This is a genomic window from Arthrobacter ruber (assembly GCF_002954225.1).
Lineage (GTDB): Bacteria > Actinomycetota > Actinomycetes > Actinomycetales > Micrococcaceae > Arthrobacter_D > Arthrobacter_D ruber.
In genome coordinates this window covers 287491-345161 of sequence record NZ_PPTH01000018.1, presented here as the reverse complement: position 1 = coordinate 345161, position 57671 = coordinate 287491, and the positions used below count along the sequence as shown (strand labels likewise).

Here is a 57671-nt window from a genome sequence, read left to right as displayed (position 1 = left end):
AGAAGCGCTGGACCGAGGTGCCGGACCGCGCCAACCGACGGGGGACGCATCGCCCGGTCCTCACGTCGCCCCGGGGAGCCCGTCTGGGGACGCCGCGACCGGCGCGTTGATCACCCGATGGACTACGATGTCGGCCGGGATGATCAGCAGCCACACGAACATGGCGATCCCGGGAACGAGGAAGGCCAGCGGGATGGTCGCGGCGAACACCAGCGGTACGGGGAGCAGCGCCCGCAGCACGTACCGGTAGAGGTCCCGGTCCACGACCGACGCCATGAGCCTCGCCCGCCACGCATATGCCCATACCAGGTTCAGCATCGAGTAGACACCCGCGACCACCGTCGCGTAGAGAGCCACCGGCCAGGGCGAGGACGCCCCGCCGTACTCGCTGAGCAGAGTGGTCGGCAACGGGAGCAAGGCCACGAAGAAGAGCAGCAGCAGGTTCAGGACCTGCAGCCGGAAGTCGTACCGGACGATCACACTGAACTTCCGGTGGTGGTTCAGCCAGGCACTGCCGAGGACCGCGAAGCTGAGGACGAAGGAGAGGAAGTGCGGGAGTTGCCCCACGAGCGCGGCGCCGACCTGGTCCTCCGGAAGACCACCGGGTACCTCCAGGTCGAGGACCAGAAGGGTCATGGCGATGGCGAACACGGCGTCGCTGAAGAACACGGTCCGATCGGTCGAGTCCCCTCGCGTGAGCAGCAGCCTGTACCGGGACCTGAGGTCCTGTCGATCCGGTGGTTCGGCGTCGTCGGGGCGCTGCACGGTCCGAGCCTAGCCCTGCACCCGGACCTAGGATAGGCGGATGAACGAGGCGCCACGCGCTCGCAGGGGCGGTACCGGACGAGGATCAGGACACCTTGCCAGCACCGTGGTGCTCCTCGCCCAGCGCCTCTTCTTCCTCCTGGCGGTAGTACTTTCCGGCTGGGCGATTTACGCGCTCTTCCTCGAAGAGGTGGATGACGGCGTTCGCCAGCCGTGGGTGTTCGTGATCATCTGGGCCCTGGCCGCCTACGTCCTCGTACCGCGGATCAACAGGCTGCTGACCCGCGTCTACGTCCCCGACTACTTCATCGGGAGGACCCGCACGGCGGACGGACTCCTCGGCGATCCGGTCAACCTGGCCGTCATCGGTACGGTCCCGGATCTACGGGCCGCCATGCTGTCCGCCGGGTGGATCGAGGCCGACCCCCTGACGCTCCGCACCAGCCTGCGGATCATCACCGCGTCGGTGCTGCGCCGCAGCTACCCGTCCGCCCCGGTGAGTCCGCTCTTCGTCTTCGGCCGGAAGCAGGACCTCGCTTTCGAGCAGGAGGTCGCCGGCACTCCGTGGCAACGGCACCACGTGCGCTTCTGGACCTGTCCGCCGGGGTGGATCCTTCCTGGCGGGTTCGACGTCGACCTCGTGGGGGCCGCGACGTTCGACCGCAGCGTCGGACTGTCCCTGTTCACCTTCCAGGTGACCCACCGGGTTGCCGCCCGGACCGACGACGAACGGGACTGGGTGGTGACCAGTCTGAGGTCGAGGGCCGACGTGCGCACGATCCGGCATTTCTCCTCCGGCTACCACAGCCGCAACGGCGGTGGAGATGCGATCGAGACGGACGGCGACCTGCCCATCCTTACCCTCACGCCTCAGGGGGTGCCGGATGGTGCTCCCGACGGCTCGGATTGACTCACGTCTCACCACCTCAACGCCTCACCGCCCCGGCGACCGACCCGACGGCTGACCGGTCCTCGCGGCTTCTGTGGTCCGATCCGGCGACCGGAAACTGCCCCGGCACCCGGACGACTCTCCCGGCACCCGGACGACTCTCCCGGCACTCCGTTCAGGCGACGCCCTGTCGCCCGGCCGGCTCCTCGGGCGTCCTGGTCCAGAGACTGATGCGGTACCGGGGCCCCTTCGAGGACTCGAGCCACCCCGATTCGGGCGACAGCGCCGCGAGCGCCCAGTCGGTTCCGAGGGCCGGAGCAACGGTGTCGCCGTCGACCGTGGACTCGACGACGGTGACCAGCGCCGCATCCGCCCGCTCCATGGCGTCGGCGTAGACACGGCCTCCGCCGATCACCCAGATCTCCTCCGATCCGGGACTGGCCCGGGCGGCGTGGAACGCGGCATCGAGCGAATCGACGACGACGGCACCCGGCAGGTCCACTCCGGAGCTGGAGATGACGATGTTCGTACGATCCGGCAGCGGCCGGAACGCCGGGGGGAAGGACTCCCAGGTCCGACGGCCCATGATGACGGGATGCCCCGTCGTCGTGGCCTTGAAGTGCGCCATGTCCTCGGGCACGTGCCAGGGGATGCCGCCGTCCCGGCCGATCACGCCGTTCTCGGTCTGCGCCCAGATCAGGCCGATCACGGGACGCGACGTGACGGCGTCGGCCACGCTGAGCGTGCGGGCCTCGGTCATACCGCCACCGGTGCCTTGATCGTGGGGTGGTGCTGGTAGTCGACCACTTCGAAGTCCTCCAGTGCGTAGTCGAAGATGCTGGCTGGCTTCCGCTTCAGCTCGATCCGCGGGTACGGGTACGGCTCCCGGGACAGCTGCTCCGCGACCTGCTCCACATGGTTGTCGTAGACGTGGACGTCGCCGCCGGTCCAGATGAACTCGCCGGGCTCGAGCCCGGTCTGCTGCGCCACCATGAGGGTGAGCAGTGCGTAGGACGCGATGTTGAAGGGGACACCGAGGAACGTGTCGGCCGACCGCTGGTACAGCTGACAGGAGAGCCTGCCTGGACCGCCGTCCACGCCGGGCGTCACGTAGAACTGGAAGAACACGTGGCAGGGAGGCAGCGCCATGCTGGAGATCTCGGAGACGTTCCACGCCGAGACGAGGTGACGGCGCGAGTCCGGATTGGTCTTCAGGGCTTCGACCACCTGGGCGATCTGGTCGATGTGCCCGCCGTCGGGCGTGGGCCACGAGCGCCACTGGACGCCGTAGACCGGACCGAGCTCGCCGTCGTCGTCGGCCCACTCGTTCCAGATGGAGACGCCGCGCTCCTGCAGCCAGCGGACGTTCGAATCACCGCGGAGGAACCAGAGCAGCTCGAGCGCCACGGACTTGAAGTGCACGCGCTTGGTGGTGATGAGCGGGAAGGACTCGCTGAGATCGAACCGCAGCTGCCGGCCGAAGACGCTCCGGGTGCCGGTGCCCGTCCTGTCGCTCTTCGCCGCGCCGTTCGCCATCACGTCGCGCAGCAGGTCCTCGTACGGGGTGGGGATGGGAGTGCTCACCCCGCAAGTCTAGGACGAACGCGAAGCCGGGGGTTGCCGCCGTACCCCCGGTAGACTTCCCCGGAGCCCGTGTACGGACGGCCGGCGCAGGTCACCTGCCGTTCACATTCCACCGGAAGAATCCCGACTGTGACCACACCTCCGCCCGCGACCGAGGCAAAGCCCTCCTCCGCGCAGTTCGCCGCGTCCGCGCTCGCCCCGACGCCCCGCACGCTCCTCGACATCCTCCGTGCCACGGCCGCCGAACACCCCAGCGCCTCGGCGCTCGACGACGGCACCTCGGATCTGAGCTACGCCGAGCTGGTCGTCGCCGCCGAACAGTTCGCGGCCCGTTTGCACGATGCGGGAGTGGGACGCGGGGACACCGTGGGGGTGCGTATCCCCTCGGGCACCAACGAGCTCTACATCGCGATCCTGGGTGTGCTCACCGCAGGCGCCGCCTACGTGCCGGTCGACGCCGACGATCCCGACGAGCGCGCACGCGTGGTCTTCGCCGAATCCCGTGCTGCCGCCGTCGTCGGGCAGGGACTGTCGGTGACCACCGGAACGGGCGGGCGCCGGGGAGGCGCGGGCGCCCCGACGCCCGATGACGACGCCTGGGTCATCTTCACCTCCGGGTCCACGGGGACGCCGAAGGGTGTGGCGGTCACGCACCGCTCCGCTGCCGCCTTCGTCGACGCCGAGGCGCGCCTGTTCCTGCAGCGTGATCCGATCGGACCCGCCGACCGCGTACTCGCGGGCCTGTCCGTGGCGTTCGATGCGTCCTGCGAGGAGATGTGGCTCGCCTGGCGGAACGGTGCGTGTCTCGTGCCGGCGCCCCGTGCGCTCGTGCGCACCGGCGTCGATCTCGGTCCCTGGCTCATCGCCCGGGGGATCACGGTCGTGTCCACGGTGCCCACGCTCGCTGCGCTGTGGCCCGCCGACTCCCTCGAGAACGTGCGCCTCCTCATCTTCGGCGGTGAGGCCTGCCCGCCCGAGCTCGCCCAACGCCTGGCGGTCCACGACCGCGAGGTGTGGAACACCTACGGTCCCACCGAGGCGACGGTCGTCGCCTGCGCAGCACGCCTCGGCCGCCAGGGCCCCGTGCGTATCGGCCTGCCGCTGGACGGGTGGGACCTGGCCGTCGTCGACGAGTCCGGCATGCCCGTGGCGGAGGGCGGCACGGGCGAACTGATCATCGGCGGAGTGGGCCTGGCCCGCTACCTGGATCCCGCCAAGGACGCCGAGAAGTACGCACCGATGCCGACCCTCGGATGGGAGCGGGCGTACCGTTCGGGCGACCTCGTCCAGCTCCACGCTGCCGGACTCGTCTTCGTGGGACGTGCCGACGACCAGGTGAAGCTCGGCGGCCGGCGTATCGAGCTCGGCGAGGTTGACGCCGCCCTGCAGGCGCTGCCGGGGATCGCCGGCGCGGCCGCAGCCGTCCGGTCGACGCCGTCGGGCAACCAGATCCTCGTCGGCTACCTCGTGCCGGCCGGAGCCGATCCCGACCTGCCGGCGCTGCGCACCCTCCTGGCCGACGCACTGCCCGCGGCCCTGGTACCGCTGCTGACCGTCACCGGTGCACTGCCCACCAAGACGAGCGGCAAGGTGGACCGGAACGCCCTGCCCTGGCCCCTCGCCGGCGTCGGCGACCCCGGCGCTCCGGGCAGCATCGAGGACCTCGACCCCCGCGTGCAGTGGATCGCGGACCAGTGGGCCGCCGTCCTGGGCACGGTACCGGCCGACGAGGACGCCGACTTCTTCCTGCACGGCGGCGGATCCCTCGCCGCGGCCCGGCTCGTCTCGCTGATCCGCACGCGCTACCCGGTCGTCACGGTCGCCGACATCTACGCGCACCCCCGGCTCGCCGCCCTCGCCGCATTCGCCGCGGGCACGGGCGACGGCGACGAGCAGCCCGCCGCGCCGGAACGGGCGGTGCGCCACACGGCCCGCAAGTCACAGGTCTTCCAGACGCTCATGGGCATCCCGCTGCAGTTCCTCGCGGGCATGCGCTGGCTGACCTACGCGATGATCGCGAACAACGTCCTTGCAGGACTCGGGGTCCTCACGGCAGCTCCGACCCTGTCCTGGTGGTGGGTAGTGGCGTCGTGGCTCGTCTTCGTCAGCCCGTTCGGCCGCATGGCGCTGTCCGTCCTCGCCGCCCGCATCCTGCTGCGCGGCGTACGGCCCGGTGTCTACCCCCGGTCCGGCAGGGTGCACCTGAGGCTCTGGCTCGCCGAACAGATCTCGGACAGCGTGGGTGCGGTCGGCCTCGCCAGCGCACCCTGGGTGCCCGTGTACGCGCGGGCGCTCGGCGCGAGCATCGGCCCCGACGTGGACCTCCACTCCGTCCCGCCTGTCACCGGCCTGCTCACGCTCGAGGCCGGGGCCTCCGTGGAACCGGAGGTGGACCTCTCGGGGTGGTGGATCGACGGCGACCGCGTCCACATCGGGGCCATCTCGGTGGGTGCGGGCGCCGTGGTCGGTGCACGCAGCACCCTGATGCCGGGAGCGCGCATCGGTACCGGGGCCGAGGTGGCCCCGGGCTCCGCCGTCCATGGCACCGTCAGGTCGGGTCAGCTCTTCTCGGGCTCGCCCGCCACCCGGGCCGGCAGGGCGAAGCACGAGTGGCCGGACACCCTGCCCGCGCGCTCGCCGCTGCGCTCCCGCCTGTCCTTCGCGGCGTTCGCTGCGGCGTCGGGCGCGCTCGCACTCATCCCGTACGCCGCGGCCGTCGTCGCAGCGCTGCCCGTCGTGGCGGCACTGCAGGGAGAGCCGTCGCTCTCGGCCGCCCTGCCGTCCCTGGTGGGTCCCGTGGTCCTCGCAGCGGTCCTGTGGTTCGTGGTCAACGCCGTCCTCGTGCTGGCGACGGTGAGGCTGCTGGGGATCGGGCTGGGGGAGGGCCACTACCCGGCGCACAGCCGGATGGGCTGGCAGATCTGGGCCACCGAGCGCACCCTCGACATGGCGCGGGACCTGCTCTTCCCGCTCTACGCGAGCCTGTTCACACCTGTGTGGCTCCGGCTCCTCGGGGCGCGGGTGGGCCGCAATGTCGAGGCCTCCACCGTGCTGCTGATCCCGAAGATGACCACCATCAACGAGGGTGCGTTCCTCGCCGACGACACCATGGTGGCCTCGTACGAACTCGGCGGCGGTTACCTGCGGATCGCGCCCGCGAAGATCGGACGCCGTGCGTTCCTCGGCAACTCCGGTATGACGTCGGCGGGGCGCCGTGTGCCCAAGAACTCACTCGTCGCCGTGCTGTCGGCCACGCCCGCGAAGGCCAAGGCCGGTAGCTCCTGGCTGGGCAGCCCGCCGTCGCGCCTGCGCCGGCTCGCCGTCACGGGCGACCAGAGCAGGACCTTCGAACCGTCCCGGCGCCTGAAGACGGCCCGCGGCTTCTGGGAGGTCTGCCGCGTGGTGCCGATCATCCTCACCGTGATGATCGGCGCCGCCGCCCTCGTGGTCTTCGACGCGCTCGCGCTTCAGGGCGGGTACCTCGTGGCGGCCCTGTTGAGCGGTGTGGTGTTCATGGTGCTCGGTGCGGTCGCGGCCGGGAGCGCCGTCGTCGCGAAGTGGCTGCTGGTCGGACGGATCACGGCGGGTGAACACCCGCTGTGGAGCTCCTTCATCTGGCGCAACGAGGTGGTGGACACCTTCATCGAGAGCGTCAGCGCACCCTGGTTCGCGCGGGCGGCCAGCGGCACGCCGGCGCTGGTGTGGTGGCTGCGGGCCCTGGGCTCGAAGATCGGCTCCGGCGTGTGGTGCGAGAGCTACTGGCTGCCCGAGGCCGACCTGGTGACGCTCGGCTCGGGGTCCACAGTCAACCGGGGATGCGTGGTGCAGACCCATCTCTTCCATGACAGGATCATGAGCATGGACACCGTGGAGCTCGCTGCTGGAGCCACCCTCGGCCCCCACAGCGTGATCCTGCCCGCCGCGCAGATCGACGCGGGAGCCACCGTGGGGCCGGCGTCGCTCGTGATGCGCGGCGAGACCGTCCCTGCAGGCACCTACTGGATGGGGAATCCGGTCAGTTTCTGGTCGGGCCCGGGAGACGGTGCGTGAGCAGCAGCCCCGAGAGCTTCGCCCCTGATCCGTACACACCGACCAACGGCAGCACCTCCTACCGTGTGGTGCACTACGACCTCACGCTCGACTACAAGCTCCTGAGCAACCGCCTGGCCGGCCGCGCCGTCCTCACGCTGACCGCCCACAGGGAGCTGCACCAGCTCGAGCTCGACCTCAGCGGGCTCCGCACCACCAAGGTCACCTCGGACACCGCCCGTGTCCGTTCCTTCAAGGACCGCAACGGCAAGCTCGTCATCGCGTTCAGGGATCCTGTGCCCGACGACGCCGAGTTCCGGCTCGACATCCGGTACGAGGGCAACCCCGCGCCGATCTCCGGCACATGGGGCGAGGTGGGATGGGAGGAGCTGACCGACGGCGTCCTCGTGGCCGGGCAGCCCACCGGGGCACCGTCCTGGTTCCCCTGCAACGACCATCCCTCGCAGAAGGCGTCCTACCGGTTCACGGCTACGACGGATTCCGGGTACAGGGCCATCTGCAACGGCGTGCTCGTCTCGCGCATCGCCAGGTCCAGCCGGACCACCTGGGTGTACGAACAGGCGGAACCGATGGCCACCTACCTCGCCACGGTGCAGATAGGACGCTACGACCTCGTGGCACTGAACGATCCCTCGCGGCCCGCCGTCGGCCTGCCCGGCCATGCGGTGCCGCGGGAGCCGGGGAGCCCCGTGCCGCAGTACGCCGCCGTGCCGCCGACCCTGGCGCCGGCCGCCAAGGCGTCGCTGGCCCGGCACCACGAGATGATGTCCGTGTTCGAGCAGCGCTTCGGGCCCTACCCCTACCCCCAGTACCTCGTGGTGGTGGCCGACGACGACCTGGAGATCCCGCTCGAGGCCCAGACGCTCTCGATCATCGGCCGCAACCACCTCGACCAGGGCTGGGAGGCGCAGCGGCTGATCGCCCACGAGCTCGCCCATCAGTGGTTCGGCAACGCGGTCACGGCAGCACGATGGCAGGACATCTGGCTGCACGAGGGCTTCGCCTGCTATGCCGAGTGGATCTGGTCCGAGGCCAGCGGGTCGACGACGGCGGAGACCCACGCGCGAGCCACGCACCAGCGCCTCGGGGTGAAGCCCCAGGACCTCGTGATCGGCGACCCCGGTGCTGCGGACATGTTCGACGATCGCGTCTACAAGCGCGGCGCCCTCACGCTGCATGCGCTCCGCAGGGCCGCGGGTGACGACGCCTTCTTCGCGCTGCTGGGCGCGTGGTCCGGGGAGTACCGCTTCGGGACGGCCACCACGCCCGACTTCGTCGCGCTCGCCGTACGACTGCTTCCGGGCGTACAGGTGGAGGGCTTGCTCACGCCGTGGCTGTTCTCGGAGGCGCTCCCCGCCCTGTGAGGCCGGGGATGCGCCCCGCATGATCCCCGGGACGATCCTTCACGTGTCGTCTCACGGCATCGCGCAGGGACGCCTCCCGGGGTCCCTCGCGCAATCCCTCATGCGATCACGGCGAGAGCGGCCACCAGCCCCAGGGGTTCGAGTGGCACACCGTCGACGGACTGGAGGTCGCCGATACGACGGTCGTGCAACACCTCGACCGCGCCGGGATCACGATCGGTGAAGCCCGTGCCCAGTGCCTTGACGAGGGCTTCCTTGCGGGTCCACAGCCGTGCGCGCTCGGTGCCCTGATCCCCGACGGGAAGCGCTCCGACGGCGAGCAGCTCCTCCGGTGTCAGGGCCACGGCGTCGAAGCCGTCGAAGTCCAGCGCCGTGACGGCGGCGAGGTCGACGCCGAGACGCGCGTGTGGGGTGCGGCCTGCACCGGGACCTGTAGCCCCCGCCGGTCCGGAACCGGCACCCGGTACCCCTCCCGGTCCTGACGCACGCGGGTCCAGCGCTCCCAGCAGCACGAACCCGCCGGCTCTGGACAGGCTGAGGGCCAGCGGCACCTGTTCGTCGTCGAGGAGGTACTCCGGCCGTCCGTGGTCGGGAACGCCGTCCGGTCCGCAGACCGGACACGTGAACCGCGACGCGAGGAGTTCTGCCTGCACTCCGAGCAGGTCGGCGACGAAGAGGCGCAGGAGGTACCTGCCGGCGATGAAGGAGGTGGAGTGCGCGGGTTCGATGCGCACTGCCCGCGAGCGTTCGACGTCGTCGAGCAGCCGGAGCATCGAGGCGGCGGGCGGGAGTTCGGGACCGATGCCGTGCAGCCGCAGCGCCACAGCCGCCGGAGGGCCGGCCGGTGGAACGGCGTCCGGTGCGCGGGGAGAGGACCTCATGTCACCATCGTCCCCGGAGGCACGGCCGCTGGGCCACACGCCGACGACGCCGCCCCGTGCGCCGTCCCTAGTGGACCCGTCCGAACAGCTCGGCGCAGACGTCGTCGCGCAGCACGAACGGTCGTGGACGGTCGCTGTCGGCGGCCCGCCCGTACACGTAGTAGCCGCGGCCCTCGCCGGGGCCACCGGCTGCGCGATCGATGGCGTGCAGGAGCTTCGGCGTCAGCGGTCCGGCAGGCCCGATCCGGTGGATCTGCTCGATCTCGTGCGGTGCGAGTCCCCGCACGAGGGCCTTCACATCGGCCATGGGTGCATTCCTGTCGTCGGTGCCGGTCCGTGCATCAGCCCCCGACAGTAGATGAAGGGGGTGAACGGGATGTGAACTGCGGCGGTATCGGCGCTGACGCCACGTGAACTGCTCGTCCTCGACGGGTGGGTGCACGTCGACCGCGGTCCGCCGGGGAGGACAGACGGACGAGGAGCACCAGGCGGCGCGACGAGAAGCCACTGGTCCCGGCGCCCGGAGGGCGGAGTCCTCACCAGCGGAGGCTGCGATCCCGGCGTGTCCGACAGGCCCTCGGGTCAGTCATCGTAGGCGCGGAACTGCTCCACCGAGACGATCCGCCCCTGGTTCAGGCTGCTGACCTGGCAGATCACCGCCTCGCCGGGAGCGAGATACGGGTCGTCGATGGGCAGGAGCTCCTGCAACGCGGCCGCCATGTGGTTCCCCAGGACCGAGAACACGAGCGGCAGGACGGGCCGATGGGTGCACAGCGCCACCGGCCGACGCTTGTCGAACACCCGCTCGACGGCGGACCGCGTACGCCCGGGCCTGCGGGCGGCGTCGTGCTCGGTGAGGGCGTCGACGAGCTTGAGCTTCGCCCTGCGCTGGTTGACGTAGGGGGAGATGGTCTGGACGCACCGGTCCCACGGGCTGCTCACCACGCGCTCCGGGTTCCATGCCTGGAGCAGGCGGCTCACCGCGATGGCCTGCCGCCGGCCCGTGGCGGCGAGGGGGCGCTCACCCTCCGCCCTGCTCCACGAGGATCGCGGCTTCGCCTTCGCGTGCCGGACCACGATCAGGGACCAGGTCTGCAGGTCCTTCGCTTCGTGGGCTGCGACGAGGGCGTCGAGGGGTTCGACGTCGGACGGGTTGCTCAGCAGGTCACGCGCAGTCTCCGGCCGCACCCACCGCACCCGGTCCACCTCCTTGCCGTCCGGGGTGGGCCGCGGGCGTTCGGCCCTGGCCGCCCAGTACTGGACGACCTTCTGGCCCGACGTCACGGGGTAGCTGATGGTGGCGAGGGGGATGCCGAGCTTGACGCTCAGTCCCACCTCCTCCATGGTCTCGCGGACGGCGCACTCCGGCGTCGTCTCGCCCGGATCGAGCTTGCCCTTCGGCCATGACCAGTCCCGGTAGCGGGGCCGGTGGATGATCAGGACCTCGAGCCTGCCCTTCTCGATGCGCCAGCACAGCGTCCCGGCGGCGATGATCTCGCCACTGCCCTGGGCGGAGGCGGAGTCGACTGTCGGTGCGGCCATCAGCGGCGTGACACCGCTCGCTGCCGGGACCTGGAGGCGAGCAGCCAGGACTGGATGTCCTCGAGGGGGGCGCCGTCGTCGTCCTTGTGGTGACGTGTCCAGCATCCGCTCTCGTCCAGGTGCCAGCTCGAGACCTCGGGGTTCATGTAGCGGTCCATGAGGTTCATCAGGTAGGAGATGTCCTCGGGCGCGCTGAGCTGCACGAGGGCTTCGACACGACGGTCCAGGTTGCGGTGCATCATGTCCGCGGAACCGATGAAGACCGCCGGGTCGCCGCCGTTGGCGAAGGCGAAGACGCGCGAGTGCTCCAGGAAGCGGCCCAGGACGGAGCGTACGGTGACGTTTTCGCTGAGGCCGGGGACGCCGGGACGCACCGAGCAGATGCCGCGGACGATCACGTCCACCGTCACGCCGGCCTGCGACGCACGGTAGAGGGAGTCGATGATCGCCTCGTCCACCATCGAGTTGACCTTGATGACCACGCGGGCGGCCCGACCTGCCTGCTTGTTGGCGATCTCCCGCTCGATGCGGTCGATCAGCCCCGAGCGGACCGAGCGCGGTGCGACGAGCAGGCGCTTGAAGGTGGACTTCGGAGCGTATCCGGAGAGCTGGTTGAACAGGCGCGAGAGGTCCTGGCCCACCTGCTCGTTGGCGGTGAGCAGGCCGAGGTCCTCGTAGTACCGGGCGGTGCGCGGGTGGTAGTTGCCCGTGCCGATATGACAGTAGCGGCGCAGCCCGTCGATCTCCTGCCGCACCACGAGCGAGAGCTTGCAGTGCGTCTTGAGGCCCACGATGCCGTACACCACGTGGACGCCGGCCTGCTCCAGCTTGCGCGCCCACGAGATGTTGGCCTGCTCGTCGAAGCGGGCCTTGATCTCCACGAGGGCCAGTACCTGCTTGCCCGCCTCGGCGGCGTCGATCAGGGCATCCACGATGGGGGAGTCGCCCGACGTCCTGTAGAGCGTCTGCTTGATGGCCTGCACCTTGGGATCGGCGGCGGCCTGCTCGAGGAACGCCTGCACCGACGTCGAGAACGAGTCGTACGGGTGGTGCAGCAGGATGTCCCTGCGACGCATGGCCGCGAAGACGTTGGCGGCCTTCGAGGTCTCGCTCTCGTTGAGGTGGCGGCTCGTGTGCGCGACGTGCTTCGGGTAGTGGAGGTCGCCGCGGTCGATCCCCGCGATCACGCTGAGGCCCCGGAGGTCCAGGGGGGCGGGGAGGGTGTAGACCTCGTCCTCCTCGACGCCGAGTTCGCGGGACAGCAGCGCACGGATGCTCGGGTTGATGTCCGTGGTCACCTCCAGGCGTACGGGCGGACCGAACCGGCGGCGCAGGAGCTCCTTCTCGAGGGCCTGCAGAAGGTTCTCGGCGTCGTCCTCCTCCACCTCGAGGTCCTCGTTGCGCGTGACACGGAACAGGTGGTGCTCGAGGACCTCCATGCCGGGGAAGAGCTGGTCGAGGTGGACGGCGATGACCTCCTCGAGCGGGATGAAGCGTGCGATCCGCCCGGCCACGTTGCCGGCTCGGGGACCGTCCACCGATATGAGGCGGGGCAGCTGGTCCGGTACCTTGACGCGGGCGAAGAGCTCCTTCTGGCTGACGGGATTGCGCACCACGACGGCGAGGTTCAGCGACAGCCCGGAGATGTAGGGGAAGGGGTGAGCCGGGTCGACGGCGAGCGGCGTGAGGATCGGGAAGACCTTCTCGCCGAACATCTTGTGCAGTTCGGCCCGTGCGGTCTCGTCGAGCTCCGCCCACGTGGTCAGGTGGATCTGCTCCGCGGCGAGCGCGGGCCGGATGTGCTCGGCGAACACGGCCGCGTGGCGCTGCTGCAGCTGGTAGCCGTCCTGCATGATCTTCTCGAGCTGCTCGATCGGGCTGAGGCCTGCGGCGGACGGCACGGCCAGGCCGGTGGCGATCCGGCGCTTCAGGCCGGCCACGCGCACCATGAAGAACTCGTCGAGGTTGGAGGCGAAGATGGACAGGAAGTTCACGCGCTCCAGGAGGAACAGGTCGGGATCCTCCGCCAGTTCGAGGACGCGGGCGTTGAAGTCGAGCCAGCTGATCTCGCGGTCCAGGAAACGGTCCGGGCGGATGTCACCGGTGGGCAGGAGGCTGGGCGCGAACTCCGGGATGTCGATGCGGTCCTGCGTCGCGCGGGCCGGAGCGGTCTCGGAGGATCCGTACAGTGAAGCGCTCCGGGGTCGGGTCTCTGAATCCATTGCGTCTCCTGCAGCGTGATCGGGCATGGTGGCGTACGCCCCGCCTGTCCGGCCGCGGGCACGCCTCGTGATCAACCTTACAAGGTGGCCTGCGGCGTCCTGCCCGCATACATCACGTCGACGTCCCAGCGCGTGAAACCGAGCTTCCGGTACAGGGCGACGGCGGCCGTGTTGTCGGCATCGACGTACAGCATGATGGCCTGCAGCCCCTTGCCGTGCAGGTACTCGATGCCCGCGATGGTCAGCGCCTTGCCGAGCCCCATGCCCTGGGCCTCGGGGGTCACGCCCACCACGTACACCTCGCCCATGGCCGGATGGGCGCCCACCGCGGGATGCACCTTCGTCCAGTGGAAGCCGAGCAGGGTGCCGTCCTCCCGCACCGCGAGCAGGAAGCCCTCGGCGTCGAACCATTCCTCGGCCATGCGGGCCTCGAGGTCCGCACGCGTCGTCGCGCCCTGCTCGGGGTGGTGGGCGAAGGCGGCCGCGTTGGCCGCCAGCCAGGCCTCCTCGTCCTGGCCGGGGACGAACGGCCGCAGCGTCACGCCCTCGGGTAGGTGCACCTGGGGAACGGACTGCTCGACGGCGGCGCGGGTCAGGCGCATGCGCCACAGCTCACGCACGGGTTCGAAGCCGAAGCGTGCGGCGAGGTCCGCGGCGGCGGAGGAGTTGCCGTGCGACCAGCCGCGGAGGCCCTGGATGCCCTCCGCCAGGACCGCCTCGACGAGGGCGGTACCGGCGCCCTCACCCCGGCAGTCGGGTCCGACGACGAGCTCCAGCGATGCGCCGTCCTCGACGCCGCGGGTGACGACGGCGACGCCGGCGAGCTCGTCGTCCTGCCCCGTGGCGCGCGCGGTGAGGACGAGCAGGCCGTCGCCGGCGTCGCTGGCGCGGAGGGTCAGGAGGGTCTGCTCCGACAGCGGCGGGTTGCCGTCGGCCTCCGCGGCGGTTGCGGCGAGGCCTTGGATCTCGGCGAGGACGGCGGCCGGGGGAGCACCCGTGGCCCTGTCGACGGACCAGGTGGGGACGTGCTGCGCGGCGGTCATGCGCCCAGCCTAGTCCCGCGTGCGCTGCCGTTTGGTGCGAGGTCCGGTCTGCGATAGTCTGATGATTCGCTCGAGGGGGATGCACCAGTGGGGTGCCCGCGATACGTTCGACCCGTATGTCCTCCACCAGGGTTCCGCGAGGAACACGGGAAAGGCCCCTTCCACCGTCGGGTGGGAGGGGCCTTTCGCGTATCCGGTCCTCAGGCGTCCTGGTCGACGGAGCTGCGGTCCTCGGGCTGGCGGGTCAACGTGAAGCGGTACCCGACGTTGCGGACCGTCCCGATCAGCTGCTCGTGGTCCGACCCCAGCTTCGCGCGCAGGCGCCTCACGTGGACGTCGACGGTGCGCGTGCCGCCGTAGTAGTCGTAGCCCCACACCTCGTGCAGGAGCTGGTCGCGGGTGAACACGCGGCCCGGGTGCTGCGCCAGGTACTTCAGCAGCTCGAACTCCTTGTAGGTCAGGTTCAGCGGCTCCCCGGCGACACGCGCGGTGTAGCTCGCCTCGTCGATCACGACGCCGGACGCATGGATCTCGGTGCTCGTCTCCTCGTTGGCCGCGGCCGACCGCGCGATGACGAGGCGCAGGCGGGCCTCCACCTCCGCGGGACCCGCCGAGTCGAGTACGACGTCGTCCGCCAGCCAGTTGGCTGCCACGGCCGCCATGCCGCCCTCGGTGAGCACGAGGACCAGGGGGGCGTCGAGACCGGTGGCCTTGAGCAGCTGCGTGAGGGAGCGGGCGCCGACGAGGTCCTTCCGCGCGTCCACCAGGACGACGTCGCACGGTTCCGTCTCCAGGAGTGCCGTGGGCTCGGCCGCGAGCGTGTGCACCTTGTGGTTGAGCAGTTCCAGGGCGGGCAGGATCTCGACGGACGAGCCGGAGGTGTTGGTCAGCATCAGGATGTGCGGCATGTGTCCTCCACGGGTAGGGAACGCGCATCATCGGGCAGACGGCCCCCGGGCCCGGGGGCGGGACGGGGGCGGTAAAGATTTGGTTCAGTATAGCCGCAGCCCCGGAGCGGCGGGCCCGTGCACTCCCCTCCTGCATCCGTGGCTTTTCACACCGCCAGTCGGTGTAGGGCAGTATTGCTGGAGTGAAGAGGACGAGTGTGGCCGCAGCGGCCGGAGCCGCCGCGCTGGCGGCCGGGGCGATCGTCGCGTCCTCCTACATCTCGCTCTTGGCCGTGGCCGTGGTCACCGGCGTCGCCTGCGTGCTGGCCGCCATCGGCTGGCCGTACATCCTGCGCGTGCCCGCCAGGAAGAGCCAGTCCGCCGCCATCGGGCTGAGTGCCCTGCTCGCCGTCGTCCTCTCCGCCGTGACGCCCGGCCCGTCCTTCTTCGCCTGGTTCCCCGCCTGCGTGGCCCTCGGCGTCGGTGCCGTCTTCATGATCCAGCTCGTCCGCGGGACGGGGCAGAGCCTCCGCCTGGAATCGACCCTCGGAGCGAGCTCCGGGGTCGTCGCGGTTTGCATGGGTGCGGGCTGGGTGGCCGCCGATCGCCTTGCCGTGAACGCGGCCGACTCCGGCATGACACTCGTGACGGGGATCAGCGTCCTCATCAGCATCGCCGTCTGCCTCCTGCCCTTCCCCGACCGCCTCGTGGCCCCTGCCGCCGTCGTCCTCGCGGCGCTCGCCGGTCCGCTCGGTGCACTGCTGTTCACCGGCGTGCCCGCCCTGGCCGCCGCCGCCGTCGGGCTCGCGTGCGGTGCCGTGATCGCCGGGACGCGTCGGCTCCTCGTCGCCCGGGAAGCGCCGCTGGACAGCATCGCCGCCGTGGCCGCCGGCATCTCGCCGGTGCTCGCGATCGGCGCCGTCGTCTATCTCCTCGACACGCTCTTCCTGGCCTGAGGGTCCCGGGCGACGCATCCGGTGCTGTCCGGTGCTGTCCGGGCCGGGCGCTAGGATGGAATCATGTCCATCCTCGCTCTTGAAATCTTCTTCATCTCGCTGCTGGTCGTCGCCGGTCTCGGCATGGCGGGGTTCGCAGCCCTCGTCATCACCCGTCTGTACAAAGGCCAGAAGTAGCCGACCGACCCGGGAGTCCCCATGTCGATTGACCTGCCCACCGACCTCACGCCCGAGCTCGTCCCCCTGTCATGGCTCCTCGGAACCTGGGAGGGCACGGGCATGCTCGGCGAGGGTACCGCCGACTCGGAACGCTTCTCCCAGCGGGTGGAGTTCTCCCAGAACGGCCTTCCCTACCTGCAGTACAGCGCGGAGTCCTGGCTCATCGACGAGCAGGGCTCGCAGCTGCGCCCGCTGTCCATCGAGACAGGGTTCTGGGCGCTGGACCGCAAACTGAACGACGCAGACGTCGGGCCGGGGCTCAGCCCCGCGGACATCGTCCCGGCGCTCAAGACCGCCGACGAGGTGGAGCAGTTCCGCAACGACGCCGGCGGCTTCGACATCACGGCCACCATCGTGCATCCCGGCGGGATCGCCGAGCTCTACTACGGCAGCATCAGGGGACCGCAGATCCAGCTCAGCACCGACCTCGTGATGCGCGGCCAGCACTCCAAGGAGTACACCGCCGCCACCCGCCTGTTCGGCCTGGTGGAGGGCAATCTCTACTGGCGCTGGGACGTGGCCGCGGACGGCAACTCCCTCGAGGCCCACGCCTCGGCCATCCTCAGGAAGTCATCCTGACCCCACCGGCTCCCGGACCGGTGGCCGGAAGGGCCGCCGCGCGGCCCATCCGCCGGGCCGCGCCGGGCGCGCCCTGAGGCAGGAATAGTCCCGCCCGGAAGGCGTTATACCGTCATGACCCCATACAGCCTTTTCCTGAGCCGACCCGGCGCCGTCGAGGGTGGCGGAGCGGATGCCGGGGTGGCGTCCCACTACGGGGATCCCTTCCGCGAACAGCGCCTCCTGGCCGCCGGCGAGGCCGTCGTCGACCTCTCGCACCGGGGCGTCGTGACGGTGTCCGGGCCGGACCGCCTCAGCTGGCTCAACACGCTGTCCTCGCAGCTGCTCCTCGGCCTGCAGCCCGGACAGAGCTCCGAGACACTGCTCCTCACCGTGCAGGGCCGCATCGAGTACTCCGCGCACGTCGTGGACGACGGCGCCACCACCTGGCTCATCACCGAGGGCGGCGAGGCGGCGCCCATGGCCGCGTTCCTCGAGCGCATGAAGTTCATGCTCCGCGTGGAGGTCACGGACGCCACCGACGCCTGGGCCGTCCTCGGCTCGGTCAGGGCGCTGCCCGCCCTGGGCGACGCCGTCGTGTGGGAAGATCCGTGGCCCACCGTCGGAACGGGCGGCTACGCCTACTCCACCGTCGATGACGCCCATCCCGGACGGGAGAGGCCCTGGTTCGAATACCTCGTGCCGCGCGACGCCCTAGAGACCGCGGTCTCCTCGACCGGCCTGGCTGTGGCGGGTTCCCTCGCCGCAGAGGCCCTGCGCATCGCCGCATGGCGTCCCCGGCCCGGATTCGAGACCGACGAGAAGACCATCCCGCACGAGCTGGACCTCATGCGCACGGCTGTGCACCTCGCGAAGGGCTGCTACAAAGGCCAGGAGACCATTGCCCGGGTGCACAACCTCGGGCATCCGCCGCGCCGGCTCACGTTCCTGCACCTCGACGGCAGCCAGCACACCCTTCCCGCGCCGGGCAGCGCGGTGGTCAGCGAGGGCCGCACGGTGGGCCGGGTCACCTCGGTGGCGCACCACCACGAGATGGGGCCGATCGCCCTCGCCATCCTCAAGCGCTCTGTCGACGCCTCGGCGGACCTGCTCGTGCAGGACGGCGAGGAACGGTATGCCGCCGGCCAGGAGGTCATCGTCGCACCCGATGCAGGGCAGGTCGTCGGGCGGGCGACGGGCTTCCTGAAGGCTCCGCGATGAGCGCGGGGGACGACCAGGACACGACCGACGCAGGGCCACGTGTCGATGACGGCGCTGCAGCCGCGATAGCCCTGGCTCATGCGCTGTTCGATGCGGCCCGGCAGGGCGACAGCGCGACCCTCGTCCGGTACCTCGACGCAGGAGTACCCTTCACGCTGACCAATACCGCCGGCGACAGCCTGCTCATGCTCGCCGCCTACAACGGGCACCCGGCCATCGTGCGCGACCTCCTGGCGCGCGGCGCCGATCCCGACCAGGCCAACGACCGCGGACAGACCCCGTTGGCGGGTGCCGTCTTCAAGGGGCATACCGACGTCGTGCGGCTCCTCGTCGACGCCGGAGCGGATTCGGAGACGGGATCACCGTCGGCCCGTGCCGCCGCCGGCATGTTCGGGCGCACGGAACTCGTGGCTCTGTTCGACCGGTAGGACCCACCGGCCCGCGGCCTCACCGGGGTTCGAGGACCACCGAGGTCTGCGTCCCCCCGTAGGCGAATCCCGCCCGTCGGGCCGTGCGCTGGGAAGCGGTATTGTCCGTCCGGGCACGCCACTGGGGCACGAGGCCCGCCGCCATGGCCTCCTCGACCGCGACGGCCGCCACACGCCCGGCGTAGCCCCTGCGCCGTTCGTCGGGTGGGGTGAGGACGGCGACGTGCGCGAGGATGCCCTCCCAGATGTCGTACCCGGCGCCCGCCAGCGGCGTGGGCCCTCCGGCGTCCGCGCCCTCCGCACCGGCTGCACCCTCTGCAGGGCTCCCCTCGTCCACCAGCACGAACGGGTACTGGACGTCGCCCAGCCCCGCCTCGGCGACGTCGTCCGGCGGGCACCTGCGCTCGAGTGCACGGACGAGCGCGCCCTCGCTGGAGACGACGGCGGGCGGTCCCTCGAACTCGGGGAGCGCGTCGCAGAAGTACAGCTGCGCCTCGCCGAGCCCGCGTCCGCCGTGGTTCCGCGTGAGCGTGAGCAGCGTCGAATGGCTGCGGAGCTCCACCCCCGGCAGGTCCCGTGCTGCGTCGACGGCCCAGGCAGGACCCCTGAGGACCTCCCGACCGAACAGGGTCACGAAGGACAGCACGGAGGCGGTGTCATCGATGCTGCACAGGCGCCCGGTGCCGCCGTCGCCGAGGGCGCCGTCGTCGAGCCCGAGCAGGCGCGACCAGGCCAGCTGGATGATCGAGACGGTCCCCGGGTCGAGTTGCATCGCTCAGCCGAAGAGGATGGCGGCTTCGTCGTAGCGGTGCTGCGGGACCCGCTTGAGGTTCCCGAGCGCGGCCTCGAAGCCCACGTGCGCGATCTCCGTGCCGTGCAGGGAGACCATGGTGCCCCACAGTTCGTCCTTCACCGAGTCCACCGCGGCCATGCCGAGACGGGTGGCGAGCACACGGTCGAACGACGTCGGCACGCCGCCACGCTGGATGTGGCCGAGGATCGTGGCGCGGGTCTCGATACCCGTACGGGCCTCGAGCTCCGGCGCGAGCTGGTCCGAGATCCCGCCCAGGCGGGGGCGGCCGAAGGTGTCCAGGCCCCGTTCGGAATGGGCCTGCTCCATGTGGGAGGGCACGAATCCCTCGGCGACCACGACGAGCGGAGCGCGGCCACGGGCATTGGCGGTGGAGACCCAGTCGGCGATCTGCTCGATGCTGGTCTGCTGCTCGGGGATCAGGATGGCGTGGGCGCCGGACGCCATGCCGGCGTGCAGGGCGATCCAGCCCACGTGGCGGCCCATGACCTCGGCGATCATGCAGCGGCTGTGGGACTCTCCCGTGGTGCGCAGCCGGTCGATCGCCTCCGTGGCGATCTGCACGGCGGTGTCGAAGCCGAAGGTGTAGTCGGTGGCGTCCAGGTCGTTGTCGACGGTTTTGGGCACGCCGACGATCTTGAGGCCGAGGTCCGTGAGCCGCTTGGCCGCAGCCAGTGTGCCTTCGCCACCGATCGCGATCATCGCGTCGATGCCGAGGCGATCCAGGTTCTCCTTGATGGCCTCCGCGCCGCCCTTGCCCTCGAAGGGGTTGGTCCGGGAGGTCCCGAGGATCGTGCCGCCCTGCTTGGAGATGCCCCGCACCGCGTGTCGGGGGAGGTCGATGACATCGCCCTCGACGACGCCGCGCCACCCGTCACGGAAGCCCACGAACTCCTGCTCGTGCACTTTGATGCCCTTGAGCACCGCACCGCGGATGACGGCGTTGAGCCCGGGGCAGTCGCCGCCGCTGGTGAGGATTCCGATCTTCATGTGGCGTGGGGTTCCTTCGAGAGGGAGTGGATGAACCGTCGGGAGCACGCCGTCGGGCCCGACTATGATTCTAGACACACCCGGGCCGCGCCGGCCGTCGGAGGGCTTCTCCCTCCGACGCTCGTCCACCCGGACGACGCTGGTCCTGCGGAGCACGTAGGCTGGGACCGTCCGGCGCACGAGGGGCTCGAGCCCCGGCGGGTGCGCGCCCACCCGGTCCGAGGAGGACGCCCGCAGTGCCCCAGGCAGGTTTCGCGCCAGCGGCGCTGCGCATGGTCCATATCTCCCGACCGGTCCTCTGGATCAACACGCTGGGCACCGGCGTCGTCGGGATGTGGCTCACCGGGACGTTCTGGCAGGCCGAGGCGTTCGCGCTCCTTCTCTGGCTCACGCTGCCGTTCAACCTGCTCATCTACGGCGTCAACGACATCTTCGACCAGGACACCGACGCCCTCAACCCGCGCAAGGGATCGCTCGAGGGCGCCCGTATCAGGGCGTCCGAGGTGCGCGCCATCTGGATCTCCGTCCTGGTCACCAACGTGCCGTTCCTCGTGTGGTTCGCGCTGACCCTGCCGCCGACTGCCCTCGCCTGGATAGCGCTCTACGCCCTGGTCTTCGTCTTCTACTCCGCTCCGCCCCTGCGCTTCAAGGCCCGTCCGTACCTCGATTCGATTAGCAACGCCGCCTACGCCTTCCCGCTCGTCCTCGTCCCCTACGCGCTGGGCGACACCCCGGTGTGGGCCGCCGCGATCGGACTGATGGCCTGGAGCGCGGCCAAGCACACGTACGACGCCGTCCAGGACATCGACGAGGACAGGGGAGTGGGCATCACGACGACGGCGGTGAGGCTCGGGGTCCGCGGCGTGGTCGCCTGGAGCGGCGCGTGGTGGGCGGTCTCGACCGTGTGCTTCGCCCTCGTGAACATCCCGGTCGCCGTGGTGAACGCCCTGATCGCCGGCTGGCTCCTGTGGGGGCTGTACCGCGATCCGCGTCCCGAGACGGGCCACCGGCTCTACCGCTACTCGATCGCCTTCCCGTACGTGGCCGGGACCGTCGCCGGCGTCCAGCTCGTGGTGGCCCTGACGCTGGGCCTCTACTGATGAGCCGAATCGTCGTCGTCGGGGGCGGCATCGGCGGGCTCACGGCCGCCGCGCTGCTCGGACGTGCAGGCCACAGCGTGGTGCTGCTCGAGGCCTCGGACCACATCGGCGGGAAGAGCCGCCGCGTGGAGGTCGCAGGGCAGCGCATGGACACGGGTCCGTCGCTCCTGACCTTCCCGGGGGTGTGGCAGGAACTCCTGGCACTGCTCGACGACGTCGCGCCGTCCCGTGCGGCTCCCGCGGCGGGCATCGCGGACCTCCGGCTCGAGCGGCTCGAGGAGGTCGGCACCTACTACTACCGCGGGGAGGAGTGCCCGCTGCCCGTGCCCGAGGGGCATCCCTGGCACGGGGCATGGGAGCGTTTCGCGAGCGAGCACGGGATCCTGGGCGGGGACGTGTCCAGCCTGCTGACCACGGGTCCGCTCGAGAAGGCTGCCTATCCTGCGCTCGCGAAGCTCGGCACGCTCTACGGGCGGAGGCTCACCACCCGCAGCTACCTCGACAGCCTGCCGTGGCTGCCGGAGGGTCTGCGGGAGGTCATCGCGATCCACACCCTCAATGCCGGGGTCAGCCCCACCCGTACGCCCGCCCTGTACGCGAGCATGCCGGCGATCATGGCCCAGGACGGCGTATGGATCCCCGAGGGCGGCATCTACGAGCTGGTGCTGGCCCTGGAGCGGCTCGCGGTCGAGGCCGGCGTCGAGATCCGCACCGGCGAGCCCGCGCGGCGCATCGCACGACGGCGGGTCGTCACGTCGACGGGCACCTACCCGGCCGACGCCGTCGTCAGTGCGGTCGACGCACACCGCCTCGGGGGGCTCCTGGCGGGCCGGACGCCCAGGACCCCGCGGAAGCTCACCTGCTCCGCCGTCGGCATCTACGCGGTCCTCACCCGGCCGCTCCCCGAGGGGACGAGCCGTCACGGCGTGATCATGCCCGACGACCCCGCGGCGCTGTACGCGAGCCTCGAGGCCGGCGACGAGCCCGAGCAGACCATGGCGTTCGCCAACTACTACCCGGCACACGGGGTGTACCCGAACGCGTCGGCGACCCTCGCGCTGCTCCTGACGGCACCGGCGAACGGCAGGACGTACTCGCTGGAGGACCCCTTCGTGCGGCGCGAACTCGAGAGGACCACGCGCGTGCTGGGCCTGCCCGAGCCGATCGAGGCGTACTTCGGCAGCCACGAGATCCTCGATCCCGGCTATTTCGGCGAGCGCGGCTCGGCCGGCGGCGCCCTGTACGGCGCGGTGCATCCGGCCTGGATGAGCGGCCCGTTCCACGTGCCGCCGTACTCGGACCCGCTGCGGCCGTGGCTGTGGCGCGTCGGGGCCTCGGTGCATCCGGGCGGAGGGCTCCCGGCGGTTCTCGGTGGAGCGATGATGTCCACCCGGAAGCTCCTGGCAAGGCTCGACTCCGGGGAGTAGCCGCACCGGGTCGTGAGGATGCGCCCTGGAGTGCAGGTGTGGCGGTCGTACGGCCCGGCGCCCGCCGAGGCTGCGTGCCCATCGGCGGAGGACGCAGCAACGATGCGCAGGAGCAGTCGCCTCAGACGTGCGGAGCTGCCTCCGCAGGCTCGCCGGGCGCCGGCAGAGCGTCCCTGGTCCGGGCGAGCTGCAGGCGACGCCGGACCAGCAGGACGATCAGGGCTGCTGCCAGCACGGCCGGGAACACGAGCCCCGAGAAGACGCACACGCCCAGCCACAGGAACATCGAGACGAGCAGGCTGTCGAGCAGCCCCGGCCGGAGCGGCACATCGGTGAGGCGCCGACCGCCGATCCAGGTCACGAGGGCCGACGCGATGAGCCCCGAGATGAGCCACCCACCGTAGTTGGACAGCGGCACCCCGTAGTACGGGCCGCCGTCGGGCCAGATCCAGAAGCCGAGCGACACCGCCCCGGGATCCAGGACGCCGTCGATCACGACGAGCAGGAGCCCCCCGAGGACGATCCTGCGCAGCGTGGTCCCGCTGCCCGACACCACGGCCACCGCTCCGATGACCAGGGGCACGTAGGACAGCGGCAGCAGGTACGGCACGAGGCCCAGGATCGTCGGGCCGAGCGGGTCGCCGTAGTAGAACGAGCCGTACGGGAAGCCTGTCGCCACCCCGAACCCCTCGATCAGGTAACCGAACACGGACACGGCGGCCAACGCCGCGGCACCCCGTGCTGCACCCAGCTGCCGGACGAGAGCGATGAACGCCGGCAGCGCGATCAGGAGGTTGAAGCCGTAGGACGCGTAGCTGGCCCCCTCGACGTCGGGGAAGCGCACCACGAAGTAGCCGGAGACGAAGAGGAACACGCAGGAGATGATGAGCAGGCGAGGGAGGCTGCGGGCAGCGGTGGACTTCGACACGCAACCCATCCTCGCAGGTTGCCCGGCTCCGCACCCTGCATGCAGGAGGGGGCGTCCGCCATGTGCGGATGCCCCCTCATCCGGGGTGTGCCTAGTTCGCGAGAATCTTCTGCAGGGCGATGGTGCCGTCGGTCGTGGGTAGCAGCAGCCACAGCACGGCGTAGAGCGGCAGCCCGATGAACGGGAGCAGGAAACTCAGCAGCATCACGATGCGCACGTAGCTCACGCGCCAGCCGTACTGCCGGGCGATTCCCGCGGCGATTCCGCCGAGGATGCCGCCTGGTGCGCGCTTGATGGGTGAGGTGCGGAGGAAGCGGTAGAAGGACTGCATGATGGGCCTTTCGGTGCTCGATCGGTTGGACGGGAGGGCCGTGTGCTGCTCAGTATGCCGTTGAACGGGGATCATCGTCCTGGCCGTAGGCGGCACCGTACGTCGGACTGTACGTCGGGCCGGCGTCGACGCCGTCGTCGTCAGCCTGCCTCGCGCGCAGGGACAGGACGCCGCCGATGACGAGTGACAGTCCCACGCCGACGAGGAGCCCGAGGGCCACCACCACCGGGTCGATCGACAGGGTGACGAACTGGCCGACGAGGAGCAGGAGGGCGACGGCGAGGATCAGGGCCCCCCAGACGATGGTGGCGACGCGGGCGCGACGCTTCGGCCGGGACAGCAGGGTACTCATGGTGTGTCTCCTGTGGGAGAGGGAACGGGAGTGGGAGAGGGGTCGCGGATATCGGGCGGGGAGATGTCAGTGCCGTTCGACACCACGATGGTGACCTCACTCAGTGCACCCCTGACATCCAGGACGAGGGCGGCTCCGGTGGCGTCGGGGTTCAACTCCCCGTCACTCAGCTGCAGCACGCCGTCCTCGCCCCGGAACTGCGGTGCTGCGTCGGATTCCGTGGACGCGCCCTGCGCGTCCGCGCTTCCGAGTGCCATGCGGGTACGCACCTCGACGGGCACGTCATCGGGGACGATCACCGTGACATCGCTGGCCAGGGAGTTCACCGGCACCACGACATCGCGGGTGGGGGAGGGCAGCTCGGCGAGGTCGATGGTGGTCTCCGCCACCAGGATGCTGTAGCCGTCGGACGCCGTCTGGAGCGAGGGCGGTACGGTCCGCGCCTGCTGCGCGACGATCCAGTCGCCTCCCACCACGGTGAACGACGCGACGAGCGCCCCGAGCGCCGCGAGCGCCGCCGTCAACCCCACCAACCCCGAGGTACGTCCCCGGGCGCCGAGCGCGATCACGCCGAGCGCGAGGAGGATCGCGGCCGCCGCGAGCGCCACGACGGCGGGATTGGCGGCGTCGAGGATGTTCGCGTAGTCGAGCACGAGGACGACGGCGGCGACGATGACCGCCCCTCCGAGCAGGAGTGCCGTGGTCGGTCCCGACGGGCGGGGAGGCCGCTTGTCGACGGTCCGGGAGGGACGGGGCTGGACGTCCGTGTCCACGACTCCCGACCCGGAGTAGGAGGACGTCTCCGACCACCCCTGGTACGGCCGGTAGGGCTCGTAGGTCTGGGGGTAGCCCCGGAGCGGGCTTGTCTGCGCCGCGGGCCGGTACGGCAGGGGAACGGTCCTGTGGACCTCCTCCAGCGCTCCGGTGGGGTCCTCGCGCTCGCCGTCGCCGCTGTCGTCGTCGTCCGAGGGCGCCGCGCGTCTCTCCGTGGGATCGCCGGACGCCGTGTCTCCGGGTGCCGCACCGGGCGCGAGGTTCGTGGGGCCCACGGAAGTCGCGGAACCTGCGAACGCGGAGGCCCCTGTGGAACCGGTCCCCGTGGACCCTGTTCCGGTGGAGTCCGGTCCTCCGGCTGAGGGCGACCCGCCAGGACCAGTCGGAGCGGGACCGGACGGAGCGGGACCGGACGGCGCGGGACCGGACGGAGCGGGACCGGACGGCGTCGGACCGGACGGCGCGGGACCCGACGGAGCCGAGCCGAAGGGAGCCGAGCCGAAGGGAGCCGGGCCCGCGGGCGGAACAGGGCCGGATCCCGGACCGCCGTCGCTCCCTGGGCTGCCACCGAAGCCGGGCATCCCGGGGCGGGTCCTGCCGCCGCTGGAGCGGTTGACGATCCAGTACACGAGGAGTGCCACCGCGCCGATCCAGAACATCGTCCACAGGAAGCCGCCGCCGTCCCCTCGGAAGGGGACGTTGGGACCCCAGAGGCCGATCGTTATCAGGACGGCAGCTCCGGTCAGCCCCGAGGTCCATGAGCCCCGATGGGCCTGCTCCAGGTGGATGCGTCCGTCGGGCTCCGGGAGCAGTGCCCAGGCGAGTCCGTAGAGGAGTACGCCGATGCCGCCGAACACCGCGAGGACCACGATGAGGCCCCGGACGAGTGCCAGGTCCAGGCCCGTCCGGCGGGCAACCCCGCCGGCTACCCCGCCCAGCCAGCGGTCCGGTGTCCGCGTGACGTCGAGCCCGCGGACCCATCGGTAGAACGACGACGAGGTGGATTGCCCCGTCGGAGTCGGTGCGGCCGGTTGTTGCTGCCAGGACGGCCCGCCTGGGTTCGGTGCTGAGGTCATGCCTCCATGCTTCCTCCCGGCGCGGGGAGGGGGTATCGGGGCCGACCCTGATTGAACCCTGAGAGTGCCCTGATTCCCGTCCGGGAGGGGACCCGGACGGGCTCCCGTGTGCTGTGATATTGCTATGAGACCTCCGCTGCTGCGCAGAGCCGACGGCGTGATCGCCGGTGTGTGCGCCGGCCTCGCGGTGCACCTGGGCATCTCGCGGTCCTGGGTCCGGGTGGGCATGGTCATCCTGACCTTCGCCTCGGGTGCCGGCATCGTGCTCTACGCCTGGTTGTGGATCTTCGTGCCGACGGCTGCTGACAGGGCGGCCGAGGCAGGGCGCAAGAGCGGCCCGGCGGCCTTCATGCACGGCGTGGGGGCCGACCCGGGGCTCCTGACCCGATCGGGCGACCGAGGTGGAAACGCCGGCCACGGCAGGGCAGGTCGCTGCGGCCCTGGTGGGATGCACGGACGCGGTGTCCCCAGCGGTGTCAGCGCCTCCAGCGGCTCAGGTGCCTCCAGCGGGATCGCGGGCTCCGTCCTCCCCAGTGACTCCGGCATCCGCAGCGGGATCGTCGGCTCCGCCCTCCCCAGTGGCCTACACGCTCCGAGCAGGGCCGCGGGATCCGGCAGTACGGGCGGCTCGAGCACTCCGGACGGAGTCGCGGGTTCCAGCATCCCCGGCGGTTCAGGTGTTCCCGACGGCATCATGGGCGGCAGCACCGGCACCGGCAGCGCCGGCAGCACCGAGACGGCGACCCATGCCACCACGACCCGTCCCGCTGTCGGCCTCCTGGACCCTGATGCGTGGCGCGATCGCACGGTGAGCGCCGGTCGCCGCGAGATCCTCTTCGGCACGGCGATGCTGCTCGCAGCAGCGGTGCTGGTGGTGCAACTGCTCGGAGTGGACGTCAACTGGGGTTTCCTCGTCCCGATCGCCGTCGTGGCGACGGGCGCAGCCCTCGCCTGGTCCCAGCTCGACGAGGTGCGCAGGGCGAGGGTCATGAACCGAGCCGGGGCGGGACGGGTCGGGGGGACGCTGCGGCTGCTCGCGGGCCTCGTGCTCGTGATCGCGGGTGTCCTCGTCGCCCTGTCCAGCAGCGGATCGTGGACCCTGACGGTGGCCACCCTCGTGGCCGTGCTCGCGGTGCTGGCCGGCGTCGGGCTGGTCCTCGCGCCATGGGGCCTCAAGTTCTGGCGGGACCTCGAGACGGAACGGGCGGGCCGCGTGCGTGAGACGGAACGCGCGGAGATGGCCGCCCATCTGCACGATTCCGTCCTGCAGACCCTCGCGCTCATCCAGAACCGGGCCGATTCGGAGACCGACGTGCTGCGCCTGGCCCGCGCCCAGGAGCGCGAACTGCGCCAGTGGCTGTTCGCGGACCCGGCCCGCGATCCGGGGAGCCTCGCCGAACGGCTGCGCGTCATGGCCGGCGAGATCGAGGACCGCTACGGCCATCCGGTCGCCGTCGTCGCCGTCGGGGATGCCGTCCTGGGACCGGCGGAGGACGCCCTGGCGCAGGCGGCACGGGAAGCCATGGTCAACGCGGCGAAGCACGCGGGCGTCGCCGTGTCCGTGTACCTCGAGGCCGGTCCGGAGATCGTCGAGGTCTTCGTCCGTGACCGCGGACCGGGCTTCGACCTCTCCGCAGTGCCGGCGGACCGCCTCGGCATCCGCGAGTCGATCCACAGTCGGATGGCGCGCCACGGCGGGTCGTCGGACCTGCGCAGCGACGAGGACGGCACGGAGGTGCGGCTCAGGCTGCCGCGGCCGGTCCGCAGCGACGCATAGGGCAGGCGGGGAGGCGAGCCGGCGTGACCGGTCCGACGGCGCAGAGCGCGGCTCCTCTAGGCTGGCCGCAGCGGAACGGTGTCCGCCGGCCGGTGGACACCGGATGGACGGCAGCCGAGAGAGCCGGCCGGCAGGACGAGCGACAGACGACGAAGAAGCACGGCCCGCAGAGGGCCGCTGGGAGGGGCAACCGTGGACAGCGACAACCCACGCGTACATGAGCAGGCACCCGGGACGGTGTCGGTGGTCATCGTCGACGACCACGGCATCTTCCGTTCGGGCCTGCGGGCCGCGCTCGGCGCCGTCATCGACGTACTCGGAGAGGCCGCCACGGTGGAGGAGGCCGAAACCGTCATCACGGCCACCGCGCCCGACGTCGTCCTCCTGGACGTGCACCTGCCGGGAGGACACGGCGGCGGTGGCGCCGAGGTGATCCACCGTTGTGTCCGGCGCGGGACGACCTCCCGGTTCCTGGCCCTCAGCGTGTCGGACTCCGCGGAGGACGTGGTCGCGGTCATCCGTGCCGGGGCACGGGGCTACGTCACCAAGACCATCTCCGGACCCGAGATCACCGACGCGGTGCAGCGCATCGCCTCGGGGGACGCCGTGTTCTCCCCGCGCCTGGCCGGCTTCGTCCTGGACGCCTTCGGTACCACGTCCGTCGCCGTCGACGACGAGCTCGACCGTCTCTCGGCCCGCGAACTGGAGGTCATGCGGCTGATCGCCCGCGGCTACAGCTACAAGGAGACCGCGAAGGAGCTCTTCATCTCCGTGAAGACCGTGGAGACGCACGTCTCCGCGGTGCTGCGGAAGCTGCAGCTGTCCTCGCGCCACGAACTCACGCGGTGGGCCACGGAGCGCAAGCTGCTCTGACCGCACCAAGCCGGGGCGTCAGCGCACGGAGCCGAGGAACTCCTGCAGGCGCGCCACGCCGGTCGCGAGGTCCTCGTCGCCGAGGGCGTAGGACAGGCGCAGGTAGCCACTGGGCCCGAACGCCTCGCCGGGGACGACGGCCACCTCTGCCTTCTCGAGGATCAGTGCGGCGAGTTCGGCCGACGTCGCAGGGACCTCCCCGCCGAAACTTCGCCCGAGCAGGGCCCGCACATCCGCATAGGCGTAGAAGGCACCATGGGGTGTGGGGCACTCCACGCCCTCGATCCGGTTCAGCGCCGACACCATGGCCCGGCGGCGGCGGTCGAACGCCACCTTCATCTCGTCGACGGCCGTCAGCGGACCCGACACCGCAGCCAGTGCGGCCATCTGCGGGACGTTGGACACGTTCGACGTGGCATGCGACTGCAGATTGGTCGCCGCCTTCACGAGGTCCTTCGGGCCGATCATCCAGCCCACGCGCCAACCCGTCATCGCGTAGGTCTTCGCGACACCGTTGAGGATCACCACCTTGTCACCGAGGGAGGGCGCGGCCGTCGCGATCGAGGTGAACGGCACGCCGTCGTACGTCAGGTGCTCGTAGATCTCGTCCGTCACGACCCAGAGTCCGCGCGCTGCAGCCCACTCGCCGATCTCCCGGACGGCGTCGGCACCGTAGACGGCACCGGTGGGGTTCGACGGCGAGACGAACAGCAGCACCTTCGTGCGCGGCGTCAGCGCGGCCTCGAGCTGGTCGACGGTCACCAGGTACCCCTGGTCCGGGCCGGCGAACACCTCCACGGGCACGCCGCCCGCGAGACGGATGGCCTCGGGGTAGGTGGTCCAGAACGGCGTGGGCACGAGGACCTCGTCCCCCGGGTCGAGGAGGGCAGCGAAGGACTCGTAGACGGCTTGCTTGCCGCCGTTGGTCACGAGGACCTGCGCCGGGTCCACCGCGTAGCCGGAGTCGCGCAGCGTCTTCTCGGCGATGGCCTGCTTCAGGTCGGGGAGGCCGCCGGCAGGGGAGTAGCGGTGGAACCGCGGTTGGCGCGCGGCGTCGATCGCCGCCTCGACGATGTACTCCGGCGTCGGGAAGTCCGGCTCGCCGGCGCCGAAGCCGATGACGGGCCGGCCGGCGGCCTTCAGCGCCTTCGCCTTCGCATCGACGGCCAGGGTGGCCGACTCGGTGATGGAGCCGATCCGCCGGGAGATCCGGGGGAGTGCTGCGCGGAGTGAGTCGTCGGTTGTCGCGTTCATCGGATCCCGTTCCGTGAGGGTCTCTGGTCAGCCTCCAGCTTAGGCCGTGGCCTCAGCCCGGCCCCCACTGCGGCTCCTCCGCGTCGCCGGCCCCGGCGCACGGTCCCGGGGAGAGCCGCGCAACGACGTCCCGTGAACCGGTGCGGGCGCGCCGGTTCGACGTTCCGGCGGTGAGTGCGTAGACTTGTTCCTCGGTGTTGAAACACCATGATGGTTCGTGCCCTCGCCGGGCAGTCCGGAGTGGAAGCAGTACTGGTTCAAAACCAAAGGGTAGTGGCGCAATTGGTAGCGCAGCGGTCTCCAAAACCGCAGGTTGCAGGTTCGAGTCCTGTCTGCCCTGCGCGTGGCCTTCGCGGCAAGCTGGCGAAGGCACGGCAGAAACAGATCACGAAGCCCCGGCGCAGGCACAGGCCCCGCGCGGCGGTAAACATGATCAGCTGGGGGCGCCACTGGTGGTCCGGCTGGAACACCACACAGATTGATGAGGTTGACGGTGACCGATACGGCTGCGAGCAGCTCCATGGGAAGCCCCGCCGAGAAGAAGGCGCCCCGACGCGGGTTCTTCGCACGCATCATGCTGTTCGTCCGCCAGGTCTTCGCCGAGCTGGGCAAGGTCGTCACGCCCACCCGCCGGGAACTGGTCAGGTTCACCATCACCGTGCTCGTCTTCGTGGTCATCATGATGCTCATCGTGACCGGGCTGGACCTCCTGTTCGGCCGCGGCGCGCTGTGGGTCTTCGGCGAGAGCTGATCCCCACCGCAGGAATGCACGCTCCCGCACGTCTGGTGTGCGTCGGGGTGAGTACAGGCAAGCAAGACAACTCTTGAAAGCAGGCGGCTAGGTGTCCGAGCAAGAACTCGAACGGCAGATCACTCCCGAAGATGGTCTGGAGAACGAGGAGTACGGAGCGGAGGCGGAAGCCTCCGACATCGACGTGCCTGCTGACGACTCCGACGCGTACCCCTCCGACACCGACGTCGTGTCCGAGGACGGGCTCCTCGCGGACGACGCCGAGGTGGCCACCGGCATCGAGGACGAATCGGACGAGTCCGACGCCGACATCGAGGCCACCGCCACGGCCGCCGTCGAGGAGGCTGCAGGCGCGATCGACGAAGCAGCCTCCTCGGAGGGCGACGCCGCCGGAGAGGCTCCCGCCGAGGACCCCGTGGCCGCGTTCAAGGCCAAGCTTCGCCGGCAGGACGGCGACTGGTACGTCATCCACTCCTACGCCGGCTACGAGAACCGCGTGAAGGCGAACCTCGAGACCCGCATCCAGACCCTCGACATGGAGGATTTCATCTTCGAGATCCAGGTGCCGATGGAAGAGGTCGTCGAGATCAAGAACACCACGCGGAAGATCGTCAACCGCGTGCGTATCCCCGGCTACGTGCTGGTGCGCATGGATCTCACCGACGAGTCCTGGGGCGCGGTGCGGCACACCCCGGGTGTCACCGGCTTCGTGGGCAACGCCCACAACCCGGTGCCGCTGAGCCTGTCCGAGGTGTTCTCCATGCTGGAGCACACGATCGTCCACACGGACGCCGAGTCGGGCAAGCCCGTCCAGCCGCAGTTCACCCCGGCGACCGTCAACTTCGAGGTCGGCGAGTCCGTGACCGTCAACGAGGGTCCGTTCGAGACCCTCCCGGCCACGATCTCCGAGATCAAGCACGAGTCGCAGCAGCTCGTCGTGCTGGTCTCGATCTTCGAGCGCGAGACCCCGGTCACGCTCTCCTACAACCAGGTCACCAAGATCCAGTAAAGCTTCGGTGCCTCCCGACTCGCTTGGTCGGGGAGCGCCGTGACGGCCGTCGCGCCATGACGGCCACCACCCCGCAGGACGCTCCTGTCCGGCGGGAACGCAATGCAAGAGAAGGACCCTTTCATGGCCCCCAAGAAAAAGGTCACCGGCCTCATCAAGCTGCAGATCAACGCAGGCGCCGCCAACCCGGCTCCTCCGATCGGTCCCGCACTTGGCCAGCACGGTGTCAACATCATGGAATTCTGCAAGGCGTACAACGCCGCCACGGAATCCCAGCGCGGAAACGTCATCCCCGTGGAGATCACGGTGTACGAGGACCGCTCGTTCACCTTCGTCACCAAGACCCCTCCGGCAGCCGAGCTCATCAAGAAGGCCGCCGGCGTCGCCAAGGGTTCGGGTACGCCCCACACGGTCAAGGTCGCCAAGCTGACCAACGCACAGGTCGAGGAGATCGCCACCATGAAGATGGAGGACCTCAACGCCAATGACGTGCAGGCAGCCGCGAAGATCATCGCCGGCACCGCCCGCTCCATGGGCATCACGGTCGAGGGCTAAGAGCCTTCACCTCCGCCCCGTCCGGTCCGCCGGACAGGGCACACCACCATTTCACAGCACGACGGGGCCCCAGTGGCGGCCCGTCGTGAGTGGCAGGGCCCAGCGCGGTCCGACGACCACGACTGCATAAGGAGAACAAGCAGATGGCACAGCGCAGCAAAGCATACAAGGGAGCTGCCGCGAAGATCGAGGCGGACAAGCAGTACGCCCCCCTCGAAGCGGTAGTCCTCGCCAAGGAGACCAACCCGTCGAAGTTCGACGCCACGGTCGAGGTGTCCTTCCGTCTCGGAGTGGACCCCCGCAAGGCGGACCAGATGGTCCGCGGCACCGTGAACCTCCCCCACGGTACCGGCAAGACCGCCCGCGTCCTGGTCTTCGCGACCGGTGACCGGGCCGAGGCCGCGATCGCGGCTGGCGCCGACTTCGTGGGCTCGGACGACATGATCGAGAAGGTCTCCGGCGGCTGGACCGACTTCGACGCAGCGGTCGCGACCCCCGACCTCATGGGCAAGGTGGGACGCCTCGGAAAGATCCTCGGCCCCCGCAACCTCATGCCCAACCCGAAGACGGGCACGGTCACGGCGGACGTCGCCAAGGCCGTCACCGACATCAAGGGCGGCAAGATCGACTTCCGCGTCGACAAGCACTCGAACCTCCACTTCATCATCGGCAAGGTCTCCTTCGACGAGCAGAAGCTGGGCGAGAACTACGCCGCAGCACTCGAGGAGATCCTCCGACTGAAGCCGTCGGCTTCGAAGGGCCGCTACATCCAGAAGGCCACTGTCTCGACCACCTTCGGTCCCGGCATCTCCGTCGACCCGAGCGTCACCAAGGTCTTCACCGTCTAATTCTTGCAGGATGATCTCGACGAAGCCCCGCGGCACGCGCCGCGGGGCTTCTTCGTGTCCGCCAGCACTACTGATTGAGAAAACCCAATCGGTTCCCCTATGCTGGGCCGATGACCTTCACGATCGAGCAGCTCCCGATCCCCGCGACCCTCGAGGCGCCAGGGGGGAATGACTTCGCCCGGAGCGCGGCGGTCAGCAACGAGGTGGAACACGGCCTGTGGGGCCACGACGACTTCCGGCTGGACGTCCGGGAGCGCCTCACCATGATGCAGCCCACGCCGGACCGCGAGCGCGTCCTCGGCGTCGCTCGGGATCGCGGCGAGATCGTCGCCAATGCCCGTCTCAGCATCCCGCAGCGCGACAACCTGCGCACCGCATACCTCCAGATCGAGGTGCTGCCCTCGCATCGGCGACGGGGCGCGGCCACCGCACTCCTCGCCTTCATGGAGCACCAGGCCGCGTCCTGTGGCAGGAGCATCATCATGTCGTGGAGCGATGCCCGCGTCGACGGGCATGACGGGCAGGACCGGCCGTTCCTCGTGCCGCCGACGGGCGCCGGTGTCTTCCCTGCCGACGACGCCTCGGCGGTCCTCGCCCTGCAGGCGGGGTTCGACCTGGTCCAGGTCGACCGCCAGAGCGTCCTCGACCTCGGTATCCTGCGACAGGATCAGGACGGGACGCACGGCCTGGAGGCACAGGAGTCCGAGGCTGCAGCGGCGGGGTCGGGCGAGTACACGCTCCTCGGCTGGGCGGATCGCTGTCCGGAACACCTGGTGGGCGACTATGCGCTCCTGCGGCAGCGGATGAGCACCGACCCTCCCCTCGGCGGTTTCGCGCAGGAGGAGGAGTTGTGGGATGCCGGCCGCATTCGCCGGGAGGAGGAGACGTCCCTCGCGGGCGGCGCCTCCAGCCTCGTCTGCGCGGTCCAGCACGCCTCCACCGGACAGCTGGCAGGGCACACCATCCTCGAGCGCTTCGGATCGAGGCCGGCCGTGGTGTACCAGGAGGACACGCTCGTCCTGAAGGAGCACCGCGGGCACAGGCTCGGCATGTGGCTGAAGGCGGCCAATCTCCGGCGTGCACTCGACGAGTGGCCGGACGCCCGGCGGGTCTACACCTGGAATGCCGAGGAAAACACGTTCATGCTCGCCGTCAACGTGGCCCTGGGCTTCCGCGCGGCCGGGCGCACCGCCGGGTGGCAGAAGGTCCTCTCCTAGGGATGGGAGCCGGCCCGATTTGGAGGCCGCGGCCCGGTCCCGTAGGCTTGGAGCACCAAAGACCGTCGGTCGGTCCACCTCCGCTTCCTGGCAGCGCATTCGTGCGTGTCCACGAAGAAGGACACGGATCCGAAAGTTCCCGTCAGGGACGGCCTACGCAGGTGATACGAAGCTCCTCTCCACCGGCCCCGTGCCCGTGTCGAGCAAGGCCCCGTGCATCTGCGCGGGGCGTTTTTATTGGAGCTGGAAAGCCGGCGCCTATTCCCCGGAAGGAGGGTTATGGCAACGCCAACAAAGGTTTCTGCAGTGGATGAGATCACCACCGATTTCAAGGATTCCACCGCCGCTGTCCTGACCGAATACCGCGGGCTCACCGTTGCTCAGCTCAAGGACCTGCGTCGTGCCCTCGGCAACGACAACAAGTTCTCCGTCGTCAAGAACACCCTGACGGGCATCGCGGCGAAGGAGGCGGGCATCGACGCGTTCGACGGCCAGCTGTCCGGACCCACCGCGATCGCCTTCATCAAGGGTGACGCCGTCGCTGCAGCCAAGAGCCTCACGGATTTCGCGAAAGCCAACCCGAAGCTCGTCATCAAGACTGGAATCTTCGAGGGCAAGGCCCTCAACGCTTCGGAGGTCGTCGCCCTGGCGGCCCTCGAGTCGCGTGAACTCCAGCTCGCCCGGGTGGCAGGTGTCCTCAAGGCACCGATGTCCGCCCTGGCCCGCACGGTCGATGCACTGCGCATCAAGCTCGAGGAGGAAAGCGGCGCTGCACCTGCAGCCGACGCCGACGCTCCTGCAGCCGAGGAGGCCGCTGCTCCCGCAGAGGCCGCCACGGAGGCTCCCGCCGAGGAAGCCGCAGCAACCGAGGCGAACTAGCTTCTCTTCGACCCACACACTCCGGTGCAGTGCACCACTAAAGGAAGGACGCCTCCCATGGCGAAGCTCACCAACGAAGAGCTCATCGAAGCTTTCAAGGAACTGTCCATCATTGAACTCTCGGACTTCGTAAAGCTGTTCGAGGAGACCTTCGATGTCACCGCTGCTGCTGTTGCAGTCGCAGGCCCCGCCGGCGGCGGCGCCGGCGAAGCCGCCGAAGAGGAGCAGACCGCGTTCGACGTGGTCCTCGAGGCAGCCGGCGACAAGAAGATCGCAGTGATCAAGGAAGTTCGCGCGCTCACCTCGCTGGGCCTCAAGGAAGCCAAGGACGTTGTCGACAGCGCCCCCAAGGCCGTCCTCGAAGGCGTCACCAAGGAAGCCGCGGACAAGGCCAAGGAGGCCCTCGAGGCCGCCGGCGCCACCGTCACCCTCAAGTAACACCTCCCTGCATCCGCGGCCGGCACACGCCGGTGGCCCCGCAGGACGAAAGAGCCCCGCTTCTCGCGAAGCGGGGCTCTTTCTCGTTCCGGGCGCTATGCGGCCGTCAGCGCCAGAGCAGGACGGCCTCGCCCTGTCCGCCGCCCCCGCACAGGCTGACCGCCGACTTCCCGCTCCCGCGCCGCGCCAGTTCCATGGCGGCGTGGAGGGCCAGCCGTGTGCCGGACGCACCGATCGGGTGGCCGAGCGCGATGGCCCCGCCGTGGATGTTGCACTGCTCGAGGGGGTAGTCGAGGTCCCTCAGGGACTGCACAGCGACCGACCCGAAGGCCTCGTTGATCTCGATGAAGTCGAGGTCGGCGGCGCTCCAGCCGGCCCGGTCGAGGGCCTGCAGGATGGCGGCCGAGGGCTGGGAGTGCAGCGTGTTGTCCGGTCCCGCCACCTGGCCCGGCCGCCCCACGACGGCGAGTACGGTGAGCCCGGCCTCCTCCGCATAGGAGCGCGTGGTCACGACGAGTGCCGCGGCGCCGTCCGACAGCGGGGAGGAGTTGCCCGCCGTGATGGCACCGTCGGGGTTGAACGCCGGCCGCAGCTTGGCGAGCGACTCGACGGTGGTCGTCGGCCGGATGCCCTCGTCGGTGGTGAGGACGACGTCGTCGCCCTTCCTCTGCTTCACGGTGACGGGGACGATCTCCTCCAGGAGGACGCCGCTGTCCGTGGCGGCCGCCGCGCGCCGGTGGGATGCCGCAGCCACCGCGTCCTGCTCGGCACGCGGTATCTCCAGGCGCACGTTCCCGCGTTCGGTCGAGGCTCCCATGGATTCGTCATCGAACGCGTCGGTGAGGCCGTCGTGCGCCACGGAGTCGAGGGCCTGGAGGGACCCGTAGGTCCAGCCCTGGCGTGAGCCGGGCAGGAGGTGCGGCCCGCGTGTCATCGATTCCTGGCCGCCGGCGACGACGACGCGGGCCTCACCGCTGCGGATGAGGCGGGCGGCGTCGATCACGGCGGTGAGGCCGGAGAGGCACACCTTGTTCAGCGTGACGGCGGGGACGTTCCAGGGGATGCCCGCCTTCACCGCGGATTGCCGGGCCGGGTTCTGCCCGCAGCCCGCCTGCACCACGTGGCCCATGATCACGGCGTCGACCGTCTCGGGCGCCACACCCGCGCGCTCGAGCGCACCGGTGATCGCGAGTGCGCCGAGCTCGACGGCGGAGAAGGAGGCGAGCTGTCCGTTCAGGCGTCCGAGGGGTGTCCGGGCGCCGCCGACGAGAACGACGTCGTCGGGGGCTGGCGTTAGTGTCGCCATGGCGATACTCTCTTTCGTCGTTGAAATGATGCCGCTCCCACCCTAGGGGGTGTGGCGGGTCATGCGGTCCCGCGCGGCCCCGGGCCCGCGGCGCCCTGCGGGTAGAGCAGGGGGAGCTGGAGCGTCAGCCAGGGGCTGAAGGCCCAGGGTGTGGCCGTGACGGCCCGGACGAGTTCCGCGGCGTCGACCCACTGGAAGTCCATGACCTCCTCGGGCAGGGGATCCACGGCACCGTCCGCGACGGCGGTGTAGACCGGGCAGATCTCGTTCTCGACGATGCCCGAGGCATCGACCGCGCGGTAGCGGAAATCGGGGAGCGCGGCGCGGACGTCGCGCACCGTGAAGCCGAGCTCCTGGGCCGCACGCCGGTCGACGGCGTCCTCGAAGGCCTCGCCGGGGGCGGGGTGCCCGCAGAAGGAGTTGGTCCACACGCCGGGCCACGCCTTCTTCGACAGCGCGCGGCGTGTCACGAGGATGCGGCCCCGGTCGTCGAACACGTGGGTGGAGAACGCCAGGTGCAACGGCGTGTCGAGGGTGTGGACGGTCGACTTCGCGTGCGTGCCGACCGGGCTGCCGTCCTCGGCGAGCAGCACCACGACCTCGTCCTCGGGGGCCGTCCGTCCCGTGGCTGCCGCGTCCTGCCGCGTGGTCCCTGTTTCGCTCGCCATCGTGGCACCCTCTTGTCGCTGATGATCCGGCCGGCGGGTCCGCCGCAGCCGGGCAGCCGATCCGGCCGCCTGTGCCCTGCATTTCGTCAGGGGCACCCTATCCGTTGTTTACTTTACCTATGGACATGGACACCCTGCTGGTCGCGCCCGCCGGGCTCGAGCAGGTCGAGGGTGCTCTCGCCCGGTTCTTCGAGGAGTCCAAGGTCCGTGCCGCGAAGGTGGGTCCCGGTTACCACACGCTGTGGGAGACCCTCGAGCGGTGCACGGCCGGGGGTAAGCGGTTCCGCCCCCGCCTGGTGATGTCCGCCTACCAGATGCTCGGCGGGCAGGACCTCGACAACGCTGCCGAGCTCGGTGCCGCCTTCGAGCTCCTGCACACCGCCCTGATCGTGCACGACGACGTGATCGACCGCGACTTCGTCCGCCGCGGGATCCCGAACGTCTCCGGCCACTACCGGGGCGTCGCGGCCGCCGCAGGCATGACACCGGACGGTGCACACCACGTCGGTCTCTCGGCCGGGGTGATCGCCGGGGACCTCGCGCTCTCCAACGCCTACCGGCTGCTCGAACGGGTCGAGGCCGGCGCCGCCACCCGCCGCAGGCTCGGGCAGATCCTCGACGAGGCGGTCTTCGCCTCCGCCGCGGGCGAGTTCCTCGACATCGAGACCTCGCTCGCCCCCACCATGCCTCCCCTCGAGGAGATCGTGCAGATGGCCCGCCTCAAGACCTCCGTCTACTCGTTCGAGGGGCCGCTGCAGGCCGGCGCCGTCCTCGCGGGCGCGGAGGAGCAGGTGATCGTGCGGCTCGGTGAGTTCGGCCGCGACGCCGGCATCGCCTACCAGATCGCCGACGACCTGCTGGGTGTCTTCGGCAACGAGACACGCACGGGGAAGACCAACTGGGGGGACCTCCGCGAGGGCAAGCGGACCGCCCTGATGTCCTACGTGGCCGCGCGGCCCGAGTGGGACAGCATCTCCTCGCTCGTCGGCAGTCCGGGCATGTCCGCGGCGGACGCCGACTTCGTCCGTCGCATCCTGGTCGACAGCGGTGCCAAGGACTACTCCGCGGGCCTCGCGGAGCACTACGCTGCGCGCGCCCGCACGCATCTGGAGTCCGGAGCGGTCCCGGAGGCGCTGCGCTCCGCGCTGGAGCCCGTGGTCACCGCCGTCGTGGACCGGGTGCACTGAGTGGGCATTGAGGACTCGCTCGCGCGCTACAACGCCGCGGCGCTCAGGACCTCCGCGGAGGTCATCCGCTACTACTCGACGTCGTTCGGCCTCGCCGCGCGTACGCTCGACCGCACCACCAGGAGCTCCATCGAGGCGGTGTACGCGCTCGTACGCGTCGCCGACGAGATCGTCGACGGCGCCGCCGCCGGGGCCGGCCTGCCGGCGTCGGCCGTCGAGCGGCTGCTCGACGACCTCGAGCGCGAGACGGAGGCCGCCCTGGCGACGGGCTACAGCGCTAATCTCGTGGTGCACGCCTTCGCGGTCACGGCGCGCGCCACCGGGATCGGCACCGACCTGACGCGACCCTTCTTCGCCTCGATGCGCGCGGACATCACCCAGCGCGAGCACACCCCGGAGTCCTTCGACCTGTACGTCTACGGGTCCGCGGAGGTCGTGGGGCTCATGTGCCTGCGGACGTTCCTCGCCGGTCGGACGGCGACGCCCGAGGAGGACGCCGTCCTCGTCGACGGCGCGCGCCACCTGGGCGCCGCCTTCCAGAAGATCAACTTCCTGCGGGACCTCGCCGAGGACTTCTCCACCCTCGGCCGGAGCTATTTCCCGGGTATCCGGCCCGGCAGCTTCACCGAGGCGGACAAGATCCGGCTGCTGGACGACATCGACGCCGACCTGCGCATCTCCGCCGCGGCCCTCCCGGGCCTGCCGCCCACGCCGCGCCGCGCCGTGGCCCTCGCACAGGGCCTGTTCGCCGAACTCGCCGCCAGACTGCGGCGCACCCCGGCCGACGAACTCCTCCGTGCGAGGATCCGGGTGCCCAACCCGGTGAAGCTCCGCATCCTGGCACAAGCCTTCACCGGTCGCGCGGTACCGGAAGTCACCGCGCAGGAGAGGACGGCATGACACCGAAGCAGGGCGGGCGGACCAGGGTGGGCGCTAAGGACGTCGTCGTCGTCGGCGGCGGGATCGGCGGGCTGGCGACGGCGGCGCTGCTCGCACGCGAGGGCCACTCCGTCACGCTGCTGGAAAAGCGGGACCAGGTGGGAGGACGCGCCGGGTCCTGGGAGCAGGACGGCTTCCGCTTCGACACCGGCCCGTCCTGGTACCTGATGCCCGAGGTGATCGACCACTTCTTCCGCCTCATGGGGACGAGTGCGCAGGAGCAGCTCGAGCTCGTGAAGCTCGATCCCGGCTACCGCGTGATCTTCGAGGACGGTTTCGACACCGTGGACGTGCCCGCGGACCGCGAGGCCGTCACGAAGCTCTTTGAGTCCCTGGAGGCCGGGGCCGGCGAACGGCTCTCGCAGTACCTCGATTCGGCCGAGGACGCCTACGAGATCGCCAAGAAGCGTTTCCTCTACTCGACGTTCCAGTCCTTCCTGCCCTTCATCCGCCCGGACGTCCTCCGGAGGCTGCCCCGGATCGGCTCCCTGCTGCTGCAGCCGCTGCAGTCCTTCGTCGAGAAGCGCTTCACGGACCCCCGCATCCGGCAGATCCTCGGCTACCCGGCGGTGTTCCTGGGCAGTTCGCCCTTCGACGCGCCGAGCATGTACCACCTCATGAGCCACCTCGACCTCGACGACGGCGTGCTCTACCCGATGGGCGGTTTCACCACCCTCATCCAGGCCATGCGCCGCGTCGCCGTCGACGCCGGCGTCGAGATCCGCACGGGTGCCGACGTCGTCTCCATCGACACCGCCCCCCGCACCCCCGGACGGTCGCCACTGGACCGGCAGGCGGCGAGCGTGCGCGCCGTCACCTACCGCGCGGGTGGCGCGACGACATCGGTCCCCGCCGACATCGTCGTCTCCGCCGCCGACCTCCACCACACCGAGACCACGCTGCTGCCGGCCGAGCTGCAGACGTACCCGGAGCGCTACTGGGAGACGCGTGTCCCGGGACCGAGCGCCCTGCTGCTGTATCTCGGTGTCCGCGGCGGACTGCCGCAGCTCGACCACCACACGCTGCTCTTCACCACCGACTGGCGCGACAACTTCGGCCGGATCTTCGGGAAGGAGACCTCCGTGCCCACGCCGGCGTCGCTCTACGTCTGCCGGCCCAGCGCGACCGACCACTCGGTGGCTCCGGAGGGCCACGAGAACGTCTTCGTCCTGGTGCCCATCCCTGCGGACGTGACCATCGGCAGGGGAGGGCTCGAGCGCGGGGGAGACGCCCGCGTCGAGGAACTCGCTGACGCCGTGATCGGGCAGATCTCCGAGTGGGCCGGCATCCCCGATCTCGCCGAGCGCATCGTGGTGCGGCGCAGCTACGGACCCCAGGACTTCGCGGAGGACCTCAATGCATGGCGCGGCACGTCCCTCGGGCCGGCGCACATCCTGAAGCAGAGCGCGTTCTTCCGCGGCTCGAACCGCAGCGCGAGGGTGGAGAACCTCTTCTACGCGGGCAGTTCCACGGTGCCGGGCATCGGCATCCCCATGTGCCTGATCAGCGCCGAGCTCATCGTGAAGCGCCTGCGCGGGGACACCAGTACGGGCCCGCTGCCGGAGCCCGCGGCCGGCTAGGCGGCAATCGCCTGCGGGATACTAGGGGTCCCACGTCCTCCCCACCAGACGCAGCGGGCTTGACGCGTTCGGGGGAGAGAAGCTATTGGACTTCACGCTGCGCATGCCGTAGTGTAGTTCTTTGCGTCTTCCCTCAAAACTGTGGTTCATTCTAAAAGCGGTAGCCTTCATATAGCGGTGGGCATTGCTCTGCTCTCGTCGTTCAACCGGCCGCCCGGTCGGGAAGCATGCGAGCAGACCCGGTAGGCACTGAGATCCCCGCAGCACACTGCGGTGGCGGTGCCGAGGCGAAAGCGCTGACAAGCCTGACGGTCTGTGGAAGGATCCCTCTTGGTCGCCCCGAGCACCTCTAATAATGCAACCGCTACCAGCCAGGTCGACGCCGACGGCGCCGCACCCCGGCTCTCATTCGCAAAGATTCACGAACCGCTTGATGTCCCCAACCTCCTCGCCCTGCAGACGGACAGCTTCGACTGGCTCGTGGGCAACGAGCGCTGGAAGGCCCGCGTCGAGGAAGCGCTCGAGAAGGGGCTGCAGGGTGTAGCCACCACCTCCGGGCTGGCCGACATCTTCGAGGAGATCTCCCCGATCGAGGACTTCCAGGGCACCATGTCCCTGAGCTTCTCCGAGCCGGAGTTCGCCGATCCCAAGTACACGATGGCCGAGTGCAAGGATCGCGACGCGACCTACTCGGCACCGCTGTACGTCAAGGCCGAGTTCATGAACAACAACACGGGCGAGATCAAGCAGCAGACCGTGTTCATGGGCGACTTCCCCCTCATGACCGACAAGGGCACGTTCGTCATCAACGGCACCGAGCGTGTCGTCGTGTCGCAGCTGGTCCGCTCACCGGGCGCCTACTTCGAGCGCACCGCGGACAAGACCAGCGACAAGGACATCTTCAGCGCCAAGATCATCCCGTCGCGCGGTGCCTGGTTCGAGCTCGAGATCGACAAGCGCGACCAGGTCGGTGTCCGCCTCGACCGCAAGCGCAAGCAGTCCGTCACAGTGCTGCTCAAGGCCCTCGGCTGGACCGAGGCACAGATCCTCGAGGAGTTCGGCCAGTACGACTCCATCCGCGCCACCATGGAGAAGGACGCCACGGAGACCCGCGAGGATGCCCTCCTGGACATCTACCGCAAGCTGCGACCGGGCGAGCCCCCCACGGTCGAGGCTGCCCAGACGCTCCTGGACAACCTGTACTTCAACCCGAAGCGCTACGACCTCGCGAAGGTCGGCCGGTACAAGATCAACCGCAAGCTCGGCATCGACAAGGACCTCACGGATTCCGACGCCTCGGTGCTGAACATCGACGACATCGTCGCAATGATCAAGTTCCTGGTCGCCCTGCACGCCGGCGAGAAGACCCTCGGCGGCAAGCGTGACGGCGGCGACGTCGAGCTCCGCGTCGAGGTCGACGACATCGACCACTTCGGCAACCGCCGCATCCGCGCGGTCGGCGAGCTCATCGAGAACCAGGTCCGCACGGGCCTGTCCCGCATGGAGCGCGTCGTCCGTGAGCGGATGACCACCCAGGACGTCGAGGCGATTACGCCGCAGACCCTGATCAACATCCGCCCCGTCGTCGCCGCGATCAAGGAGTTCTTCGGGACCTCCCAGCTCTCGCAGTTCATGGACCAGAACAACCCGCTCGCCGGACTGACGCACAAGCGTCGCCTGTCCGCGCTGGGCCCGGGTGGTCTGTCCCGTGACCGCGCCGGCATGGAGGTCCGTGACGTCCACCCGTCGCACTACGGCCGCATGTGCCCCATCGAGACCCCTGAAGGCCCGAACATCGGCCTCATCGGTTCGCTCGCCTCGTACGGCCGCATCAACGCGTTCGGCTTCATCGAGACCCCGTACCGCAAGGTCGTCGACGGCATCGTCACCGACCAGATCGACTACCTGACCGCCGACGACGAGGTGGAGCGCCTCATCGCCCAGGCGAACGCGCCCCTCGACGCGAAGAACACGTTCACCGAGGACATGGTCCTCGTGCGGACGCGCGGTGGTTCCGGTGAGCCCGTGCTCGTCGAGCCCTCCGAGGTCGAGTACATGGACGTCTCCCCGCGCCAGATGGTGTCCGTCGCCACCGCGATGATCCCCTTCCTGGAGCACGACGACGCCAACCGCGCCCTGATGGGTGCGAACATGCAGCGCCAGGCCGTCCCCCTGCTCCGTTCCGAGCGTCCCCTCGTGGGCACCGGCATGGAGAAGAACGCGGCCGTCGACGCCGGTGACGCCGTCACCGCGACGAAGGCAGGCGTGGTCAACGAGGTGTCGGCCGACCTGGTCAGCGTCCTCAACGACGACGGCACGGAGACGAACTACCCGATCATGAAGTTCGCCCGCTCGAACCAGGGCAACGCGTACAACCAGCGCGTCCTGGTCTCCGAGGGCGACCGCGTCGAGTACAACACGATCATCGCCGACGGTCCCTCCACGGACCAGGGCGAGCTCGCGCTCGGCAAGAACATGCTCGTCGCGTTCATGTCCTGGGAGGGTCACAACTTCGAGGACGCGATCATCCTGTCGCAGCGCATCGTCTCCGACGACGTCCTGACGTCGATCCACATCGAGGAGCACGAAGTCGATGCCCGCGACACCAAGCTCGGTGCCGAGGAGATCACGCGTGACATCCCGAACGTCTCCGAGGAGGTCCTCGGTGCTCTCGACGAGCGCGGCATCATCCACATCGGTGCCGAGGTCGAGGCGGGCGACATCCTCGTCGGCCGTGTCACCCCCAAGGGCGAGACGGAACTGACCCCGGAGGAGCGCCTGCTGCGCGCCATCTTCGGCGAGAAGAGCCGCGAGGTCCGCGACACGTCGCTGAAGGTGCCCCACGGCGAGTCGGGAACGGTCATCGGCGTGCGGATCTTCGACCGCGACAACGACGACGAGCTGCCCCCGGGCGTCAACCAGCTGGTCCGCGTGTACGTGGCGCAGAAGCGCAAGATCACGGACGGCGACAAGCTGGCCGGCCGCCACGGCAACAAGGGTGTCATCTCCAAGATCCTGCCGATCGAGGACATGCCGTTCCTGGAGGACGGGACCCCCGTCGACATCGTCCTGAACCCGCTCGGCGTCCCCGGACGCATGAACGTCGGCCAGGTGCTCGAGATCCACCTCGGCTGGGCAGCCAAGCAGGGCTGGAAGATCGAGGGCGAGCCCGAGTGGATGAAGAACCTCCCGAACCTCCCCCGGGAGATCGCATCGACCACCGTCGCCACCCCCGTGTTCGACGGCGCCACCGAGGACGAGATCGTCGGCCTGCTCGGTTCCACGAACGTCACCCGCGACGGACAGCGCCTCATCGGCGAGTCCGGCAAGGCGCGGCTGTTCGACGGCCGCTCCGGCGAGCCGTTCCCGGACCCGATCTCCGTGGGCTACATGTACATCCTGAAGCTCCACCACCTGGTGGACGACAAGATCCACGCCCGCTCCACCGGTCCGTACTCGATGATCACGCAGCAGCCGCTAGGTGGTAAGGCGCAGTTCGGTGGCCAGCGCTTCGGTGAGATGGAGGTGTGGGCCCTCGAGGCCTACGGTGCGGCGTACACGCTGCAGGAACTCCTGACCATCAAGTCGGACGACATCCACGGACGCGTGAAGGTGTACGAGGCCATCGTGAAGGGCGAGAACATCCCCGAGCCGGGTGTCCCTGAGTCCTTCAAGGTCCTGATCAAGGAAATGCAGTCGCTCTGCCTGAACGTGGAAGTCCTCTCCACCGACGGCACCACGATCGAGATGCGTGACTCGGATGAAGAAGTCTTCCGGGCCGCGGAGGAACTGGGCATCGACCTCTCACGGGCCGAGCCGAGTTCTGTCGAAGAGGTTTAGGCGCCGAACCGGTGTTCGAGCGCGGCCGACGAAATTTCGGCGGCCGCGGGCGGCCTTGAAATATTGAAGGCCGCTTCCTCGAACACCGGTCCGGCCCGGCGGAGGCAGGTAATGCTGCCGCCGTTCCAGGCGCCGGGCCGGGTACCCGGCCCCCCGCCAGCGCCTCTCGCCGCACCCCACGAGACTTCAAGAATTTAGAGAACAAAGAGAGAACAGGGACCATATGTCCAGCGAATCCTCCTTCGGCCTCATGCAGATCGGCCTCGCCACCGCGGATGAAATCCGTGGCTGGTCGTACGGTGAGGTCAAGAAGCCGGAAACCATCAACTACCGCACGCTCAAGCCCGAGAAGGACGGCCTCTTCTGCGAGAAGATCTTCGGCCCTTCCCGTGACTGGGAGTGCTATTGCGGCAAGTACAAGCGCGTGCGCTTCAAGGGCATCATCTGCGAGCGCTGCGGCGTCGAGGTGACGCGTGCGAAGGTGCGCCGCGAGCGCATGGGCCACATCGAGCTCGCCGCTCCCGTCACGCACATCTGGTACTTCAAGGGCGTGCCGTCACGCCTCGGCTACCTCCTCGACCTCGCCCCCAAGGACCTCGAGAAGGTCATCTACTTCGCCGCGTACATGATCACCTCGGTCGACGAAGAGAACCGCCACGCCGAGCTGCCCAACCTCCAGGCCGAGCACGACCTCGAGAAGAAGCAGATGACGGACCAGCGCGACTCCGACATCGCCACGATCGCCCGCGACCTCGAGGACGAGCTCGCTCGCCTCGAAGGTGAAGGCGCGAAGGCCGCCGACAAGAAGAAGGCCCGCGACTCGGCCGACCGCCAGATGGCGAACGTCCGCAAGCGTGCCGATGCCGACATCGAGCGCCTCGTCCAGGTGTGGGAGCGCTTCAAGAGCCTCAAGGTCGCCGACCTCGAGGGTGACGAGGGTCTCTACCGTGAGCTGCGCGACCGCTACGGACTGTACTTCGAGGGCTCGATGGGAGCCGAGGCGATCAAGAAGCGCCTCGAGAACTTCGACATGCCCGCCGAGGCCGAGCTGCTGCGCGACATCATCCAGAACGGCAAGGGACAGCGCAAGACGCGTGCCCTGAAGCGCCTCAAGGTGGTCAACGCGTTCCTGACGACGACGAACAGCCCTCTGGGCATGGTCCTCGACGCCGTACCGGTGATCCCGCCGGAACTGCGCCCGATGGTCCAGCTCGACGGTGGCCGTTTCGCGACGTCCGACCTCAACGACCTGTACCGCCGCGTCATCAACCGCAACAACCGCCTCAAGCGCCTGCTCGATCTCGGTGCCCCCGAAATCATCGTGAACAACGAGAAGCGCATGCTGCAGGAAGCGGTCGACTCCCTGTTCGACAACGGCCGTCGCGGCCGTCCCGTCACCGGACCGGGCAACCGTCCCCTGAAGTCCCTCTCGGACATGCTCAAGGGCAAGCAGGGTCGTTTCCGCCAGAACCTCCTCGGCAAGCGCGTCGACTACTCGGGCCGTTCGGTCATCGTCGTCGGCCCGCAGCTGAAGCTGCACCAGTGCGGTCTGCCCAAGCAGATGGCGCTGGAGCTCTTCAAGCCGTTCGTGATGAAGCGCCTGGTCGACCTCAACCACGCGCAGAACATCAAGAGCGCCAAGCGCATGGTCGAGCGCTACCGTCCGCAGGTCTGGGACGTGCTCGAGGAGATCATCACCGAGCACCCCGTGCTGCTGAACCGTGCACCCACCCTGCACCGTCTCGGCATCCAGGCGTTCGAGCCGCAGCTCGTCGAGGGCAAGGCGCTCCAGCTCCACCCTCTGGTCTGTGGTGCGTTCAACGCCGACTTCGACGGTGACCAGATGGCGGTGCACCTGCCGCTGAGCCCCGAGGCCCAGGCCGAGGCGCGCATCCTGATGCTCTCCTCGAACAACATCCTGAAGCCGTCCGACGGCCGTCCGGTCACCCTGCCCTCGCAGGACATGATCATCGGTCTGCACCACCTCACCACCAAGCGTGAGGGAAGTGCCGGCGAAGGCCGCGTGTTCACCAGCATGGCCGAGGCGATCATGGCGTTCGACATGGGTTCCCTCCACCTCAACTCGGTGGTCCGGATCCGCGTGGACAACTTCGTGCCCAGCGCCGACATCGCCGCTCCCGAGGGCTGGGAGCCGGGGACTCCCGCGCTCATCGAGACCTCACTCGGACAGGTCCTGTTCAACGAGACGCTTCCCCTGGACTACCCCTGGGTGGAGAAGGTCGCCGACAAGGGCCAGCTCTCGACGATCGTCAACGATCTCGCGGAGCGGTACCCGAAGGTGGTCACAGCGGCGACGCTGGACAACCTGAAGGACGCCGGTTTCTACTGGGCCACGCGCTCGGGCGTCACCGTCGCGATTTCGGACATCTCCGCGCCGATCAACAAGGCCGGCATCATGGAGGGCTACGAGACGCAGGCCGCCAAGGTCCAGTCGCAGTTCGACAAGGGCCTCATCGCCGACGAGGAGCGCCGTCAGGAGCTCATCGACATCTGGAACAAGGCGACCAACGAGGTTGCCGCATCCATGCGCGACGCGATGCCGAAGGACAACACCATCAACCGCATGGTGTCCTCTGGTGCCCGTGGCAACTGGCTGCAGGTCCGCCAGATCGCCGGTATCCGTGGCCTTGTGGCCAACCCGAAGGGCGAGATCATCCCTCGTCCGATCAAGTCCTCGTACCGCGAGGGCCTGTCGGTCCTGGAGTACTTCATCGCGACGCACGGTGCCCGTAAGGGCCTCGCCGACACCGCCCTGCGGACGGCCAACTCGGGTTACCTGACCCGTCGCCTGGTCGACGTCTCGCAGGACGTCATCGTCCGCGAGGACGACTGCGGTACCGAGCGCGGCCTGAAGGTCACCATCGCCGTGCCGAATGCCGACGGCGAGCTGGTGCTGCACGAGGAGGTCGAGAACTCGGCGTACGCACGTACGCTGGCCACCGACGTCCTCGACTCCAAGGGCGCGGTGCTCGCTGCGGCGGGCTCCGACGTCGGAGACGTGCTCATCGGTGAGCTGTTCGAGGCGGGCATCTCGGACATCAAGGTGCGCTCGGTGCTCACCTGCGAGTCCAGCGTCGGTACCTGTGCGCTCTGCTACGGCCGCTCGCTCGCGACCGGCAAGACCGTGGACATCGGCGAGGCCGTCGGTATCATCGCCGCACAGTCCATCGGTGAGCCCGGTACGCAGCTGACCATGCGTACCTTCCACACCGGCGGTGTGGCCTCCGCGGAGGACATCACCCAGGGTCTGCCCCGTATCCAGGAGCTCTTCGAGGCGCGTACCCCCAAGGGTGTCGCCCCGATCTCCGAGGTCGCAGGGCGTGTCACCATCGAGGATGCCGAGAAGCAACTTCGCCTGGTGGTCACCCCCGACGACGGATCCGAGGAGATCGCGTACCCGGTCCTGCGCCGTGCACGCCTCCTGGTGGCGGACGGCGACCACGTCGAGGTCGGGCAGCAGCTCGTCTTCGGTGCGGTCGACCCGAAGCAGATCCTGCGCATCCTCGGCCCCCGCAAGGCCCAGGAGTTCCTGGTCGACGAGGTGCAGCGCGTGTACCGCAGCCAGGGTGTGGGCATCCACGACAAGCACGTGGAGGTCATCGTCCGCCAGATGCTGCGTCGCGTCACCGTGATCGAGTCCGGCGAGTCGGACCTGCTCCCCGGTGAGCTGGCAGAGCGTCGCCGCTTCGAGGACGAGAACCGCCGCGTGGTGTCCGAGGGCAAGAAGCCGGCCTCCGGCCGTCCCGAGCTCATGGGCATCACCAAGGCGTCGCTCGCCACCGAGTCGTGGCTGTCGGCCGCTTCCTTCCAGGAGACCACGCGTGTCCTCACGCAGGCCGCCATGGAAGGCAAGAGCGATCCGCTGCTCGGCCTCAAGGAGAACGTCATCATCGGTAAGCTCATCCCGGCCGGTACCGGCCTGGACCGCTACACCAAGGTGACGGTCGAACCCACCGAGGACGCCAAGGCGAACCTCTTCACCGGTCCGAGCGCGTTCAGCGACTTCGACTACGCCGGTGTCGAGGGCGGCCTGAGCCCCGAGTTCCACGCCATCCCGCTGGACGACTACGACATGGGCAACAGCGACTTCCGCTAGGAAGACCGCGAGGGTCGCACCGGCTGGAGGCCGGTGCCACCCGGTGCCCGAGAGGCCCCGGACCGAACCTGGTCCGGGGCCTCTCCCGTCCGCAGCGGCACCCCTACCACACGGGGGAGGGCCGCCCGCGTGGGACGACATCCGATCTCTGGTAGACTTGGGACCAATTGTTTGTGTGGCAGTGGATCGGCGTTGCGAAACGTATCTCCGTGCTGTACGTAGGTTGTACAGCGAATGCCACATTTTCGCACGCCTTCAGTCGTTCTGCGGCAGCTTGTCAGTTGGTGGTGCGCCAAACGACTGATCATCCCGACCTCCGGACGGTGCGGCCCTGCGAAGCCGCCGCGACCGCGGAGTAGGGCGACAGGAATCTCATCTTCAGACATTACGGAGAACACGAAAGTGCCTACGATCAACCAGCTGGTCCGCAAGGGCCGGTCACCTAAGGTCTCCAAGACCAAGGCGCCCGCACTGAAGGGCAGCCCCATGAAGCGCGGCGTTTGCACCCGCGTCTACACCACCACCCCGAAGAAGCCGAACTCGGCTCTCCGCAAGGTCGCCCGCGTGCGTCTGAACGGTGGCATCGAAGTGACCGCGTACATCCCCGGCGTCGGTCACAACCTTCAGGAACACTCCATCGTGCTCGTGCGCGGTGGCCGTGTGAAGGACCTCCCCGGTGTCCGCTACAAGATCGTCCGTGGCGCGCTGGATACCCAGGGCGTGAAGAACCGCAAGCAGGCTCGCAGCCGCTACGGCGCAAAGATGGAGAAGAAGTAATATGCCTCGTAAGGGCCCGGCCCCGAAGCGGCCGCTCGTTGTAGATCCCGTCTACGGTTCGCCACTGGTCACGCAGCTGATCAACAAGGTGCTCGTCGACGGCAAGAAGTCCACCGCTGAGCGCATCGTCTACGGTGCCCTGGAAGGCGCACGCGCCAAGTCCGGCGGCGATCCCGTAGCAGCACTGAAGAAGGCCATGGACAACGTCAAGCCGACCCTCGAGGTCCGCTCACGCCGCGTCGGTGGCGCCACCTACCAGGTCCCCGTCGAGGTCAAGCCCGGTCGTTCCACCGCCCTGGCCCTCCGCTGGCTCGTCGGCTACTCCAAGGCCCGCCGCGAGAAGACGATGACCGAGCGCCTGCAGAACGAGATCCTCGACGCCTCCAACGGCCTCGGTGCCGCTGTGAAGCGCCGCGAGGACACGCACAAGATGGCCGAGTCCAACAAGGCCTTCGCACACTACCGCTGGTAGTCAAGGCTGCCGGTCGGGCCGTCACCCACAAGGGGCGGCCCGGCCGCTAGGCCAGCAGAACTCCATTCTCGTCAAAAGGGAGACACCGTGGCACAGGACGTGCTTACCGACCTCAACAAGGTCCGCAATATCGGCATCATGGCCCACATCGATGCCGGCAAGACCACTACTACCGAGCGCATCCTGTTCTACACGGGTGTAAACCACAAGATCGGCGAGACGCACGACGGTGCCTCCACCACCGACTGGATGGAACAGGAGAAGGAGCGCGGCATCACCATCACGTCTGCCGCCGTGACCTGCTTCTGGGAGAACAACCAGATCAACATCATCGACACCCCCGGGCACGTCGACTTCACCGTCGAGGTGGAGCGTTCGCTCCGCGTCCTCGACGGCGCCGTCGCGGTGTTCGACGGCAAGGAGGGCGTGGAGCCCCAGTCGGAGACCGTCTGGCGCCAGGCCGACAAGTACGAAGTGCCCCGTATCTGCTTCGTCAACAAGATGGACAAGCTGGGCGCCGACTTCTACTTCACCGTCGACACCATCATCAGCCGCCTGGGCGCGAAGCCCCTCGTGCTGCAGCTCCCCATCGGCGCCGAGAACGACTTCGTCGGCGTCGTGGACCTGCTCTACATGCGTGCCCTCGTGTGGCCCGGCGACTCCAAGGGTGACGTGACCATGGGTGCCAAGTACGAGATCCAGGAGATCCCCGCCGATCTCAAGGAGAGGGCCGAGGAGTACCGCGCGACCCTCGTCGAGACCGTCGCCGAGTCCTCCGACGAGCTCATGAACAAGTACCTCGAGGGCGAGGAGATCTCGATCGAGGAGCTGAAGGCCGGCATCCGCAAGATGACGATCAACTCCGAGCTCTACCCGATCCTCTGCGGTTCCGCGTTCAAGAACCGCGGTGTGCAGCCGATGCTCGACGCCGTCATCGACTACCTGCCGTCGCCGCTGGACGTCCCCCCGATGATCGGTCACGATCCCCGCAACGAGGAGACCGAGCTGACGCGCAAGCCCAGCACGGAAGAGCCGTTCTCGGCCCTCGCGTTCAAGGTCGCCACGCACCCCTTCTTCGGTCAGCTGACCTTCATCCGCGTGTACTCCGGCCAGATCTCGGCCGGCACGCAGGTGACGAACTCCACGAAGACCAAGAAGGAGCGCATCGGCAAGCTGTTCCAGATGCACGCCAATAAGGAGATCCCCGTGGAGGAGGCCCTCGCCGGTCACATCTACGCGGCCATCGGCCTGAAGGACACCACCACCGGTGACACCCTGTCCGACTCGGCGAACCAGATCGTCCTCGAGTCCATGAGCTTCCCGGAGCCCGTGATCTCGGTGGCCATCGAGCCGAAGACCAAGGGCGACCAGGAGAAGCTGTCCACCGCCATCCAGAAGCTCTCGGCCGAGGATCCCACCTTCCAGGTGTCCCTCAACGAGGACACCGGGCAGACGATCATCGCCGGCATGGGCGAGCTCCACCTGGACATCCTGGTGGACCGCATGCGCCGCGAGTTCAAGGTCGAGGCGAACGTGGGCAAGCCCCAGGTCGCCTACCGCGAGACGATCAAGCGCTCCGTTGCCAAGCACGACTACACGCACAAGAAGCAGACCGGTGGTTCGGGTCAGTTCGCGAAGATCCAGATCGCGATCGAGCCCCTCGACACCTCCGAGGGCGAGCTCTACTCGTTCGACAACAAGGTCACCGGTGGCCGCGTGCCTCGCGAGTACATCCCGAGTGTCGACGCCGGCATCCAGGATGCACTCAACGACGGTGTCCTCGCGGGTTACCCCGTGGTCGGCATCAAGGCGACCCTGCTCGACGGCGCCTACCACGACGTCGACTCCTCGGAGATGGCGTTCAAGATCGCCGGCCGCATGGCGTTCAAGGAGGCCGCGCGCATGGCACAGCCCGTGCTGCTCGAGCCGCTCATGGACGTCGAGGTGCGCACCCCTGAGGAGTACATGGGCGAGGTCATCGGCGACCTGAACTCGCGCCGTGGCCAGATGCAGTCCATGGAGGACGCGAGCGGCGTGAAGGTCATCCGCGCCCACGTGCCCCTGTCGGGCATGTTCGGCTACATCGGCGACCTGCGGTCGAAGACCCAGGGCCGGGCCGTGTACTCGATGCAGTTCGACAGCTACTCGGAGGTCCCGAAGGCAGTAGCCGACGAGATCATCCAGAAGACGCGCGGCGAGTAGCCCCCGAGACGGGATACCGGAGAGCGGGTCGGCCTGTCCAAGGGCGGGCCGACCCGCCTTCCAGCCGCTGGATCACCCGGTCCCGCGGCGAACGGCAATTTCATCAAAACCAAAGCCCCCCAGTAGACTTGCATGAGTTTCAGCTGCGAAAAGCGCGGCTGGGAAGCAGATCTTCTCAAACGTTCTAGGAGGAACCCGTGGCGAAGGCAAAGTTCGAGCGGACTAAGCCGCACGTTAACATCGGCACCATCGGTCACGTCGACCATGGCAAGACGACGTTGACGGCTGCCATTTCCAAGGTGCTGTACGACAAGTACCCCACTCTCAACGAGCAGCGTGACTTCGCGTCGATCGACTCGGCTCCCGAGGAGAAGCAGCGCGGCATCACCATCAACATCTCGCACGTCGAGTACCAGACCGAGAAGCGCCACTACGCACACGTGGACGCCCCCGGTCACGCCGACTACATCAAGAACATGATCACGGGTGCGGCGCAGATGGACGGCGCCATCCTCGTTGTCGCCGCGACGGACGGCCCCATGGCCCAGACCCGCGAGCACGTTCTGCTCGCCCGCCAGGTCGGCGTTCCCTACCTGCTGGTCGCGCTGAACAAGTCCGACATGGTCGACGACGAGGAACTGCTCGATCTCGTCGAGATGGAGGTGCGTGAGCTCCTCAGCTCGCAGGGCTTCGACGGTGACGACGCTCCCGTCGTCCGCGTCTCCGGCCTCAAGGCCCTCGAGGGCGACGCCGAGTGGGTCAAGTCCGTCGAGGACCTCATGGAAGCCGTTGACAACAACGTTCCTGATCCCATCCGCGACAAGGACAAGCCGTTCCTCATGCCTGTCGAGGACGTCTTCACGATCACCGGTCGTGGAACCGTCGTCACGGGCCGCGCCGAGCGTGGAACCCTCGCCATCAACTCCGAGGTCGAGATCGTCGGCATCCGTCCGGTCCAGAAGACCACGGTCACCGGTATCGAGATGTTCCACAAGCAGCTCGACGAGGCCTGGGCCGGCGAGAACTGTGGTCTGCTGCTCCGCGGCATCAAGCGTGAAGACGTAGAGCGTGGCCAGGTCATCGTGAAGCCGGGTTCCATCACCCCGCACACCGACTTCGAGGCCAACGTCTACATCCTGGCCAAGGACGAGGGCGGGCGTCACAACCCGTTCTACTCGAACTACCGCCCGCAGTTCTACTTCCGCACCACGGACGTGACCGGTGTCATCACCCTCCCCGAGGGTACCGAGATGGTCATGCCCGGCGACAACACCGAGATGAGCGTCGAGCTCATCCAGCCGATCGCCATGGAAGAGGGCCTCGGCTTCGCTATCCGCGAAGGCGGCCGTACCGTCGGTTCGGGACGTGTCACCAAGATCCTCAAGTAGTCCGCCCGACTGCTGACCGATCAAAGAAAGGCCCCGTTGCTCCGGCAGCGGGGCCTTTCTCTTCGCAGGGCCGACAGCAGGAGGACTCCCCGTCCCCGTTCTCGGGCCGGGAATCGAGGAGATGGTGGTGCAGCCGGCGGTTGTGACAGCCGGCCTACGGGGGCCCAACCACTCCGCGAGCGGAACGACGAGAGGTCTGATCGACGGCCCCGGCGGCGGGGGAGTAGCGCACATCACCCGGGCCCGCGTCCCGTCGGTTCGCAATCGTCAGGGCAATCTGCGACACTAGATAAGTTGTTCAAGTGCTCACGCGCGTGGTCTGAGACTTCATCCCGGTCGGGATAATGCCCGATGCAGGGATCAGGTCCGCCGAATCGCGTGGCCCAAATATAATCCACCCCGTTCGGCCCTGCCGGAATCAGCGGAGCGTGTGTGTCCAGACTGTGGTCGTTTTCCTCACAGCGCGACACGCCCGAGCGCGGGGGTCGGAGCCCTGGCAGGGTGAGGAACCCGGATTCTTCCGGATTCAGTCTGCTCAGGAAGCGTCGTACAACGGGCGCAGGAAATGTACGCATGTACCGGAACTGCCCAGGCAGTTAGAGAGAGAGTCGAGACGCCATGGCGGGACAGAAAATCCGCATCCGGCTGAAGTCATATGACCACGAGGTCATCGATGTTTCAGCACGGAAGATCGTTGAGACGGTGACGCGCGCAGGCGCAACGGTAGTGGGCCCCGTGCCCCTGCCCACGGAGAAGAACGTATTCGTTGTCATCCGGTCCCCGCACAAGTACAAGGACAGCCGTGAGCACTTCGAAATGCGTACTCACAAGCGTCTGATCGACATCATTGATCCCACGCCCAAGGCCGTCGATTCGCTGATGCGTCTCGATCTGCCTGCGGACGTGAACATCGAAATCAAGCTGTAAGGGAGAGCGGATACACATGTCTACTTCACTTACGCGCCAGGTCAAGGGCCTGCTGGGCATCAAGCTCGGCATGACCCAGGTGTGGGACGAGAACAACGTCCTCATCCCCGTCACCGTCGTCCAGGCTGACTCCAACGTCATCACGCAGCTCCTCAGCGCGGACAAGGACGGCTACACCGCCGTCCAGATCGGCTTCGGCCAGATCGATCCCCGCAAGGTCACCAAGCCGCTCGCCGGCCACTTCGAGAAGGCAGGCGTCACGCCCCGCCGTCACGTCGTCGAGCTGCGCACCTCCGACGCCGAGAGCTACTCGCTCGGCCAGGAGCTCTCCGTCGAGATGTTCGAGGCCGGCCAGACGGTCGACGTCATCGGCACCACCAAGGGCAAGGGCTTCGCCGGCGTCATGAAGCGTCACGGCTTCCACGGTGTCGGCGCCTCGCACGGTGCCCACAAGAACCACCGCAAGCCCGGTTCCATCGGTGGAGCATCCACCCCCAGCCGCGTCTTCCGTGGAATGAAAATGGCAGGCCGCATGGGTGCCGTTCGTCAGACCACGCTGAACCTCCGGGTTCACGCTGTCGACGCCGAGAAGTCGCTGCTGCTGATCAAGGGTGCCGTCCCCGGCGCCCGCGGCCAGGTCGTCCTCGTACGCACCGCCGTGAAGGGAGCATAGCCAAATGGCTGCCAACACTGTAAAGGTCGATCTCCCCGCGGAGATCTTCGACGCACAGACCAACGTGCCGCTGCTGCACCAGGTCGTCGTGGCTCAGCTTGCCGCCGCCCGCCAGGGCACGCACAAGACGAAGACCCGCGCCGAGGTCAGTGGCGCAGGCCGCAAGCCGTTCAAGCAGAAGGGAACCGGTCGTGCCCGTCAGGGTTCGATCCGCGCCCCCCACATGACCGGTGGTGGCGTCGTCCACGGGCCCACGCCCCGCGACTACAGCCAGCGCACCCCCAAGAAGATGAAGGCCGCCGCCCTGCGCGGAGCCCTCTCGGACCGGGCACGCAACGGCCGTATCCACGTCCTCGAGTCCCTCGTCACCGGCGGCAAGCCGTCGACCAAGGGTGCCATCGAGACCCTCCGCGCGATCTCCGAGCGGCCCCGCCTGCTCGTCGTGATCGAGCGTGCCAACGACGTCGCAGCACTGTCGGTGCGCAACGTCCCCGAGGTACACGTCCTCTACGTAGACCAGCTCAACACGTACGACGTGCTGGTGTCCGATGACGTGATCTTCACCAAGGCCGCCTACGACCAGTTCGTCGGCACGGCTGATGTCATCTCCGAGGAGGATGCCAAGTGAGCGGCACCATCGCAAAGGACCCGCGCGACGTCGTCATTGCACCCGTCGTATCGGAAAAGAGCTACGGCCTGATCGACGAAGGCAAGTACACCTTCCTGGTCGACCCCCGCTCGAACAAGGAAGAAATCAAACTGGCGGTCGAGAAGATCTTCTCCGTGAAGGTCGACTCCATCAATACCATCAACCGGGCGGGTAAGCGCAAGCGCACCAAGTTCGGCTGGGGCCAGCGCAAGGGCACCAAGCGTGCCATCGTGTCCCTCAAAGAGGGCACGATCGACATCTTCGGCGGTCCGCTCTCCTGAGAGCGGAGACCACTTTAACGAGGAATTGAGTTATGGGAATCCGTAAATACAAGCCGACAACCCCGGGCCGTCGCGGCTCGAGCGTTGCCGACTTCGCTGAAATCACCCGGTCGACGCCGGAGAAGTCGTTGGTCCGTCCCCTCCCCAAGAAGGGTGGACGCAACAACACCGGTAAGATCACGACCCGCCACAAGGGCGGTGGACACAAGCGTCAGTACCGCCTGATCGACTTCCGCCGCCACGACAAGGACGGCGTCGACGCCCGCGTTGCCGAGATCGAGTACGATCCGAACCGCACCGCGCGCATCGCCCTCCTGCACTACGTCGACGGCACCAAGCGCTACATCGTCGCGCCGAACAAGCTCAAGCAGGGCGACTTCGTCGAGGCCGGGGCCGGGGCCGACATCAAGCCCGGCAACAACCTGCCGCTGCGCAACATCCCCGTGGGTACCGTCATCCACGCCGTCGAGCTCCGTCCAGGTGGCGGCGCGAAGATGGCACGCTCCGCCGGTGCGTCGGTCCAGCTCGTCGCCAAGGAAGGCCGCTTCGCCCAGCTGCGACTGCCCTCCGGCGAGATCCGCAACGTCGACGTCCGCTGCCGCGCGACGATCGGCGAGGTCGGCAACGCCGAGCAGTCGAACATCAACTGGGGCAAGGCCGGCCGTA

The 57671-nt window shown here is 68.9% G+C and carries 50 protein-coding genes and 1 tRNA gene (1 of these 51 running past the window's edge); 33 read left to right on the top strand and 18 right to left on the bottom strand.

The annotated features are described in order from the left end of the window. Positions 1–60 precede the first annotated feature (60 nt). A complete protein-coding gene (locus CI785_RS15450; RefSeq protein ID WP_240615230.1) occupies positions 61–765 on the bottom strand; it encodes a TMEM175 family protein in 705 nt (234 codons plus the stop codon). A gap of 40 nt (positions 766–805) precedes the next feature. Between CI785_RS15450 and CI785_RS15445 the strand changes: the two genes are divergently transcribed. Next, positions 806–1675 (top strand): LssY C-terminal domain-containing protein, encoded by an 870-nt coding sequence (locus tag CI785_RS15445; protein ID WP_105032960.1) that lies wholly within the window; start codon positions 806–808, stop codon positions 1673–1675. A gap of 154 nt (positions 1676–1829) precedes the next feature. On the opposite strand, the gene CI785_RS15440 is transcribed toward CI785_RS15445, so the two are convergent. Next, the gene (locus CI785_RS15440; protein ID WP_105032959.1) at positions 1830–2414 is read right to left on the bottom strand and encodes a dihydrofolate reductase; all 585 of its coding nucleotides are present in this window, start codon (positions 2412–2414) and stop codon (positions 1830–1832) included. Beyond that, the gene (locus CI785_RS15435; RefSeq protein ID WP_240615272.1) at positions 2411–3190 is read right to left on the bottom strand and encodes a thymidylate synthase; all 780 of its coding nucleotides are present in this window, start codon (positions 3188–3190) and stop codon (positions 2411–2413) included. Before CI785_RS15435 ends, CI785_RS15440 begins: the two co-directional genes overlap by 4 nt. A 177-nt stretch (positions 3191–3367) precedes the next feature. Here CI785_RS15435 and CI785_RS15430 point away from each other — a divergent pair, with 177 nt between their 5' ends. Both CI785_RS15430 and CI785_RS15425 read left to right on the top strand, forming a co-directional pair. After that, positions 3368–7288 (top strand): Pls/PosA family non-ribosomal peptide synthetase, encoded by a 3921-nt coding sequence (locus tag CI785_RS15430; protein WP_105032957.1) that lies wholly within the window; start codon positions 3368–3370, stop codon positions 7286–7288. Further along, on the top strand, positions 7285–8652 hold the full coding sequence (locus CI785_RS15425) for a M1 family metallopeptidase (RefSeq protein ID WP_105032956.1): 1368 nt from the start codon (positions 7285–7287) through the stop codon (positions 8650–8652). Before CI785_RS15430 ends, CI785_RS15425 begins: the two co-directional genes overlap by 4 nt. Positions 8653–8750: 98 nt before the next feature. On the opposite strand, the gene CI785_RS15420 is transcribed toward CI785_RS15425, so the two are convergent. From CI785_RS15420 to CI785_RS15395, 6 genes are all read right to left on the bottom strand, one after another. Beyond that, positions 8751–9533 (bottom strand): 4'-phosphopantetheinyl transferase family protein, encoded by a 783-nt coding sequence (locus CI785_RS15420; protein WP_105032955.1) that lies wholly within the window; start codon positions 9531–9533, stop codon positions 8751–8753. 67 nt (positions 9534–9600) lie between these two features. Next, positions 9601–9840, bottom strand: a complete 240-nt coding sequence (locus tag CI785_RS15415) for a hypothetical protein (RefSeq protein WP_105032954.1) — start codon at positions 9838–9840, stop codon at positions 9601–9603. 275 nt (positions 9841–10115) lie between these two features. Continuing rightward, positions 10116–11075, bottom strand: a complete 960-nt coding sequence (locus CI785_RS15410) for an NUDIX hydrolase (protein WP_105032953.1) — start codon at positions 11073–11075, stop codon at positions 10116–10118. Further along, complete coding sequence (locus CI785_RS15405; protein ID WP_205753646.1) at positions 11075–13297, bottom strand: RNA degradosome polyphosphate kinase; 2223 nt, start codon at positions 13295–13297, stop codon at positions 11075–11077. The genes CI785_RS15410 and CI785_RS15405 overlap by 1 nt, the downstream gene beginning before the upstream one ends. A gap of 77 nt (positions 13298–13374) precedes the next feature. Continuing rightward, positions 13375–14340: a mycothiol synthase gene (gene mshD, locus CI785_RS15400; protein ID WP_105032952.1), complete on the bottom strand. Its 966-nt coding sequence runs from the start codon at positions 14338–14340 to the stop codon at positions 13375–13377. A 200-nt stretch (positions 14341–14540) separates the two neighbouring features. Further along, complete coding sequence (locus tag CI785_RS15395; RefSeq protein ID WP_105032951.1) at positions 14541–15248, bottom strand: winged helix-turn-helix transcriptional regulator; 708 nt, start codon at positions 15246–15248, stop codon at positions 14541–14543. Between the two features lie 182 nt (positions 15249–15430). On the opposite strand from CI785_RS15395, the gene CI785_RS15390 reads away from it, so the two are divergent. From CI785_RS15390 to CI785_RS15375, 4 genes are all read left to right on the top strand, one after another. Continuing rightward, complete coding sequence (locus CI785_RS15390; protein ID WP_240615229.1) at positions 15431–16183, top strand: hypothetical protein; 753 nt, start codon at positions 15431–15433, stop codon at positions 16181–16183. Between the two features lie 198 nt (positions 16184–16381). After that, a complete protein-coding gene (locus CI785_RS15385) occupies positions 16382–16981 on the top strand; it encodes a nitrobindin family protein (protein ID WP_105032950.1) in 600 nt (199 codons plus the stop codon). A 114-nt stretch (positions 16982–17095) separates the two neighbouring features. Then, complete coding sequence (gene ygfZ / locus CI785_RS15380; RefSeq protein ID WP_205753645.1) at positions 17096–18181, top strand: CAF17-like 4Fe-4S cluster assembly/insertion protein YgfZ; 1086 nt, start codon at positions 17096–17098, stop codon at positions 18179–18181. Beyond that, complete coding sequence (locus CI785_RS15375; RefSeq protein WP_105032949.1) at positions 18178–18609, top strand: ankyrin repeat domain-containing protein; 432 nt, start codon at positions 18178–18180, stop codon at positions 18607–18609. The genes ygfZ and CI785_RS15375 overlap by 4 nt, the downstream gene beginning before the upstream one ends. Positions 18610–18628: 19 nt before the next feature. Here CI785_RS15375 and CI785_RS15370 read toward each other — a convergent pair whose 3' ends face one another. Then, positions 18629–19381, bottom strand: coding sequence for a GNAT family N-acetyltransferase (locus tag CI785_RS15370; RefSeq protein ID WP_105032948.1), 753 nt, complete (start codon positions 19379–19381; stop codon positions 18629–18631). Between the two features lie 3 nt (positions 19382–19384). Further along, a complete protein-coding gene (locus CI785_RS15365; RefSeq protein WP_105032947.1) occupies positions 19385–20410 on the bottom strand; it encodes a 6-phosphofructokinase in 1026 nt (341 codons plus the stop codon). 236 nt (positions 20411–20646) lie between these two features. Between CI785_RS15365 and CI785_RS15360 the strand changes: the two genes are divergently transcribed. Then, positions 20647–21510, top strand: a complete 864-nt coding sequence (locus CI785_RS15360) for a UbiA family prenyltransferase (RefSeq protein WP_240615228.1) — start codon at positions 20647–20649, stop codon at positions 21508–21510. Continuing rightward, the gene (locus CI785_RS15355) at positions 21510–22937 is read left to right on the top strand and encodes a phytoene desaturase family protein (RefSeq protein WP_105032946.1); all 1428 of its coding nucleotides are present in this window, start codon (positions 21510–21512) and stop codon (positions 22935–22937) included. Before CI785_RS15360 ends, CI785_RS15355 begins: the two co-directional genes overlap by 1 nt. A gap of 121 nt (positions 22938–23058) precedes the next feature. Here CI785_RS15355 and CI785_RS15350 read toward each other — a convergent pair whose 3' ends face one another. The 4 genes from CI785_RS15350 to CI785_RS17215 form a co-directional block, all read right to left on the bottom strand. Continuing rightward, positions 23059–23865, bottom strand: a complete 807-nt coding sequence (locus tag CI785_RS15350; RefSeq protein WP_157940294.1) for a carotenoid biosynthesis protein — start codon at positions 23863–23865, stop codon at positions 23059–23061. 91 nt (positions 23866–23956) lie between these two features. Beyond that, positions 23957–24196 (bottom strand): PspC domain-containing protein, encoded by a 240-nt coding sequence (locus CI785_RS15345; RefSeq protein WP_105032944.1) that lies wholly within the window; start codon positions 24194–24196, stop codon positions 23957–23959. Between the two features lie 49 nt (positions 24197–24245). Next, positions 24246–24548 (bottom strand): hypothetical protein, encoded by a 303-nt coding sequence (locus CI785_RS15340; protein WP_105032943.1) that lies wholly within the window; start codon positions 24546–24548, stop codon positions 24246–24248. Beyond that, positions 24545–26398, bottom strand: coding sequence for a PspC domain-containing protein (locus CI785_RS17215; RefSeq protein WP_170068246.1), 1854 nt, complete (start codon positions 26396–26398; stop codon positions 24545–24547). Before CI785_RS17215 ends, CI785_RS15340 begins: the two co-directional genes overlap by 4 nt. 124 nt (positions 26399–26522) lie before the next feature. Here CI785_RS17215 and CI785_RS15325 point away from each other — a divergent pair, with 124 nt between their 5' ends. Next, entirely contained in the window at positions 26523–28175 is a 1653-nt protein-coding gene (locus tag CI785_RS15325; protein ID WP_105032942.1) for an ATP-binding protein, read from the top strand. 192 nt (positions 28176–28367) lie between these two features. Beyond that, entirely contained in the window at positions 28368–29048 is a 681-nt protein-coding gene (locus CI785_RS15320; RefSeq protein ID WP_105032941.1) for a LuxR C-terminal-related transcriptional regulator, read from the top strand. A gap of 18 nt (positions 29049–29066) precedes the next feature. Here CI785_RS15320 and CI785_RS15315 read toward each other — a convergent pair whose 3' ends face one another. Next, positions 29067–30302 carry a pyridoxal phosphate-dependent aminotransferase gene (locus CI785_RS15315; RefSeq protein WP_105032940.1) on the bottom strand — a complete coding sequence of 412 codons (1236 nt, stop codon included), beginning with the start codon at positions 30300–30302 and terminating at the stop codon, positions 29067–29069. A 267-nt stretch (positions 30303–30569) separates the two neighbouring features. Between CI785_RS15315 and CI785_RS15310 the strand changes: the two genes are divergently transcribed. The 8 genes from CI785_RS15310 (at position 30570) to rplL (ending at position 35999) form a co-directional block, all read left to right on the top strand. Continuing rightward, positions 30570–30642, top strand: a tRNA-Trp gene (locus CI785_RS15310). A gap of 141 nt (positions 30643–30783) precedes the next feature. Next, the gene (gene secE, locus CI785_RS15305) at positions 30784–31053 is read left to right on the top strand and encodes a preprotein translocase subunit SecE (RefSeq protein ID WP_105032939.1); all 270 of its coding nucleotides are present in this window, start codon (positions 30784–30786) and stop codon (positions 31051–31053) included. Between the two features lie 91 nt (positions 31054–31144). Further along, a complete protein-coding gene (gene nusG, locus CI785_RS15300) occupies positions 31145–32062 on the top strand; it encodes a transcription termination/antitermination protein NusG (protein ID WP_105032938.1) in 918 nt (305 codons plus the stop codon). 123 nt (positions 32063–32185) lie between these two features. After that, the gene (gene rplK / locus CI785_RS15295) at positions 32186–32617 is read left to right on the top strand and encodes a 50S ribosomal protein L11 (RefSeq protein WP_043440576.1); all 432 of its coding nucleotides are present in this window, start codon (positions 32186–32188) and stop codon (positions 32615–32617) included. A gap of 143 nt (positions 32618–32760) precedes the next feature. After that, entirely contained in the window at positions 32761–33465 is a 705-nt protein-coding gene (rplA, locus tag CI785_RS15290; RefSeq protein WP_105032937.1) for a 50S ribosomal protein L1, read from the top strand. Positions 33466–33575: 110 nt separating this feature from the next. After that, positions 33576–34682 carry a GNAT family N-acetyltransferase gene (locus tag CI785_RS15285; protein WP_105032936.1) on the top strand — a complete coding sequence of 369 codons (1107 nt, stop codon included), beginning with the start codon at positions 33576–33578 and terminating at the stop codon, positions 34680–34682. 279 nt (positions 34683–34961) lie between these two features. After that, positions 34962–35561 (top strand): 50S ribosomal protein L10, encoded by a 600-nt coding sequence (rplJ, locus tag CI785_RS15280; RefSeq protein WP_105032935.1) that lies wholly within the window; start codon positions 34962–34964, stop codon positions 35559–35561. 57 nt (positions 35562–35618) lie between these two features. Next, positions 35619–35999 carry a 50S ribosomal protein L7/L12 gene (rplL, locus tag CI785_RS15275; protein ID WP_087076922.1) on the top strand — a complete coding sequence of 127 codons (381 nt, stop codon included), beginning with the start codon at positions 35619–35621 and terminating at the stop codon, positions 35997–35999. A gap of 106 nt (positions 36000–36105) precedes the next feature. Here rplL and CI785_RS15270 read toward each other — a convergent pair whose 3' ends face one another. Both CI785_RS15270 and idi read right to left on the bottom strand, forming a co-directional pair. Beyond that, entirely contained in the window at positions 36106–37305 is a 1200-nt protein-coding gene (locus CI785_RS15270; protein ID WP_105032934.1) for an acetyl-CoA C-acetyltransferase, read from the bottom strand. Positions 37306–37364: 59 nt separating this feature from the next. Beyond that, positions 37365–37973, bottom strand: a complete 609-nt coding sequence (idi, locus tag CI785_RS15265) for an isopentenyl-diphosphate Delta-isomerase (protein WP_105032933.1) — start codon at positions 37971–37973, stop codon at positions 37365–37367. Between the two features lie 119 nt (positions 37974–38092). Here idi and CI785_RS15260 point away from each other — a divergent pair, with 119 nt between their 5' ends. From CI785_RS15260 to rplB, 14 genes are all read left to right on the top strand, one after another. After that, positions 38093–39160 (top strand): polyprenyl synthetase family protein, encoded by a 1068-nt coding sequence (locus CI785_RS15260; RefSeq protein ID WP_105032932.1) that lies wholly within the window; start codon positions 38093–38095, stop codon positions 39158–39160. After that, positions 39161–40060: a phytoene/squalene synthase family protein gene (locus CI785_RS15255; protein WP_240615226.1), complete on the top strand. Its 900-nt coding sequence runs from the start codon at positions 39161–39163 to the stop codon at positions 40058–40060. Next, positions 40057–41679, top strand: a complete 1623-nt coding sequence (gene crtI / locus CI785_RS15250) for a phytoene desaturase family protein (protein WP_105032931.1) — start codon at positions 40057–40059, stop codon at positions 41677–41679. Before CI785_RS15255 ends, crtI begins: the two co-directional genes overlap by 4 nt. A gap of 330 nt (positions 41680–42009) precedes the next feature. Beyond that, on the top strand, positions 42010–45519 hold the full coding sequence (gene rpoB, locus CI785_RS15245) for a DNA-directed RNA polymerase subunit beta (RefSeq protein WP_105032930.1): 3510 nt from the start codon (positions 42010–42012) through the stop codon (positions 45517–45519). 223 nt (positions 45520–45742) lie between these two features. Then, a complete protein-coding gene (locus CI785_RS15240) occupies positions 45743–49636 on the top strand; it encodes a DNA-directed RNA polymerase subunit beta' (protein WP_105032929.1) in 3894 nt (1297 codons plus the stop codon). Positions 49637–50038: 402 nt separating this feature from the next. Further along, positions 50039–50413: a 30S ribosomal protein S12 gene (rpsL, locus tag CI785_RS15235; RefSeq protein WP_026545668.1), complete on the top strand. Its 375-nt coding sequence runs from the start codon at positions 50039–50041 to the stop codon at positions 50411–50413. Position 50414: 1 nt separating this feature from the next. Next, positions 50415–50885, top strand: coding sequence for a 30S ribosomal protein S7 (gene rpsG / locus CI785_RS15230; protein ID WP_043440595.1), 471 nt, complete (start codon positions 50415–50417; stop codon positions 50883–50885). 87 nt (positions 50886–50972) lie between these two features. Next, positions 50973–53087, top strand: coding sequence for an elongation factor G (gene fusA, locus CI785_RS15225; RefSeq protein WP_105032928.1), 2115 nt, complete (start codon positions 50973–50975; stop codon positions 53085–53087). Positions 53088–53284: 197 nt separating this feature from the next. Beyond that, positions 53285–54475, top strand: a complete 1191-nt coding sequence (gene tuf, locus CI785_RS15220; protein ID WP_105032927.1) for an elongation factor Tu — start codon at positions 53285–53287, stop codon at positions 54473–54475. Between the two features lie 618 nt (positions 54476–55093). Continuing rightward, positions 55094–55402 carry a 30S ribosomal protein S10 gene (gene rpsJ / locus CI785_RS15215; protein WP_026531952.1) on the top strand — a complete coding sequence of 103 codons (309 nt, stop codon included), beginning with the start codon at positions 55094–55096 and terminating at the stop codon, positions 55400–55402. A 16-nt stretch (positions 55403–55418) separates the two neighbouring features. After that, on the top strand, positions 55419–56075 hold the full coding sequence (gene rplC / locus CI785_RS15210; RefSeq protein WP_105032926.1) for a 50S ribosomal protein L3: 657 nt from the start codon (positions 55419–55421) through the stop codon (positions 56073–56075). A 4-nt stretch (positions 56076–56079) separates the two neighbouring features. Next, complete coding sequence (rplD, locus tag CI785_RS15205; RefSeq protein ID WP_105032925.1) at positions 56080–56703, top strand: 50S ribosomal protein L4; 624 nt, start codon at positions 56080–56082, stop codon at positions 56701–56703. Beyond that, on the top strand, positions 56700–57005 hold the full coding sequence (rplW, locus tag CI785_RS15200) for a 50S ribosomal protein L23 (protein WP_105032924.1): 306 nt from the start codon (positions 56700–56702) through the stop codon (positions 57003–57005). The genes rplD and rplW overlap by 4 nt, the downstream gene beginning before the upstream one ends. Before the next feature lie 32 nt (positions 57006–57037). Then, positions 57038–57671, top strand: partial view of a 50S ribosomal protein L2 gene (gene rplB, locus CI785_RS15195; RefSeq protein ID WP_055768070.1) — the 5' portion only. It continues 206 nt past the right edge of the window; 634 of the gene's 840 nt are visible here — the first part of the coding sequence; its start codon is at positions 57038–57040; its stop codon lies off the right edge, out of view.

Coding starts and splice junctions, on each gene's coding strand:
- CI785_RS15445 (WP_105032960.1), top strand. CDS start 806: ATGAACGAGGCGCCACGCGCTCGCAGGGGCGGTACCGGACGAGGATCA.
- CI785_RS15440 (WP_105032959.1), bottom strand. CDS start 2,414: ATGACCGAGGCCCGCACGCTCAGCGTGGCCGACGCCGTCACGTCGCGT.
- CI785_RS15435 (WP_240615272.1), bottom strand. CDS start 3,190: ATGGCGAACGGCGCGGCGAAGAGCGACAGGACGGGCACCGGCACCCGG.
- CI785_RS15420 (WP_105032955.1), bottom strand. CDS start 9,533: ATGAGGTCCTCTCCCCGCGCACCGGACGCCGTTCCACCGGCCGGCCCT.
- CI785_RS15415 (WP_105032954.1), bottom strand. CDS start 9,840: ATGGCCGATGTGAAGGCCCTCGTGCGGGGACTCGCACCGCACGAGATC.
- CI785_RS15410 (WP_105032953.1), bottom strand. CDS start 11,075: ATGGCCGCACCGACAGTCGACTCCGCCTCCGCCCAGGGCAGTGGCGAG.
- CI785_RS15405 (WP_205753646.1), bottom strand. CDS start 13,297: ATGGATTCAGAGACCCGACCCCGGAGCGCTTCACTGTACGGATCCTCC.
- mshD (WP_105032952.1), bottom strand. CDS start 14,340: ATGACCGCCGCGCAGCACGTCCCCACCTGGTCCGTCGACAGGGCCACG.
- CI785_RS15395 (WP_105032951.1), bottom strand. CDS start 15,248: ATGCCGCACATCCTGATGCTGACCAACACCTCCGGCTCGTCCGTCGAG.
- CI785_RS15385 (WP_105032950.1), top strand. CDS start 16,382: ATGTCGATTGACCTGCCCACCGACCTCACGCCCGAGCTCGTCCCCCTG.
- ygfZ (WP_205753645.1), top strand. CDS start 17,096: ATGACCCCATACAGCCTTTTCCTGAGCCGACCCGGCGCCGTCGAGGGT.
- CI785_RS15375 (WP_105032949.1), top strand. CDS start 18,178: ATGAGCGCGGGGGACGACCAGGACACGACCGACGCAGGGCCACGTGTC.
- CI785_RS15370 (WP_105032948.1), bottom strand. CDS start 19,381: ATGCAACTCGACCCGGGGACCGTCTCGATCATCCAGCTGGCCTGGTCG.
- CI785_RS15365 (WP_105032947.1), bottom strand. CDS start 20,410: ATGAAGATCGGAATCCTCACCAGCGGCGGCGACTGCCCCGGGCTCAAC.
- CI785_RS15355 (WP_105032946.1), top strand. CDS start 21,510: ATGAGCCGAATCGTCGTCGTCGGGGGCGGCATCGGCGGGCTCACGGCC.
- CI785_RS15345 (WP_105032944.1), bottom strand. CDS start 24,196: ATGCAGTCCTTCTACCGCTTCCTCCGCACCTCACCCATCAAGCGCGCA.
- CI785_RS15340 (WP_105032943.1), bottom strand. CDS start 24,548: ATGAGTACCCTGCTGTCCCGGCCGAAGCGTCGCGCCCGCGTCGCCACC.
- CI785_RS17215 (WP_170068246.1), bottom strand. CDS start 26,398: ATGACCTCAGCACCGAACCCAGGCGGGCCGTCCTGGCAGCAACAACCG.
- CI785_RS15325 (WP_105032942.1), top strand. CDS start 26,523: ATGAGACCTCCGCTGCTGCGCAGAGCCGACGGCGTGATCGCCGGTGTG.
- CI785_RS15315 (WP_105032940.1), bottom strand. CDS start 30,302: ATGAACGCGACAACCGACGACTCACTCCGCGCAGCACTCCCCCGGATC.
- secE (WP_105032939.1), top strand. CDS start 30,784: ATGAGGTTGACGGTGACCGATACGGCTGCGAGCAGCTCCATGGGAAGC.
- rplK (WP_043440576.1), top strand. CDS start 32,186: ATGGCCCCCAAGAAAAAGGTCACCGGCCTCATCAAGCTGCAGATCAAC.
- rplA (WP_105032937.1), top strand. CDS start 32,761: ATGGCACAGCGCAGCAAAGCATACAAGGGAGCTGCCGCGAAGATCGAG.
- CI785_RS15285 (WP_105032936.1), top strand. CDS start 33,576: ATGACCTTCACGATCGAGCAGCTCCCGATCCCCGCGACCCTCGAGGCG.
- rplJ (WP_105032935.1), top strand. CDS start 34,962: ATGGCAACGCCAACAAAGGTTTCTGCAGTGGATGAGATCACCACCGAT.
- rplL (WP_087076922.1), top strand. CDS start 35,619: ATGGCGAAGCTCACCAACGAAGAGCTCATCGAAGCTTTCAAGGAACTG.
- CI785_RS15270 (WP_105032934.1), bottom strand. CDS start 37,305: ATGGCGACACTAACGCCAGCCCCCGACGACGTCGTTCTCGTCGGCGGC.
- idi (WP_105032933.1), bottom strand. CDS start 37,973: ATGGCGAGCGAAACAGGGACCACGCGGCAGGACGCGGCAGCCACGGGA.
- CI785_RS15260 (WP_105032932.1), top strand. CDS start 38,093: ATGGACATGGACACCCTGCTGGTCGCGCCCGCCGGGCTCGAGCAGGTC.
- crtI (WP_105032931.1), top strand. CDS start 40,057: ATGACACCGAAGCAGGGCGGGCGGACCAGGGTGGGCGCTAAGGACGTC.
- CI785_RS15240 (WP_105032929.1), top strand. CDS start 45,743: ATGTCCAGCGAATCCTCCTTCGGCCTCATGCAGATCGGCCTCGCCACC.
- rpsG (WP_043440595.1), top strand. CDS start 50,415: ATGCCTCGTAAGGGCCCGGCCCCGAAGCGGCCGCTCGTTGTAGATCCC.
- rpsJ (WP_026531952.1), top strand. CDS start 55,094: ATGGCGGGACAGAAAATCCGCATCCGGCTGAAGTCATATGACCACGAG.
- rplC (WP_105032926.1), top strand. CDS start 55,419: ATGTCTACTTCACTTACGCGCCAGGTCAAGGGCCTGCTGGGCATCAAG.
- rplD (WP_105032925.1), top strand. CDS start 56,080: ATGGCTGCCAACACTGTAAAGGTCGATCTCCCCGCGGAGATCTTCGAC.